Origin of the sequence: Streptomyces sp. NPDC051555 (assembly GCF_044454405.1) — a bacterium.
Taxonomy (GTDB): Bacteria; Actinomycetota; Actinomycetes; order Streptomycetales; family Streptomycetaceae; genus Streptomyces.
This window is the reverse complement of the sequence record NZ_JBITDP010000026.1, coordinates 73,002-121,590: the sequence shown is the minus strand read 5'-3', so window position 1 is coordinate 121,590 and position 48,589 is coordinate 73,002. Positions and strand designations below refer to the sequence as shown.

The following is a 48,589-nucleotide window of genomic DNA, read 5'->3' as shown; positions in this document are numbered from 1 at the left end:
TGTTCGCGGGGTTCCCCTCCGCTTTGACCCCGGTGGTGGTGGTGTACGTGACCTTCCCGCCCCATATCCTGCCCGGTTTCACCTGGCCCACCTTGAAGTGACGGCGCGGCGGCCGGGGGAACCCGCCCGCCGCCTCACCCGTCGGACGCCGACGCTGACGGGTCCGGCACCACCGACCAGCTGACCGCCGAGACCGACGGATCGAGCGAGAGGTTGCTGACCGCTTCCTCCAGCGCCCGGCCCCCGGCCCCCTCGGCGGTCAGCAGCGCCGACACCGTCACCAGTCCGTCCCTCGGGCCGTCCTGGCTGCGGATCGACCGCAGTTGATAGCCGGGCCGGCCGAGCGCGTCGACCAGCCGGTGCCGGATGTGGGCCTCCTCCGCCTCCAGGCACACCGCCTCGAAGTGGAAGTCGGTGGCCACCTCGGCCCCGCCCCGCGGTTCGCGGTCCAGCCGCCGGCCCAGCGGGCGCAGCAGGAGGTTGGCCCCCACCACGCCCACCGTGCCGAAGGCGGCGAGGACGAACATCCCGGTGCCGGCGAGGCAGCCCACGGCCGCCGAACACCACAGCGTGGCCGCGGTGTTCAGACCCCGAACGCTCAGCCCGTCGCGCATGATCACGCCGGCGCCGAGGAAGCCGATCCCGGACACGATCTGCGCCGCGACCCGCGAGCCGTCGTACTGGACCTCGGACACCTCGCTCATGAAGCCGTACTGCGAGAGCAGGACGAAGAGCGCGGCCCCGCCCGCGACCAGCGCGTTCGTCCGCAGTCCGGCCATCCGGGCCCGCCACTGCCGTTCCAGGCCGATCGCCGCCCCGAAGCCGAGCGCGGCGGCCAGGTGCCCGGCCATCTGCCATTCGGTGAGCTGCATCGGCCCGCCCCTTCCGCTGTCCGGCCGGTCAGAGCCAGGTGTTGAACTTCTTGATGTACACGCTCTTCAACAGCTGCGTGAGGGTGCAGTACGCGAGCAGTACGCCGATCAGCCACGGGAAGTAGCTCGCGGGCAGCGCCACCAGACCCAGCGACCCGGCCAGCGGCGAGAAGGGCAGGTAGAGCCCGGCCAGCACCGCGAGGACGGTCATCACCATGACCGGCCAGGACGCCCGCGACTGGATGAAGGGGATCTTGCGGGTACGGATCATGTGGACGATCAGGGTCTGCGAGAGCAGCCCCTCGACGAACCAGCCGGACTGGAAGAGCGCCTGGTGCGCCTCGCTGTTGGCCGCGAACACGTTCCACATGATCGCGAACATCGCGATGTCGAAGATCGAGCTGATCGGGCCGATGCAGAGCATGAAGCGGCCGATGCCCTTGGCGTCCCAGTTGCGGGGCTTGCGCAGGTACTCCTCGTCCATCCGGTCCCACGGGGTGGCCAGCTGCGCGATGTCGTAGACCAGATTCTGCGTCAGGAGCATGATCGCGAGCATCGGCTGGAAGGGGATGAAGGCGCTCGCCACCAGCACCGAGAAGACGTTGCCGAAGTTCGAGCTGGCCGTCATCTTGATGTACTTGATCGTGTTGCCGAAGGTGGTCCGGCCCTGGATCACGCCCCGCTCCAGGACCGTCAGGTCCTTCTCCAGCAGGATGATGTCCGCCGACTCCTTCGCGATGTCGACGGCCGTGTCCACCGAGATGCCGACGTCCGCGTCGCGCAGGGCCGCCGCGTCGTTGATGCCGTCCCCGAGGAAGCCGACCGTGTGCCCCTCGGCCTGCAGGGCCCGCACGATGCGGGCCTTCTGGACCGGGTTGACCTTGGCGAAGACCGTCGTACGGGCGGCCAGTTCGCGCAGCGCCGCCTCGTCCAGGGCGTCCAGCTCGGCGCCCGTGACCACGTGGCCCACGTCGATGCCGACGTCGGCGCAGACCCGCGCCGCGACCAGCTCGTTGTCGCCGGTGACCACCTTGACCGTGATGCCCTTGTCGGCCAGGCCCTGCAGGGCCCGGGCCGCGTCGGCCTTCGGCGGGTCGAGGAAGGCGAGGAAGCCGACCAGGGTCAGCTGGTCCTCGTCGGCGACGGTGTAGATGTCACGGGGAGTGGCGATCGTGCGGGTGGCGACGGCCAGCACGCGCAGGCCCTCGCGGTTGTTGTCCTCGGCGATGCGGGCGACGTGCCAGCGCAGCTGCTCGGTCAGTTCGACCCGCTGCCCGCGGTCCGTCATGTGGGTGCACAGGTCGAGGACCTCCTCCACCGCACCCTTGGTGATCATGACGTGCTCGGACCGGCCGACCGATCCGACCAGGGTGTTGCGGTTGAGGACCACGGACATCCGGCGTCGGGCGAAGTCGAAGGGGATCTCGTCGACCATCGAGAACCGTGCGTCGACGACAACCTCCTCGGCCTCGTTGACGCGGTCGATGACCGCCTGGTCCATGAGGTTGCGCAGGCCCGTCTGGAAGTGCGCGTTGAGGTATCCGTACTCCAGGACCTCGTTGTCCGGGGTGCCGTGCACGTCGAGGTAGCGGTCCAGGACGATGCGGTCCTCGGTGAGGGTGCCGGTCTTGTCCGTGCAGAGGACGTCCATCGCGCCCAGGTTCTGGATCGCGTTGAGCCGCTTGACGACCACCTTGTGCTGGGACATGGCGACCGCGCCGCGCGCCAGGTTGGCCGAGACCACCATCGGCAGCATCTCGGGCGTGAGGCCGACCGCCACGGCGATACCGAAGAGGAAGGCTTCGTTCCAGTCGCCCTTGGTGAAGCCGTTGATCATGAAGACGACGGGGACCATCACCAGCATGAAGCGGATCAGCAGGAAGCTGACCTTGCGCACGCCCGTGTCGAAGTTGGTCTGCGGGCGCTCGCCGACCAGGGACCCGGCCATCGAGCCGAAGTAGGTGTCGGCGCCGGTGGCGACGACGACCGCGGTGGCGGTGCCCGAGGTGACGGACGTACCCATCAGGCAGAGGTTGTCGGCCTCCACCGGGTCGGTGGTCTCGAACTGTCCGAGGTCCTCGGCGCGGGTGTCGGCCTTGGCGACCGGCAACGACTCGCCGGACAGGGCGGCCTGGCCGACCATCAGGTCCTTGGAGGTGATCAGGCGCAGGTCTGCGGGGATCAGGTCACCGGCGGCCAGCTTGACGATGTCGCCGGGCACCACCCGGTCCATCGGCACTTCGAAGGTGGTCGGCCCGGAGCCGCTGCCCGCCCGGCGCTGCACCGCGCAGGTGGTGGTGACGAGCTTCTTGAGCGCGTCGGCGGCCCGGCCCGAGCGGAACTCCTGCCAGAAGCGCAGCAGTCCGCTGACCCCGATCATCACCGAGAGGATGACGACGCCCGGGTCCGCGGGGTCCTGCCAGTACATGACGGCGGCCAGGACGACGAGGACCGCGATGAAGGGGTTGGCGAACGCCTTGGCGAGCTGTACCCACCAGTACGGGGCGCGCTCGTGGGCGACGACGTTCGCGCCGTCGCGCTCCAGGCGCAGTGCCGCCTCGGCGTGGGTGAGGCCGTTGCGGGTGGCGGACAGGTCCTGCAGGACCTGCGGTCCGGGTCGGGCGCTGAGCCCGGAGAGCCGCTCGCCGACGACCCGGGTACGGGCCTCCAGCTCGGCGGACCTGCGTTCGCGGCGGGCCCGGCCCGGCGGTGCGAGCTTCGTGGGGGTGCGAGGGGTGAGCATGGTCATGACGAATACCTCCCTCCACGGCGCCCGGGCAGCACGGAGCCGCGCGGTCACGTGGAGTGATCATGGGTCGGCGCGGGGTGGCACGGGGCCGGGAAGAGCGCCGACAGGCATGGATGCCGTGCGCCGGGCACGGGGCCGGGGCGTACGGAGGGCATGAGGAAGTGCACGGACATCCGCGGACGTGCCGCGGCCGTGCGCACTCAAGGAAGAAGAGTCAGCCGATCAGTAGCTGATCAGTGGCTGATTAACCAACGAGAGCGCGGCAAGGACTTCGATCGGGACTCATCCCGAACACCTCCTCGCATAGCGCTGACATCGACAGGGCGCCCGGTCCGGCCGGGAAGGCCGCAGAGGATCGGCGCCTCAGCGACCGTAACACGGGCCGCGGGGATGTTTCTCTCGTACTTATGACCGGTAGTGGCCGATTCGTGCTGCGTCGGCCTCTTGACGTCTGGAGGCGCAAAGGCTCGACTTAGGGTTCATAAGTTGGAGAGACGCCGGGGTCTCGTGACCGCGACCTCGGCCGGGGGGCGACGCAGGCCGTCGCTAATGGCAGGAGTGGATGAGTCGTGAGGACTCCGGGATCGCAGTCATCGCTGCACCGCGCGAACCTCGAACGGGTCGTGCGGGCGGTCCGGCTCGCCGGTTCGCTGACCCAGGCGGAGATCGCCCGGACCACCGGACTGTCGGCGGCCACGGTCTCCAACATCGTCCGTGAGCTCAAGGAGGGCGGGACCGTCGAGGTCACTCCGACCTCGGCCGGCGGCCGGCGCGCCCGCAGCGTCTCGCTCAGCGGGGACGCGGGCATCGTGATCGGCGTCGACTTCGGGCACACGCACCTGCGCGTGGCGGTCGGCAACCTCGCCCACCAGGTGCTGGCCGAGGAGGCCGAGCCGCTGGACGTCGACGCCTCCTGGGTGGACGGCTTCGACCGGGCGGAAGCCCTGGTCAGCCGCCTGATCGAGAGCATCGAGGTGAGCCGGGACAAGGTCATCGGCGTCGGCCTCGGCGTCCCCGGCCCGATCGACGGGGAGTCCGGGAACCTGGGGTCCACCTCGATCCTGCCGGGCTGGGCCGGGATCAACCCGCGCCAGGAACTGTCGCAGCGGCTCGGCGTGCCGGTGTACGTCGACAACGACGCGAACCTCGGCGCCCTGGGCGAGCTGGTGTGGGGCAGTGGCCGCGGGGTCAAGGACCTGGCGTACATCAAGGTCGCCAGCGGCGTCGGCGCCGGTCTGGTGATCAACGGGCAGATCTACCGGGGCCCGGGGGGCACCGCGGGCGAGATCGGGCACATCACGCTGGACGAGTCGGGTCCGGTCTGTCGCTGCGGGAACCGGGGCTGCCTGGAGACCTTCGCGGCGGCCCGCTATGTCCTGCCGCTCCTCCAGAGCAGTCACGGCCCCGAACTCACCATGGAGCGCGTGGTCGAGCTGGCGCGGGGCGGCGATCCGGGCTGCCGCCGCGTGATCACCGACGTGGGCCGGCACGTGGGCAGCGCCGTGGCCAGCCTCTGCAATCTCTTGAACCCGAGCCGGGTGGTGCTGGGCGGTTCGCTGGCGGACGCGGGCGAGCTCGTCCTGGCCCCCATCCGCGAGTCCGTGGGCCGGTACGCGATCCCGAGTGCGGCCCGTCAGTTGTCGGTCCTCACAGGGTCGTTGGGCGGGCGGGCCGAGGTGCTGGGCGCGCTGGCGCTGGTGCTGAGCGAGATGGGCGATTCGACCCTGCTTGGCGGGTTTCAAGAGCCGATGCTGCTGCATTCAGTTAGATAACGGATGGCACCGTTGTCATCTCGTTAAGGATTCACTCCTTGACGGCAATCTTGCGGCCGGGGTTGACTCACATCCACCTCGGCCGCAACGTTGCGGCCTCGTCAGGGAGGTTCAAGAAATGAACACGCGTATGCGCAGAACCGCCGTAGCCGTTGCCGCGGGCGCCATGGCCGTCTCGCTCGCCGCTTGCGGTAGCGCGAAGGAGTCCGGCGACAAGACGGACACCAATGTCGTCAAGGGCAACGCGATCAAGGTCGGTCTGCTCCTGCCGGAGAACCAGACCGCGCGCTACGAGAAGTTCGACAAGCCGCTCATCGAGAAGCAGGTCGCCGATCTCACCGGCGGCAAGGGCGAAGTGGTCTACGCCAACGCGAAGCAGGACGCGACCACGCAGAACTCGCAGGTCGACACGATGATCACCAACAAGGTGAACGTCCTGATCATCGACGCGGTGGACTCCAAGGCCATCGCCGGCGCGGTCAAGCGGGCCAAGGACGCGGGCATCCCCGTCGTCGCCTACGACCGCCTCGCCGAGGGTCCGATCGACGCCTACACCTCCTTCGACAACGAAGAGGTCGGCAAGGTCCAGGGCAAGGCGCTCCTCGAAGCGCTGGGCGACAAGGCCAAGGACGGCCAGATCGTCATGATGAACGGCTCCGTCACCGACCCGAACGCCGCGCTGTTCAAGAAGGGCGCCCACTCCGTCCTCGACGGCAAGGTGAACATCGGCAAGGAGTACGACACCGTCGAGTGGAAGCCGGAGAACGCCAACACCAACATGGCGGCCGCGCTCACCGCACTCGGCAAGGACAAGGTCACCGGCGTCTACTCGGCCAACGACGGCATGGCCGGCGGCATCATCACCGCCCTCAAGGCGGCCGGCCTGACGACCCTGCCCCCGGTCACCGGTCAGGACGCCGAACTCGCCGGCGTGCAGCGGATCGTGGCGGGCGAGCAGTTCATGAGCGTCTACAAGCCGTACGCCCCCGAGGCCGAGGCCGCCGCGAAGATGGCCGTCGCCCTCGCGAAGAAGGAGCGGATCGAGGTCGTCGCCACGTCCAAGGTCGACAGCCCCACCACCAAGGGCGTCCCGTCCGTGCTGATCCCGGTCGTCTCGCTGACCAAGGCGAACATCAAGGACACCGTCATCCGGGACAACGTCTACACGGCCGACGAGATCTGCACCGACAAGTACAAGGACGCCTGCGCCACCCTCGGCCTGAAGTAAGGCCGCGCCGCGGCGGGCGGGTCGATCACCCGCCCTCGCCCGGCCCCCATGCCTGTCCGGCGCCCCGCCTCCATCCCGCCACCGGCGGGGCGCCGGATGGAAGCCCCGCGCGGAATCCCCGTACGGAAACCCTGCGCGGAAACGTTTTTTCTCTACCCTTGTTCATACCCCCTGTGGTCCTGCTCTTTTGCACGACATCCCCGCCGGTCAGGCGGCGAAGGAGATGGTTCATGTGTCCGCTGCGCCCGTGCTGGCGTTGCGAGGGGTCTCGAAGAGGTTCGGCGCCGTCCAGGCCCTGACCGACGTAGAACTCGAGATCCACTCAGGTGAGGTGGTCGCCCTCGTGGGCGACAACGGAGCCGGTAAGTCCACGCTGGTCAAGACGATCGCCGGCGTACACCCCATCGATGACGGCGTCATCGAGTGGCAGGGGCGCCCGGTGTCGATCACCAAGCCCCACGACGCCCAGAACCTGGGCATCGCGACGGTCTACCAGGACCTCGCGCTGTGCGACAACATCGATGTCGTCGGCAACCTCTTCCTCGGGCGCGAGCTCAAGCGGCGCGGGGTCCTCGACGAGGTGGAGATGGAGCGGCGCGCCCGCGAGCTGCTCACCACCCTGTCCATCCGAATCCCCAGCGTCCGTATCCCCATCGCCTCGCTCTCCGGCGGCCAGCGCCAGACCGTGGCGATCGCCCGCTCCATGCTGGGCGAGCCCCAGCTCGTCATCCTCGACGAGCCCACCGCCGCCCTCGGCGTCGAGCAGACCGCACAGGTGCTCGACCTCGTGGAGCGGCTGCGCGAGCGCGGCCACGCGGTCATCCTCATCAGCCACAACATGGCCGATGTGAAGGCCGTGGCCGACAAGGTGGCCGTGCTGCGCCTCGGTCGCAACAACGGCGTCTTCTCCGTGAAGGACACGTCGCAGGAAGAGATCATCTCCGCCATCACCGGGGCCACGGACAACGCCGTGACCCGCCGGGCGGCCCGCACCGGGGAGGCCCGCAAGTGAGCACCCAGAATTCCTCCGCCGGTCCGCTCGGCAAGGGCCCCGCCCACGCCAGGCCGTCGGGCCCCGCCCCGGCCGCCGCGGACGCCATCCCGGCCGTGGACCCCCGCCTCCTCGTGCGCGAGCAGGGGCTGGCCGGGTACCTGAACGAGTTCGGTCGCAAGCTCAAGGCCGGTGACCTGGGCTCCGTCCCCGTCGTCCTCGGTCTGATCATCATCTGGAGCATCTTCCAGAGCCTGAACTCGAACTTCCTCGGCCCCGAGAACCTCACCAACATCGCGATCACGATGACGGCCACCGGCATGATGGCCGTCGGCATCATCTTCGTCCTGCTGCTCGGCGAGATCGACCTCTCGGTCGGCTCGGTCAGCGGCGTCTCGGGCGCGATCGTCGCCGTCCTCGCCGTCACCCACGGCGTCAACGAATGGCTGGCCGTCCTCGCGGCGATCGCCGGCGGCGCGCTGATCGGCTCCCTCCACGGCTTCTTCTTCGCCAAGATCGGCGCCCCGGCCTTCGCCGTCACCCTTTCGGGCCTGCTCTTCTGGTCCGGCGCGATGCTGCAGATCCTCGGCAGCAACGGCACGGTCAACATCGACTCCGAGGGCGTGGTCGGGAAGCTGACCACGTACTTCTTCTCGGACGTGGCCGTCGGCTACGGGCTCGCCGCCCTCGCCACCGTGGCGTACTTCCTCGCCTCCTTCTCCGACGCGCGGCGCCGCGCGGCCGCGGGCGTCCCCTCCCGGCCGCTGGGCGAGATCCTGCTGCGCACCGGTCTCCTCGCGGTGTTCACCTTCGGTCCCGCCGTGGTGTTCAACCAGTACAAGGGCATGCCGCTCGCGGTGCTGCTCTTCCTGCTGGCCCTGGTCGGCACGGACTTCCTGCTGCGGCGCACCACCTTCGGCCGCCAGGTCTTCGCCCTCGGCGGCAGCGTCGAGGCCTCCCGGCGCGCGGGCATCAACGTGAACCGGGTCCGCATCACCGTCTTCGCCATCGCGGGTACGTTCGCGGCGATCGGCGGCCTGTTCTGGGCCTCCAAGATCGCGGCGGCGAACCAGAGCGCCGGCGCGGGCGACCTGCTGATGAACGTCATCGCGGCGGCCGTCATCGGTGGCACCAGCCTCTTCGGCGGCCGGGGACGGACCTGGAACGCCCTCCTGGGTGTCATGGTCATCACATCGATCCAGTACGGTCTGGCCCTGGAGGGGATCGCCACCCCGATCCAGTACATGATCACCGGTGCGGTGCTGCTGGCCACCGTGGTGATCGACTCCGTCACCCGCAAGACGCAGAAGACGGCGGGCCGCGCCTAGTCGCACCCGATCCGGACCGGGATCCGCCGCTGGTCGGAGCCCGTCCGGCCCGCTCACGACCCCGGCGCGCCCGGGCCTCACCCGTCCGGTGGTACGCCGCCCACAGTGCCCGACGCCACCCCGTGTGGCGCCGGGCACCTGTGCGTACATCCACTCGTACGTGGCGTGTGGGGCCCGACAGATGTGTACAGATATGACAAAGGCGTGACGGCACGGAGACAGCCCGGCGACCGACGCCGCGAGCGGAACATTAGACTCGACAGACCAGCAAGCAACTGCAAGGAGGCACGGGTGCTGCTGACCCGCATCAAGGGACCGCGCGATCTGGACCGGCTCAGCCAGGAGGAGCTCGACCAGCTCGCCGCGGAGATCAGGTCCTTCCTCGTCGACGCCGTCTCCAAGACCGGCGGGCACCTCGGCCCCAACCTCGGTGTGGTCGAACTGACCATCGCCCTGCACCGGGTCTTCGACTCGCCGAAGGACAAGGTCCTCTTCGACACCGGCCACCAGGCCTACGTCCACAAGCTGCTCACCGGCCGCCAGGACTTCGGGAACCTGCGCTCCAAGGGTGGCCTCTCCGGCTACCCCTCGCGCGCCGAGTCCGACCACGACGTGATCGAGAACTCGCACGCCTCCACGGTCCTGGGCTGGGCCGACGGCCTCGCGAAGGCCAATGAGGTGCTCGGCCGCGAGGACCACCACGTCGCGGCCGTCATCGGCGACGGCGCCCTCACCGGCGGCATGGCCTGGGAGGCGCTGAACAACATCGCCGCCGCCAAGGACCGCCCGCTGGTGATCGTCGTCAACGACAACGAGCGCTCCTACGGGCCCACCATCGGCGGGCTCGCGAACCACCTGGCCACCCTGCGCACCACGGACGGCTACGAGCGCTTCCTGGCCCGCGGCAAGGACCTCCTGGAGCGCACCCCGGTCGTCGGGAAGCCGCTCTACGAGACCCTGCACGGCGCCAAGAAGGGCCTCAAGGACTTCATCGCCCCGCAGGGCATGTTCGAGGACCTGGGCCTGAAGTACATCGGGCCCATCAACGGCCACGACATCGAGGCCCTGGAGTCCGCCCTGCAGCGCGCCAAGCGCTTCAGCGGCCCGGTCATCGTGCACTGCCTGACCCAGAAGGGCCGCGGCTACACGCACGCCGAGCAGGACGAGGCCGACCGCTTCCACGGCATCGGCCCGATCCACCCGGACACCGGCCTGCCGGTGAGCACCGACGCCGCCAGCTGGACCTCCGTCTTCGCCGACGAGATGGTCAAGCTGGGCAAGGAGCGGAAGGACATCGTCGCGATCACCGCGGCCATGCTCCAGCCCGTGGGCCTCAAGCGCTTCGCGGACGCCTACCCGGACCGGATCTTCGACGTCGGCATCGCCGAGCAGCACGGCGCCACCTCGGCGGCGGGCCTGGCGACCGGCGGCGCCCACCCGGTCTTCGCGGTCTACGCGACCTTCCTCAACCGCGCCTTCGACCAGGTCCTGATGGACGTCGCCCTGCACAAGTGCGGGGTCACCTTCGTCCTGGACCGGGCCGGGGTCACCGGTACGGACGGCGCCTCCCACAACGGCATGTGGGACATGTCGATCATGCAGGTGGTGCCGGGTCTGCGGCTGGCCGCCCCGCGCGACGCCGAGCAGCTGCGCGCGCAGCTGCGCGAGGCCGTCGAGGTCAAGGACGCCCCGACCGTCGTGCGCTACTCCAAGGGCGTCGTCGGCCCGGCCGTCCCGGCCATCGGGCAGATCGGCGGCATGGACGTGCTGCGCGCTCCGGCCCCCGAGGTCACCCGGCCGGACGTACTGATCGTCTCGGTCGGCGCGCTCGCCCCGATGTGCCTGGAGATCGCGGACCTGCTGGACAAGCAGGGCATCACCTCGACCGTCGTGGACCCGCGCTGGGTCAAGCCGGTGGACGAGGCCCTGGCCCCGCTCGCCGACGGCCACCGGGTGGTCGTCACCGTCGAGGACAACGGGCGCACCGGCGGCGTCGGCGCGGCCGTCTCGCAGGCCCTGCGGGACGCGGGGGTCGACGTACCGCTGCGCGACTTCGGCATCCCGCAGCGCTTCCTGGACCACGCCTCCCGCAAGGAGGTCATGGCCGAGATCGGGCTGACCGCTCCGGACATCGCCCGGCAGGTCACCGGCCTGGTCGCCAAGCTGGACGGGCGCTACGAGAACGAGCCGGCCGCCACGGTCGACTAGTCGGGGCGCGGCGGTCGCCGCCCCTGATCATCTGCGGTTGCACGTCACGGGCCGGGAGGTTCACCCTTGAAGGGTGGGCCTCCCGGCCCGTCCCGTTCCGGTGGTACCCGTGCAGTGGCGACGCGGTCGCTCCTGGGAGGTGCGTCGGTGAGTACGAATCTGAACAGCCCCTTCCGTACCAAGTCGGTCGAGCAGTCGATCCGCGACACGGAGGAGCCGGAACACGCACTGAGGAAGTCCCTCTCGGCCTGGGACCTGACCGTCTTCGGCGTCGGCGTCATCATCGGCACCGGCATCTTCGTCCTCACGGGCAAAGTGGCCAAGGAGACCGCCGGCCCCGCCACCGCCCTCGCGTTCGTCGCGGCGGGCGTGGTGTGCGCGCTGGCCGCCCTCTGCTACGCCGAGTTCGCCTCGACCGTGCCGGTGGCGGGATCCGCGTACACCTTCTCCTACGCCTCGATCGGCGAGCTGCCCGCCTGGATCATCGGCTGGGACCTCGTGCTGGAGTTCGCGCTCGGCACCGCCGTCGTCGCGGTCGGCTGGTCGGGCTACGTCCGTTCGTTGATGGACAACGCGGGCATCCACCTGCCGGCCTCGCTCCAGGGGCCCGACGTGGCGGGCGGCACCTTCGACCTGCTCGCCTTCGTCCTGGTGCTGGTCCTGACCGCGATCCTCGTCGTCGGGGTGAAGCTCTCGGCGCGGATCACCGGCGTCGTGGTCGCGATCAAGGTCACCGTGGTGCTCATCGTGATCATCGCGGGCCTGTTCTTCATCACGAAGTCCAACTACCACCCGTTCATCCCGCCCGCCGCGCCCCAGAAGGGCGGCTCCGGGCTGGACGCCCCGCTGGTCCAGCTGATCTTCGGCTACGAGCCCACCAACTTCGGCGTCATGGGCATCTTCACCGCGGCCTCCGTCGTCTTCTTCGCCTTCATCGGCTTCGACGTGGTGGCCACCGCCGCCGAGGAGACCAAGCTGCCGCAGAAGGACATGCCGCGCGGCATCATCGGTTCGCTGATCATCTGCACCGTGCTCTACGTGGCGGTGTCGATCGTGGTGACCGGCATGCAGAACTACAAGGACCTCTCCACCAGCGCCCCGCTCGCCGACGCCTTCAAATCCGCCGGCCATCCGGTCTTCGGCGGCATCATCAGCTTCGGCGCGGCCGTGGGCCTGACCACCGTGTGCATGATCCTGTTGCTGGGGCAGACCCGGGTGTTCTTCGCGATGAGCCGCGACGGACTGCTGCCGCGCTTCTTCTCCCGGACCCACCCGAAGTACCGCACGCCCTACCGGCCGACGATCCTGCTCGGCGTGATCATCGCGGTCGTCGCCGGATTCACCAGCATCAACGAACTGGCCACGCTGGTGAACATCGGCACGCTCTTCGCCTTCGTGGTCGTGGCGCTCGGCGTGATGGTCCTGCGCCGCACCCGCCCCGACCTGCACCGGGCCTTCCGCACCCCGTGGGTGCCGCTGGTGCCCGTCGTGTCCATCGCGGCGTCCGTCTGGCTGATGCTCAACCTGCCGGCCGAGACCTGGCTGCGCTTCGGGATCTGGATGGTGATCGGCTTCTTCGTCTACTTCCTGTACGGCAGGCAGCACAGCCGGCTGGGACGGGGCGAGGGCATGACGGCCGACGCGGTGCACGAGGACCGCTGACCGGCCACACCAGGAGGTACGGGTCCCCGCCCGCCGACGGCTCAGCCGCCGGTGGCCGGGGACTTCTTCGCGTCGGCCGGGATCTTGCGGTCGTTGCGCAGGGCCTCCCACAGGGTGGAGGCCTGCGGCTCGGCGACGATCACGCGGTTGCGGTCGATCTTGTCGTAGTCGACCGGCAGCATGATGGTCTCCATCGTGCTCGGGTCGACGCCCTTCATGCTCTGCGCGAAGTCCGCGAGGGCCGTGAGCGAACCGAGGCCGGAGTCGGTGGTGAGCGACTTGGTCCCGGCGTCCGCGAGCTTGTAGAGCCGGGCCGGGTTGCCGAGGGCGTCCTGGTTCTTGATCTCGGACAGCAGCGCCATCATGAACTGCTGCTGGAGACCTATCCGTCCGAGGTCGCTGCCGTCGCCGTAGCCGTAGCGGGTACGGACGAACTTCAGCGAGTCGGTGCCGTTCAGGCGGTGCGTGCCGGCGTCGAGCTTGAGCCCGCCCTTGGCCCCGGACATGGGCTTGTCCAGCGTCACGGTGACCCCGCCGAGGGCGTCCACCAGGCCCTTGAAGCCGGCGAAGTCCACCTCCACGAAGTGGTCCACGCGGATCCCGGACATCTCCTCCACGGTCTTGACCACGCAGGCCGGACCGGCCACGGAGTAGACGGAGTTGAACATGACCCGCTTCGCGGGGGCCAGCGTCCTGCCCTCGCCGTCCTTGCACTCGGGCCGGGTGATCAGGGTGTCGCGGGGGATGCTCACCGCGGTGGCCCTCGCCCGGCCCTCGGGTATGTGCACGAGCATCGCGGTGTCCGAGCGGGCCCCGCTGACGTCGCCGTGGTCGAGCTCGCCGTTGGCCCCGGCGCGCGAGTCGGAGCCGAGCACGAGGACGTTCTGGGCGCCGGGGACCACCTTCGCGGGCCGGTTGTCACCGATGGCCTTGTCCAGGTCGACGCTGTCGATGTTCCCGTTGAGGTGGCTGTAGGCCCACCACCCGGCGCCCGCGCCGAGCAGGATCACCGCCGCGAGCACCACCAGCACGATCCGCAGGACCCGGCGACCGCGCGAGCGGGCCGGGCGGGCGCCCGTGGCGTCGGAGCCGGTGGAGTCGCCGGGGCCGTCGGAGCCGCCCGTGCCGTCGGAGCCGCCCGCGGCGTCCGGCGAGGCGTCCGACGTGCTGTCCGCTGACGCGGCGTTGGTCTTCATCTGCCCCGGTCCTCCGCTCGATTGTTCGATCGCGCACTATAGACCACCGGGGTCCCGCGCCCACCCCGCCCGTCGGCCGGCCGTTCCCGCGCGTGTTCGGGCGGCGGGGAGTGTGTGCGAGGATCACGGGCGCGAAGGAACGGCGGGAGCGACGGGTGGGGGCGGGCGCCACGTGAAGAGCGGACGATCGTCACCGCGCGGACGCCGCGGCCCCGCGGCCGGCCGCCCGGCGCCGCAGGCCCTCTCCCACACGCTCCACTTGGTGGCCCACCCGGCCGACGCCCTCGCCGTCACCGGCACCGCGCTCGTGCGCGCCCTGGGCCAGCCCGGCCACGCCGTGACGGTCGTCTGTCTGATACCCGGGCCCCCGCAGGCCCGCGACCACCTCCTCCAGGTGATCGGCCGCGGCGGCCCCTGGGAGCCGGCCACCGAACCGCTCGGGTCCGCCGGCCTGTTGCGCCTCTTCCGGCTGGGCACCCGGCCCGGCACCACGGTCTGCTTCGTCGAGCCGCCGGAGCCGTCCGCCGCGTCCGCCCCGCTCGCCCCGCTGGTCGACCTGGCCGCGGCGCTGCTGCGCCGCTTCGCGCCGGGCGTGGTGTGCACCCTGGACCCGGATCCCGAACACCTCGGGTGGAGCGAGGCGCAGGGCGCGTCCTACGCCGACCATCCCGACCACGCGGCGGTGGCCCGCGCGACCCTGGAAGCGGTGCGCGCGGTGCGCGCGGCCCGTCCCGGCGCCGCGAACGTCGCCGTGGAGTGCTTCCGGGCCGCGGCCTCCTGTGTCCGGGCCGCCCCCACCGCCATCGTCCGCTACCCCGGGCCGCGGATCGCCCTCGGCCGCGGCCCGGACGGGCGGCTGACCGCCCACGCCGCGCTCGGTGGCGCCGTGGTGCGCTGGACCGAGCGGACCGTCGGCGGCCCCGAGTGGGCGCGCGAGGTCCTCGACACCCCGCCGCTGCTGCCGGTGCTCGGCGTGGCCCGCAGCGCGCAGGGTTGGGCCCACCTCTTCTCGCTGCGGCCCGCCCCCGACGGCCCGGACGGCCCCGGGGTCGAGGTGATGCACGCCGTGCAGTACCAGACGGGTCGTCCGGTGGGCAGCTGGCGCTCGCTGGGCAATCCGAACGGCGCGGCCACCGGCAAGGGCCGCGCGGCCGGGGTGCCCTGCGCGGTGGTCGACGCCGAGGGCTGCGTCCACGTGTACCTCCGCAACTTCGGGCGCGGGGTGAGTGCCCGCTCGCAGCGCGAGGACGGCTCCTGGACGCCCTGGCGGGACCTGCAGGGCTCCGCGGTCCAGGACGGGCTGGCCGCCGCGCTCGACGCGGCGGGGCGGCCCGTGCTGTTCGCCCCGTCCCGGGACGGGGTGCTGCGGTGGCGCCACGACGCCGCGGCCGGCGACCTGCGCCGGGCCGGCCCGCCGCTGCCGCTGCTCGCGCCGCCGGGCACCGCCCTGAGCGCGCTGGCCACCGGGCCGGGCCGGATCACCCTGTACGGCTGCGACGGGCGGGACGGGGCGACGTACGCCCTGCGCGACGGCGCCGCGCCGACCTCGCTGGGCGGCGCCGGAGCGGCCGGGGCCGCCGCGGCGGACGGCGCCTGCGTGCTGCGCGCGGACATCGACTCCTACGACTGCACCGTGCTGTTGCGCCGGACCCCCGAGGGCGCCGTCGGCATCGGCGCGTACCCGACCGAGCAGGAACGGGCGGGCCTGTGGTGGGAGCCGTTGGGCGCGCCCGGCCCGCGCGAACCGGCGGCCGCGGTCGACGGCTTCGGCCGCCTCACGGTCCTCTCCCTGGGCGTGGACGGTCGGTTGTCGGTGACGCGCCAGGACCCGACCGTTCCGGGGCTGGCCTTCGGCGGGTGGACGGTGGTCTAGCCGGTGGTCCAGCTGCCCCATACCTCGTACGGGGGGTGCCGGGCAAATCGACAAATTGATTTACAATTCCCGTATCTTGCGACGATCGGACCGGGAACTCGGCAGCGTGGGAGACCGGTTGTGAAAGGCGCGGAGAGGTTCAACATGCCTGGTACTGCGATACAGGCCGGGGCGGGGGAAGAGAGTCCGGTCGGCGCGAGCGGCCGCCCCACCCTGCGGGTCGGCGACGCGGGCGACGAGGCGTACGTCGACCCCCGCGCGACCCCGCTGGCCGCCCGCGAGGCCAATCGCGCCGCCGTCGCCGCCCTCCTGGACTCCCTCGGGGTGGCGTACTTCGCCGTCCGCGGCAAGTCCGACCACGGCACGGTCATCGCGGTCGAGGAGTCCGACCGGGCCCGGGTGCTCGAAGGGCTGCGCCGCCGTCTCGCCACCGCCGCCGGGCACGTCAGCGCACTGGTCGCCGAGCCGCTGCGCACCCCCCGGCCGGTCCCCGGTCACGACGCCCGGGTGTGGCACCGCGCCCGCACGGCCGTCGCCGTCCAGGTCAGCTGGTACCGGACCGACCCCGGCGGCCACCTGCTCCTGGGGCACGAGTACGGCTGCGCGGTCGAGTTCTGGACCCGCGAGGGCGACCGGCTGACCGCACCCCGCGCCAACCGCGTCACCTGGTCCGTCGCCGCGGACGGCCCCGCCCTGCTGGGCGCCGGACGGCTCTTCAGCCGCTTCGTGCCCGTCCACACCACCCTCGACGAGGCGCCCGCGCTGGCCACCCGGCCCGAGTTCCTCGTCCCGCTGGTCGAGGACATCGACTTCCCCGTGGACGCCGTCTACACCTGGGTCGACGGCACCGACCCCGTCTGGGCCGCCCGCAAGGCCGCCGCCCGGGGAGAGGCCTACCACGCCGAATCGGCCAGCGACGCCCGCTTCCTCAGCCGCGACGAGCTGCGCTACTCGCTGCGCTCGCTGCACCTGTTCGCGCCGTGGATCCGCACCGTCCACGTGGTCACCGACGACCAGGTGCCCGCCTGGATGCGGCGCGACCTGCCGGGCCTGCGCATCGTCAGCCACCGCGAGATCTTCCGGAACCCGGCCGACCTGCCCACCTTCAACTCGCACGCCATCGAGAGCCGGTTGCACCACGTCCCCGGACTCTCCGAGCACTTCCTCTACTTCAACGACGACATGTTCCTCGGCCGCCCGCTGACCCCGCACGCCTTCTTCACCCCCGTCGGCACGGCCCGCTACTTCCCCTCCCCGAACCGCATCCCGCAGGGCCCGGTGACCGACGCCGACACCCCCGTCGACGCCGCCTGCAAGAACAACCGGGCGCTGCTGCTGGAGCGGTTCGGCCGGGTCATCACCCAGCCGATGGAGCACATCCCCTACGCCCTGCGCCGCAGCGCGATGGCGGAGGCCGAGGCGGACTTCCCGCGCGAGTGGGCCCGTACCTCGGCCAGCCGGTTCCGTGCGATGACCGACCTGTCGCCGACCTCGTCCCTGGCGCTGTACTACGCGGCGCTCACCGGCCGGGCCCAGCCCGGCTCGATGGCCTTCACCTACCTCCAACTGGCCGTGCCGGACCTCGCGCGGCGACTGGAGCGCCTGCTCAAGGGGCGGGACCAGGACTCCTTCTGCCTCAACGACGCCTTCTCCACCCCGGAGGACATGGCGGTGCAGCAGGAACTCCTGAGCGGATTCCTGGACGCCTACTTCCCGGTCCCCGGACCCTCTGAACTCTGAGAAGGAGCGTGCGAGATGCAAGATTCCGGATCGAACAGTTCCGCCTCCGAGGTCTACCAGAAGCTGGTGCCCCGGCCCGTGCGCGCCGTGGCCATGAGCACCGTGCCCGTACCGGTGCGCCGCACGCTCAAGAAGCGGCTGGACCGCGCCCTGGTCCAGCGCGAGTCCCGGCTGCACCAGCGGGCCCTGCGCCGGCTGCGCACCACGGACTTCAGCAACCTGCCCGAAGGTCGGACCAAGGCGGTGGACGGCCGGGTCGGCCACGTCCACGCGGGCCTCACCGCCGACCTCGCCCGGCGCACCGACCTCGCGCTGGTCACCACCGTGCTGGACGCGGCGAAGATCCCCTGGTTCACCGTGCCGGCGCTCGACGACCGCCGGATGTCCCTGGCCGTCCCCCGCGCGCACAAGCGCGCCGTGCGCCGCGTGCTGCGCGCGCTGCTGGAACGGCAGACCGGTTACGTGGTCTCCGTCCTGCCGGGCAAGGGCGACACCGCCAAGGTCCCCGGCAGCCACGTCAAGGCCTGGAAGCACTACGGGGCCTCCCGGGTGATCCGCGTCGTCTGGCTGCGCACCGACCCCACCGGCTCGCTCTGGGTCGGCGAGAACCAGGGCGTGGAGATCGAGTTCTGGACCGCGGACACCGGCCGGGCCGCCCCCCGGCTGGTCGGCCCGCGCCCCAACCGGGTGCAGCGGGTCGTCCCGGCCGACGATCCGCGGCCCGTCGAGATCACCCACGACCGGCTCACCGGTTACGCCGACACCGACGCGGGCGCCGCACCGACCCGCACCCGGGCCGGCTTCGACGTGCCGCGCCTGGAAGAGGTCACCTTCCCCGTGGACGCGGCCGTGCTCTGGTGCCACGACGAGCCGTGGGCGGAGGCGCTCCTGCGCGCCACCCTGCGGTCCCTGCACCAGTACGCCCCCTGGATCGACCGGGTGCACGTCCTCGCGCTCGCGCCCGTCCCGCCGTGGGTGCACGCCGACGACCGGCTGCGGATCGTGCCCGCCGGCCCGGACACGGAGCAGGAGCTGCACGCGGTGCCCGGCCTCGCCGACCGATTCCTGTACTTCCGGCCCGGCGCGCTGCTCGGGCGCCCCGTGCGGCCCTTCGACTACTTCACCGCGCTCGGCGGCACCCGGCCCCGGCGCGGGCCCTGGACGGCCCGCGAGGCGGCCGCGCCCTGGACCGGCTGGGCGTACTCCTTCACCCAGCGCGCGGTGACCCACGGCTACGCGCCGGGCCCCCAGCCGTACGCGCGCGAGATCCTCGCGGCGGTGGCCGACGGCTTCGGCGGCCACCGGCCGGTCACCGGGGGCCAGTACGCCCCGGAACTGGAGGGCACCCACCCGCTGGACGGGGTCGTCCACCACGCCGCGCACTTCTCCGGGCACGCCGAACCCTCCGGCGAGGCCACGATCGCGGTGCACGCGGCCGTGCCCGGCGTCACCCGCTGGCTCGACCGGCTCCTCGTGCGCCGCGACGCCCAGCAGATGCAGTTGAGCGGGCTGGGCTCGCCCGACGCGCTCGACCACGGCGGGACCCGGTCCGTACTGGACTTCCTGCGCCGGTACTACCCCGTGCCCAGCCCCTACGAGCGGGCCGTGGCGCAGCCCGCTCCCGGGCCGGAGGCCGCCGCGAGCGCCCCCGGGGTCCCCGCCGGCTTCGGCTCCGCCTCCGCCCTCCTGGCCGGCTTCTCCACCGAGGCGTTCGACGCCGACGCCGGGACCGGCTTCGACGCCGTGGACTTCGACGTCGATGTGGACGCCGGCGCCGGAACCGGCTCCGCGCCCCCGGTGCGGACCGTGCGCGGGGAGGCGGGCACCCCTTCATGACCGTGGCCAATCCCGAAGCGTCCCCGGCGGTCGCCCTCTACCGGGCCGTCCTGCCCACCCGGCTGCGCCGCGGCCTGGCCCGGCGCGTCCCCGTCGGGCTGCGCAGCGTGGTCAAGCGGCTGCTGCGCGGGGCCCGCTTCGGCTTCGGCCCGGCCCGGTCGCTGCGCGCCCGGCGGGCCCGCGGGCGCTGGCCGCACCTGTTCCAGGAGGGCGAGGGGCTGGCCGTGCTGGTCGGCACCAGCGCCCGGATCGCACTGGTGCGGTCGACGGCCTCGCCGCTCGGGCTGCGCGAGGCCAACCTCGAACTGGTCGTCACCGCCCTGGAGCGGGCGGGCGTCGACCACTTCGCCGTGCGCGGGGCCAGTGACCTGCGGGCCTGCTTCGCCGTGCGCGAGGAGGACCGGCCCCGGGTGGCCGCCGCCCTGCGCGCGTGCGTGCGCCGGGCACCGGTGTACGTCGCCCACGCCGGCGCGGAGGACGCCGCCCCGCAGGCCCCCGGCCGGGCCGCGCTCGGCGGCTCGCGCCGCGGGCGCCGCACCACCGGCGCCGCCGCCGTGCTCCGCGTCGGCATGGTCTGGCGGGACCCGGGCGGCTCGCTCTCCCTCGGCCTCGAATACGGCTGCGACCTGGAGTTCTGGCGGCACGAGGAGGGGCGGCTGATCGCGCCCCGGCCGAACCGGGTGACCAGCAGCGTGCCGGTCGACGCCCCCCGGATCACCGTGCCCGTCGACCGGCTCACCGCCTTCTGCGCCCGCCACACCCGGCGCCCCCGGCAGGTCCGCACCGTCGAGCCCTACGCCGCCGCACTGCCCGAGGACGTGCGCTTCCCCGTCGACGTCGTCTACACCTGGGTCGACGGCGACGACCCCGACTGGCAGGCGCGCCGCCGCGAACAGGGCGGCGAGGGCTACCACGCGGAGTCCGCCAACCCCGCGCGCTACCTCAACCGCGACGAACTGCGCTACTCGCTGCGCTCGGTGGCACAGCACGCGCCCTGGGCCCGGCGGATCTTCCTCGTCACCGACCGGCAGCGGCCGCACTGGCTGGACGCCGACCACCCCCGGATCACGGTGGTCGACCACCGGGAGATATTCGACGACCCCGCGGCCCTGCCCACCTTCAACTCCCACGCCATCGAGAGCCGGCTGCACCACATCGACGGCCTCGCCGAGCACTTCCTGTACTTCAACGACGACATGTTCCTCGGCCGCCCCGTCACCCCCCAGGACTTCTTCCTGTCGAACGGGATGACCCGGGTGTTCCTGTCGCCCGCCCAGATACCGCGGCCCGGCGTCGCCCCCGGGGACCGCCCGGTGGACGCGGCCGGCAAGAACAACCGGCGGATCATCGAGGAGCTCTTCGGCACCACCCTCGTGCAGAAGATCCGGCACGCCCCCTACCCGCTGCGCCGCAGCGTCCTGTCCGAGATGGAGGAGCGGTTCGCCGGACCGCACCGGGCCACCACCTTCAGCCGCTTCCGCAGCGCGAGCGACATCTCCATCCCGTCCTCCCTCTACCACTACTACGCCTACCTGACCGGCCGCGCGGTGCCCTCGGACATCGCCTACGCCTACCTGCCCCTGGACCGGCCCGGGGTCGAGCGCCGGCTGAACATCCTGCTGGCCCGCCGCGACCGCCAGGCCTTCTGCGTCAACGACACCGTCTCCGACGGCCGCGACCAGGAGCGCCAGGAGCGGATGCTCCAGGGCTTCCTGCGGTCCTACTTCCCCGTACCCGGTCCCTTCGAGCGGAAGGAGTCCCACGACCGATGAAGATCTCCTTCCTGATCAACAACATCTACGGCATCGGCGGCACCAACCGGACGGTGATCAACCTCGCCGAGGCCCTGTCCGCGGACCACGAGGTCGAGATCGTCTCGGTGTTCCGGCGCACCGGCGCGCCCCCCAAGTTCGCCATCTCCCCCCAGGTCACCGTCCGCGCCCTGGTGGACCTGCGGCCCGGCCGCACCGGCGCGGACCGGGGTCACCCGGACCTGGCCGGACCCACCCTGGTGGTGCCCCGCCAGGAGGAGTTCCACGAGCAGTACAGCGCCCTGTCCGACCGGCGGATCATCGACGAGCTGAGCGGGACCGGCGCCGACGTCGTGGTCGGCACCCGGCCCAGCCTGAACCTCTTCGTCGCCCGGTACGCCCGGGAGGGCGCGCTGCGGGTGGCCCAGGAGCACATGACGCACCTGGCCGTCCCCGGGGCCGTACGGGCGGAGATGGCCCGGGAGTACCCGCGCCTCGACCTGGTCACCACGGTCACCGAGGCCGACGCCCGCTCCTTCCGCGCGCACACCCCGGTCCCCGGGGTGCCCGTGCACGCCGTCCCCAACAGCGTCCCGCGGCCCGTGGTCGCGCCCTCCGACGGCCGCCCCAAGGTGATCGTCAGCGCCGGCCGCATGCACCACGTCAAGCGCTACGACCTGCTGGTCCGCGCCTTCGCCCGGCTCGCCCCCGAGTTCCCGGACTGGCGGCTGCGGATCTACGGCGACGGGGACGAGGCCGGCGCGCTGCGGACCCTGGTCGACGACCTGGACCTGGCCGGCCGGATCCTGCTGATGGGCGCCTTCTCGCCGATCGAGTCGGAGTGGGTCAAGGGATCCGTGGCGGCGGTGACCTCCAGCGCCGAGTCCTTCGGGATGACCCTGGTCGAAGCCATGCGCTGCGGCCTGCCCGTCGTCGCCACCGACTGCCCGGTCGGCCCCCGCGAGATCCTGCGCGACGGCGAGGACGGCCTCCTCGTCGCCAACGGCGACGTCGCCGCCATCGCCGAGGGCCTCGGCCGGCTGATGGCCGACGCGCCGCTGCGCAGCGCGATGGCCGCCGCCGCGCTGCGCAACGCGGAGCGCTACGACCCCGCCGTGATCGCCGCCCGCTACACCGCACTGTTCGAGGAGGCCGCCGGCCGCCGCGCGGCCGCCCGCTCCGGCTACCGCAGGCCGACGGCCGCCCGGCTGGGGCACCCGCCGGGCGACAGCGCCCCGCCCGAGTCCCCGAAGCACGCCGTGTGCCACGTCGAGGCACCGGACGCGGGATGGCTGAGCCTGACCTGCGACGGCCCCGCGGGGAGCAAGGGCCGCGGCGCCTTCCTGCTGCGGCACCGCCCCTCCAGCGGCTCCCGGCTGCCCGACCTGCTCCTGGACACCGAGCGCCGGACGCTGCCCACGGGGGCCGTGCGGCACACCGCCGTCGTCCCGCCCGCCGCCCTCGACCACCTCGGCGACGGCCGGTGGCGGGTCATGCTCGCCACCGGCAAGGGCGACCCCGTCCACCTCAAGGCGGGGATCCGTGACACCCGGGGGCTCATCGACGCCCGCGCCCGCCTCCTCGACGCCCCCGGCGCCGGACCGGTCCTGTGGAACCTGCCCTACGCGCAGCCGAACGGCGCCCTGATGCTGCGCACCGTGCGCCGGGAGGCGCACGCGGAAGCGGGCGAGGTCCTCGTCGGCGAGGACGGGATCACCGTCACCGGGGTGCTCTGCGGAGCGCGGACCCTGGAGCACGGCGCCCGCTTCGTGCTCGCGCGACGCGGTCCGCACCGCAGCGAGCTGTCGCTTCCGGTGGAGGTGCTCGACGAGCGCTCCTTCCGGATGGAACTGCCCCTGGTCCAGCTGGTGGAGGACCGCCTCGCCCGCTGGGAGGACTGGGACTGGTGGCTCCAGCCCGACCCCGCGCACCGGCGCCGGGTGCGCGTCTGCCACCTCTTCGAGGACTTCCCCGACGTCCGGGGCGCCTACCCGTACCCCGCCGTTCCCCTCTCCGCCGACGACGTGTCCCGCTTCGTCGTCGTGCACCCGTCCCGGCCGGTCCGAGTCCGGCCCTACTGCTCCGTCTCCGGAGCCATGGCTATGAACGTGGTGGACCGATGAACCGAAACCGATCGATCCTGCACGTCGTCGCCCACCAGGACGACGACCTGTACTTCATGAACCCGGACCTGGTCCGCTCGCTCCAGGACGGTGACCCGGTCGCCACGGTCGTCCTGACCGCGGGGGAGGGCGACGGCATCAACGCCGACACCAACGACCCCGAGCGGACCGCGCTGCCCACCGACTACGCGGGCTACAGCACGGCCCGCGGCTGCGGTCTGCGCTCCGCGTACGCGCGGATGGCCACCGGCGAGCGCGACAGCCCCTGGGCGCGCGAGGTCACCGAGCTGGTGCCCGGCTTCGCGGTGGAGCGGTTCACCCTCCTCGCCCAGCCGTCCGTGCGGATGTACTTCTGTCAGCTGCACATGGGCGTGCCCACGCCCTCCGGCGTCCGCACCCGGATGTTCGAGCTGTGGAACGGCGTCCACCCCACCCAGGCGACCGTGCCGGTGCACGGCTCCGCCCTGACCGAAGTGCAGCAGGTCTCCCGCGAGATGGTGATCGCCGGCCTCGCCGCGCTGCTCGCCGAGATCCGGCCCACCACCGTCCGCACCCTGGACCCCGACCCGGAACACGACGGCGGCAGGAGCGAGTTCGTCACCTCCGACCACGTCGACCACGCCACCACCGCCGAGTTCGCCATCGCGGCCCTCGCCCGCTACCGGGAGGGCGCGGAGCGCGCCCCGGTCGTCGAGTACTACCGCGCCTACGCCAACCGCTTCTGGGGCCCGAACCTGGACCGGATGGAGCTGGCCGAGAAGGCCGACTACCTGGCCACCTACATGGGCCTGGACGCCACCCACTGCCCGCAGGGCACCTGCCAGGTCTGCGGCGACCGCCAGCTCGGCCCCAACCCGTACCGCAGCACCCACATGCGCAGCACCGCCTACCGCTACTCGCCCGCCACCGACTGGCTCCGGCTCGGTCCCGGCGGCCGGCTGAACGCCTTCACCGTGCTCGCGGGCCGCCTGGTGTTCTTCACCGAGACCGGTCCGGGCACCGGCCGCTGGCAGGGTCCCTTCCCGCTCGGCGACGGCTGGCTCGCCCCCACGATCGCGCTGGCCGGGGCTCCCGGGGGACCGGTGCACGTGGTGGCGCAGCGCCGTCGCACGGCCGAGGGCGGCGCGGTCGGCATCGACCTGGTGTACACGACGCAGCACGCCGACGGCAGCGGTTTCAGCGGCTGGCAGTCGCTGGAGTCCCCGGAATGGGTCCACGCGGACGGCCGCCGCCAGCGCGAACTCGGGGTCCCGATGGCCGCGGTGGACGGCGCGGGCCTGCTGTACGTCTTCGCCCGCAACTTCGACCAGGGCGTCTCCCTGCGGCGCCAGAACGCCCAGGGCGGCTGGGAGCCCTGGGTGGGCCTCGGCGGCAGCTTCCTCCAGGACGCGGGCACCGCGATCACCACCGAGTTCGGCACGGTCGAGCTGTACGTACCGGGCAAGAGCTCCGTGGTCCGCTGGTTCCAGAAGGAGCCGGGCGCGCCCTTCACCCGCGACGACACCCTGGTGACCGGGCCCGTGGCCACCGGCGGGATCACCGCCGTGAACTCCGGCGGCGGACGCACCTGCCTCTACTTCCGCGAGGCCGGCACCCAGCAGGTCATGGCGTACCGCCAGCACGACACCGGCCGCTGGCCCGGCTCGGGCGCGGGCGTCGGCGGCGCCGGCGGTACGGGCGCGGTCGCCGCGCTGTGGGCCCCGCAGCGCGGTGCCCGCGAGGCCCACCTGGCCCACCGCAGCGGCCGCGGACGGCTCGCGCTCTCGCTGCCGGACCGGGAGAAGGACGTCTCCGGGGCCCGCTGGCGCGAGGGCGGCGAGATGTTCGTCCAGGCCCCCTCGCTCGCCTACGACGCGGCGGGCGCCGTGGTCGTCGCGGTCATCGGGACCGACGGGCGGCTCCACGTCCGCCGCCAGCTCGTCCCGGAGACGGGCAGCCCGCTGGGGCCCGTCGTGACGGCGTGAGAAGGCGTCGCCTGGCGGCGCTGGGGCTCGTCCTGGTGCTCGCCGCGGCCCTGGGCTGGGCCCGCGGCGGCGCCGACGCCCCGCTGTGGGACGGCTCCGGGGAAGCGGACCCGTACGCCGGGGACGCGGTGGTGGTCCTCCAGTGGAACATCTGCGGGGCCGCCCACCAGTGCAGCAACCGGGGCGCCACGGGCAAGGGCACCTCGGTCGCCCGGCTGGTGGACGAGGTGGCGCTGCGCCATCCCGACCTGCTCGGCGTCAACGAGATCTGCCGCGGCCAGTTCGAGGCGCTGCAGGCCGTCTTCAAGGAGCGCGGCCTGGCCCTGCGGGGTGCCTACCAGCAGATGCACGGCAACGTTCCGGCCTGCGGCGACGACAGTTCCTACGGTCTGGCGGTGTTCTCCCGCGAGCCGCCGACCGGCCCGCCGAGCTACCGGCCCTTCACCGACACGGACGGCGAGACCTACCGGGCCGCGGGCCGCTCGGAGCCGGTGCTGCGCGGGCTGCTCTGCCTGCCCACCCGGGCCCGCGGCCGGGAGGTGACGTTCTGCGGGACCCACGCGGGGACCGCCGACAGCCAGCTGAAGGAACTCCACCGGTGGTTCGGCGACCCGGCCCTCTTCGCGCCGACCACCCCGGTGATCCTGGCGGGCGACCTGAACCAGCAGCCCAACGAGGGTTCCCTGGCCGGGCTGTACGGGCACACGCGCGGCGAGAAGGACCAGCACGACCCCGACGGGCGCTTCCTGGAGGCGGACGAGCGCAACCGGCGCTGGTTCAAGATGGGCGGGACCGGGGGAGTGCGCTGCCAGGACCCGGTACCGGCGCGGTGCCGCAACGGCGCGCCGACCGCCGAGGACGGCCGCAAGATCGACTACGTCTTCGCCACCGAGGCCCACTTCACCGCGCCCCGGGCGGTGACGATCAAGGCTCCGGAGTCGGACCACGTCCTGTACGAGGGCGTCTTCCAGTTCCGCCGGTAGCCCTCGGCCCTCGGCCCTTACGACGCCGACGCGAACGGCGGGCGGTACGGGATCGCTCCCGTACCGCCCGCCGTCGTTCGTGCTGCGGTGTTCGGCGTTACGCCGGGACGCTCGCCAGGCCCGGGGCGAGGAACTTCTTGCCGTTCACCCGCTCGGAGACGCCCTCACGGTCCAGGTACGGCGTGACGCCGCCCAGGTGGAAGGGCCAGCCCGCACCGGTGATCAGGCAGAGGTCGATGTCCTGGGCCTCGGCCACGACACCCTCCTCCAGCATCAGGCCGATCTCCTGCGCGACCGCGTCCAGGACGCGGTCGCGGACCTGCTCCTCGGTCAGGACGCTGTCGCCCTGGACGAGCAGCGCGGCGACCTCGGGGTCGAGCTCCGGCTTGAAGCCGTTCTCCGCCGTGTAGACGTAGAAGCCGCGCTTGCCGGCCTCGACGACCCGCTTGAGGTTCGGCGAGACGGTGAACCGGTCCGGGAAGGCGCGGTTCAGGGTCTCCGACACGTGCAGACCGATGGCCGGACCGACCAGCTCCAGCAGCACCAGCGGGGACATCGGCAGGCCGAGCGGCTCGATGGCCTTCTCCGCCGTGACCACCGGGGTGCCCTCGTCGATGACGTTCTGGATCTCGCCCATGAAGCGGGTGAGGATGCGGTTCACGACGAACGCCGGGGCGTCCTTGGTGAGGACCGCGGTCTTCTTCAGCTTGCGCGCGACGCCGAAGGCCGTGGCCAGCGAAGCGTCGTCGGTCTGCTCGCCGCGGACGATCTCCAGCAGCGGGAGGATCGCGACCGGGTTGAAGAAGTGGAAGCCGACCACGCGCTCCGGGTGCTGGAGCTTGGAGGCCATCTCCGACACCGACAGCGAGGAGGTGTTGGTGGCGAGGATCGCGTGCGCCGGAGCGACCGCCTCGACCTCCGCGAACACCTGCTGCTTGACGGACATCTCCTCGAACACGGCCTCGATGATGAAGTCCGCGTCCGCGAAGCCCTCGGCCTTGTCCAGGACACCGCTCACCAGGCCGGTCAGGCGGTTGGCCTTGTCCTGGTTGATGCGGCCCTTGCCGAGCAGCTTCTGGATCTCGGCCTGGACGTAGCCCACGCCCTTGTCCACGCGCTCCTGGTCGATGTCGGTGAGCACCACCGGCACCTCCAGGCGGCGCAGGAAGAGCAGTGCCAGCTGCGAGGCCATCAGGCCCGCGCCGACGACGCCGACCTTGGTGACCGGGCGGGCCAGGTTCTTGTCCGGCGCACCGGCCGGGCGCTTGGCGCGCTTCTGGACCAGGTTGAAGGCGTAGATGCCGGAGCGCAGCTCGCCGCCGATGATCAGGTCGGCCAGCGCGGCGTCCTCGGCGTCGAAGCCCTTCTGGAGGTCTCCGTCCTTGGCGGCCTCGATGATCTCCAGCGCGCGGTAGGCGGCCGGGGCCGCGCCGTGCACCTTGGAGTCCGCGATGGCGCGGCCGCGGGCGACCGCCGCGTCCCAGGCCTCGCCGCGGTCGACCTCGGCCCGTACGACCTCGGTCTTGCCGTTCAGGACGTTCGCCGTCCAGATCAGCGACTGCTCCAGGAAGTCCGCACCCTCGAAGAGGGCGTCGGCGATGCCCAGTTCGAAGACCTGCTTGCCCTTGAGCTGACGGTTCTGGTTCATCGAGTTCTCGATGATCACCGAGACCGCGCGGTCCGCGCCGATCAGGTTCGGCAGCAGGGCGCAGCCGCCCCAACCGGGGACCAGACCGAGGAAGACCTCGGGCAGCGAGAAGGCCGGGATGGCCTTCGAGACGGTGCGGTAGGTGCAGTGCAGACCGACCTCGACACCGCCGCCCATCGCCGCGCCGTTGTAGTAGGCGAAGGTGGGGACGGCCAGCGCGGCGAGCCGCTTGAAGACGTCGTGGCCGCCCTTGCCGATGGCGAGCGCCTCGTCGTGCTTCTTGAGCAGCTCGACGCCCTTGAGGTCGGCGCCGACCGCGAAGATGAACGGCTTGCCGGTCAGGCCGGCGCCCACGATGGAGCCCGCGAGGGCCTCCTGCTCCAGCTGGTCGATCGCCGCGTTCAGGTTGGCGAGGGACTGCGGGCCGAAGGTGGTCGGCTTGGTGTGGTCCAGGCCGTTGTCCAGCGTGAGCAGCGCGAAGCGCCCGGCGCCGAACGGCAGGTCGAGGTGGCGGACGTGCGCCTGCGTGACGACCTCGTCCGGGAACAGCTCGGCCGCGCCCTTCAGGAGCTCAGTGGTGGTGGTGCTCACTTGCTGCCTCCGTCGAAGTGCGGGTTCTCCCAGATGGTGGTCGCGCCCATGCCGAAGCCGACACACATGGTGGTCAGGCCGTAGCGGACGTGCGGCTGCTCCTCGAACTGGCGGGCCAGCTGGGTGAGCAGGCGGACGCCGGAGGAGGCGAGCGGGTGACCGTAGGCGATCGCGCCGCCGTACTGGTTGACGCGCGCGTCGTCGTCCGCGATGCCGTAGTGCTCCAGGAAGGCCAGCACCTGTACGGCGAAGGCCTCGTTGATCTCGAAGAGACCGATGTCGGAGATCGACAGGCCGCCCTGGGCGAGGGCCTTCTCGGTGGCCGGGATCGGGCCGTAGCCCATGACCTCCGGCTCCACGCCGGCGAAGGCGTAGGAGACCAGGCGCATCTTGACCGGGAGGTTGTTCTCGCGGGCGAAGTCCTCGGAGGCGAGGATCGAGGCGGTGGCGCCGTCGTTGAGACCGGCGGCGTTGCCCGCTGTGACGCGTCCGTGCGTACGGAACGGCGTCTTGAGGTTCGCCAGGTTCTCCAGGGTGGTGCCCGGGCGCATCGGCTCGTCGGTGGTGACCAGGCCCCAGCCCGTCTCACCGACCTCGGGGTTGGTGTTGCGCACCGAGACCGGCACCAGGTCCTGCTGGATCTTGCCGTCGGCGTACGCCTTGGCGGCCTTCTCCTGCGAGCGCACGGCGTACTCGTCGGCGCGGAGCTTGGTGATGGTGGGGTAGCGGTCGTGCAGGTTCTCCGCCGTCATGCCCATGAAGAGGGCGGACTCGTCGACCAGCTTCTCGCTGACGAAGCGCGGGTTCGGGTCCACGCCCTCGCCCATCGGGTGGCGGCCCATGTGCTCGACGCCACCGGCGATGACCACGTCGTAGGCGCCGAAGGCGATGGAACCGGCGGCGGTCGTCACGGCCGTGAGCGCACCGGCGCACATGCGGTCGATGGAGTAGCCGGGCACCGACTGCGGGAGGCCCGCGAGGATGCCGGCCGTGCGGCCCAGCGTCAGGCCCTGGTCGCCGATCTGGGTGGTCGCGGCGATGGCGACCTCGTCGATCTTCGCGGGGTCCAGGTCCGGGTTGCGGCGCAGCAGCTCCCGGATCGCCTTGACGACGAGGTCGTCGGCCCGGGTCTCGTGGTAGATGCCCTTCGGGCCCGCCTTGCCGAACGGGGTGCGGACGCCGTCGACGAAGACGACGTCCCTGACGGTACGAGGCACGATGGCTCTCCTCCAGGGTGCGGGGTGGCACTGCTGCGCGGGGGCGCGGTCAGATGTCCTGAGCGCCCGCTCACCTGCCCCATGCTACTTGCGGGTAACCCTTGTGGACACCCCCACCGGAAGGAGCGGTGAAGGTCACACTCCGGTGGCCCTCCCGCCGGGACCCGGGGCGCGTCGGCCGGTCCGGCGCCGAGGGCCCGGAGCACGGCCCCGGTGCGGGTGCCGAGCCGCGACAGACCAAGAACCCCCGGTCCGCCGGACCGGGGGTTCTGTGTGCGCAGGGGCTGGGGACGGGGTCAGTCGGTGGCCGATTCAGTGGCCGAGTCGGTGACCGATTCGGTGACCGAGAGGGCCGTCACCAGCGCCGGGGCGACCTGCTCGATCTGCCAGGCGCGGGCTCCGTAGGAGGCCAGGGCCTCGGCCACGGAAGCGTCGGAGACCGGGAAGGGGGGCTCCCAGCACAGCCGCCGGACGCTGTCCGGGCTGATCAGGTTCTCTTGGGGCAGGTTCAGGCCCTCGGCCAGCGCGGAGACGGCCGTGCGGGCCGCCGCCAGCCGGGCCGCGGCGGCCGGGTCCTTGTCCGCCCAGGAGCGCGGCGGCGGGGGGCCGGCCGGGGTGGCCCCGGGCTGCGGCAGCTCGTGCTCGGGCAGGGCCTTGGCGCGGTCCACGGCCGCCATCCACTGCTCCAGCTGGCGCCGGCCGATCCGCTGCCCGTAACCGGGCAGGGCGGACAGTGCCTGCACGTTGAGCGGCAGGGCGAGGGCGGCCTCGACGATCGCCGCATCGCCCAAAACCTTGCCCGGGGATACGTCACGTCGCTGGGCGATCCGGTCGCGGGCCTCCCACAATTCGCGGACGACGGCCATCTGCCGGCGGCGCCGCACCTTGTGCATTCCGGAGGTCCGCCGCCAGGGGTCCTTGCGCGGCGGGGCGGGCGGGGCGGCGGCGATGGCGTCGAACTCCTGGTGGGCCCAGTCGAGCTTGCCCTGCCGGTCCAGCTCCTTCTCCAGCGCGTTGCGCAGGTCCACCAGGAGCTCCACGTCCAGGGCGGCGTAGCGCAGCCACGGCTCCGGCAGCGGGCGGGTGGACCAGTCGACGGCGGAGTGGCCCTTCTCCAGTGCGTAGCCGAGCACGCTCTCGACCATCGCGCCGAGCCCGACCCGGGGGAAGCCGGCGAGGCGCCCGGCCAGCTCGGTGTCGAACAAGGAGGTGGGCACCATGCCTATTTCGCGCAGGCACGGCAGGTCCTGGGTGGCGGCGTGCAGGATCCACTCGGTGCCGGACAGCGCCTCGCCGAGCGAGGAGAGGTCGGGGCACCCCACGGGGTCGATCAGCGCGGATCCGGCCCCTTCACGACGGAGCTGCACCAGGTAGGCGCGCTGGCCGTAGCGGTACCCGGAGGCGCGCTCGGCGTCGACGGCCACGGGTCCCGTGCCCGCTGCGAAGGCCGCGACCACGCGGGCGAGGGCCTCTTCGTCGGCGACCACGGGAGGGATGCCCTCGCGCGGTTCGAGCAGGGGGATGGGCAGCCCATCGGACGAAACCTCGTCGTCCGGGGGGCCGCCCCCGGTGGTGGTGCGCAGGTCTGCTGCGGTCTCTTGGGCGTCGGTCACCGCTCAAGGGTATCGGTGGATGCGGCGCGCCCGTCGCCGGAACGTTCCGGCGACGGGCGCGAGGTGGGAAGGCGGACGTTCCCCCGGGTGCCCCGGTGTGCCGTCCGGTGATGACCGGGGGCCTGGGCCGGGGACCCTGGGGACGGGGTCAGTGGATGATCCCGGTCCGCAGTGCGACGGCGACCATCCCGGCCCGGTCGCCGGTGCCCAGCTTGCGGGCGATCCGGGCGAGGTGGGACTTGACGGTCAGGGCGGACAGGCCCATCGAGACGCCGATGGCCTTGTTGGACTGGCCCTCCGCGACGAGGCGCAGGACCTCGACCTCGCGGCCGGACAGCTCGCGGTAGCCGCCCGGGTGGCTCGGGGCACCCGGGGGGCGGCGGTGCATCCGGGCGGCGGCCGCACCGATGGGCGCGGAGCCGGGCCGGCTGGGGAGCCCGATGTTGGTACGGGTTCCGGTGACGACGTAGCCCTTGACTCCGCCCGCGAGGGCGTTGCGTACCGCGCCGATGTCGTCGGCGGCGGACAGGGCCAGGCCGTTGGGCCAGCCCGCGGCACGGGTCTCGGAGAGCAGGGTGAGACCGGAACCGTCGGGCAGGTGCACGTCGGCCACGCAGATGTCGCGCGGGCTTGCGACACGGGGGCGGGCCTCCGCGATGGACGAAGCCTCGATGACGTCACGAACCCCGAGAGCCCACAGGTGGCGGGTCACGGTGGAGCGGACGCGCGGGTCGGCCACGACAACCATGGCCGTCGGCTTGTTCGGGCGGTAGGCGACCAGGCTTGCGGGCTGCTCGAGAAGAACGGACACCAGGCCTCCTGAGGGAGTGGCGAGTGGATGGCGGCCGGGGAAGGAGCCGCTACCCACCGTGCGGATGGTCACTCACTCCTTCGGCACGTCACCCGCCCGGCTTTAGGGAATGATCACGATTTAGTGAGTAACAATTCGGGCAATTCGGACGCGCGATCGATCAAGGGTTGATCAGAAGACCGCAACGGACGCCCCGTTCTGACAGCCGGTCACCGGCGCGGGCGGGGGCCTGTCGGTCCCGCCGGGGCCGTGGCGGCCGAGGCCGGGGCGCCGCGCGACCACCCGCAGGGGCCGCGCGACAGGGCCGTCCGGCCCCTTCGCTACGGGTGGTGCGGACCGCGCCGCTGTGGCAGGGAGACCACCGCCGTGTCCACGGGCCCGACCGGCGGCAGCCCCGCGGTCTGGCACAGCAGGTCGCACCAGGCGGCCAGGTGGGCCGCCGTGTCGGGCACCCCGCCCACCCCCTCGCGGGGCGTCCACGAGGCTCTGATCTCGATCTGCGTCGCGGGCCGGCGCTCCGCGAGCCCGCCGAAGTAGTGCGACCCGGCCATCGTCACCGTGCCGCTCGCCTCCCCGTACGTCAGCCCGCGCGCGTCCAGCGCCCCGGTCAGCCAGGACCAGCACACCTCGGGGAGGAGCGGGTCGGCGGCCATCTCCGGCTCCAGTTCCGCCCGTACGAGCGTCACCAGCCGGAAGGTCCCGTGCCAGGCGTCGTGCCCGGACGGGTCGTGGAGCAGGATGAGCCGCCCGTCGGCGAGGTCGTCCTCGCCGTCGACGACCGCGGCTTCCAGCGCGTAGGCGTACGGAGCCAGTCGCTGGGGCGGTTTCGTCGGGTCGATCTCGATCCCGGGGCGCAGCCGCGCCTTCTTCAAGCCGTCGACCGCCCGCCGGAACGGGAGCGGGACGGAGCTCTCCTTCGCGCTGTCCACACCGTCAGCGCCATCTGAAAATCGTCCCTGAGCCGCAGCCATGCGGGGAAGACTAGGCGCAGCGGGCGCCCGTACGGCGCAGGGACACCCGCGCCGGGCCGGGCACTTCTTCATACGTGCGAAGATTTGGGTCGTGAGCGCCAACGAGAGCCCGAAGGGCACGCCGAGTCAGACGTACGATTCCGCCTTCCTGAAGGCCTGCCGCCGCGAGCCGGTACCGCACACGCCCGTGTGGTTCATGCGCCAGGCGGGGCGCTCGCTCCCGGAGTACCGCAAGGTCCGCGAGGGCACGCAGATGCTGGAATCCTGCATGCGGCCCGACCTGGTCACCGAGATCACGATGCAGCCGGTGCGCCGCCACGGCGTGGACGCGGCCATCTTCTTCTCCGACATCGTGGTCCCGCTGAAGGCCATCGGCATCGACCTGGACATCAAGCCGGGCGTCGGCCCGGTCGTCGCCCAGCCGATCCGCCGCCGCGAGGACCTCGCACAACTGCGCGACCTCACCCCCGAGGACGTCTGGTACGTCACCGAGGCCATCGGCCTCCTCACGAGTGAACTCGGCGGCACGCCGTTGATCGGTTTCGCCGGTGCGCCGTTCACCCTCGCGAGCTACCTCGTCGAGGGCGGCCCGTCCAAGAACCACGAGCACACCAAGGCCCTGATGTACGGGGATCCGGAGCTGTGGGCGGACCTGCTCGACCGGCTGGCCGAGATCACCTCCGCCTTCCTGAAGGTCCAGATCGAGGCGGGCGCCTCCGCGGTCCAGCTCTTCGACTCCTGGGTCGGCGCGCTCGCCCCGGCGGACTACCGCCGCTCGGTGATGCCCGCCTCCACGAAGGTCCTGGAGTCCGTCGCCTCCTACGGGGTCCCGCGGATCCACTTCGGCGTGGGCACGGGCGAGCTCCTCGGCCTCATGGGCGAGGCCGGCGCGGACGTCGTGGGCGTCGACTACCGGGTCGCGCTGGACGACGCCGTGCGCCGGGTCGGCCCCGGCAAGGCGCTCCAGGGCAACCTGGACCCGGCGGTCCTCTTCTCCACCACCGAGGCCGTGGAGGCCAAGACCCGCGAGGTCCTGGACGCGGCCGCCGGCCTGGAGGGCCACATCTTCAACCTGGGCCACGGCGTCCTCCCCACGACCGACCCGACGGCCCTGACCCGCCTGGTGGACTACGTCCACACGCAGACGCAGCGCTGACCCCACCGGGGCTCCGCCCCGGACCCCGGTCCTCAAACGCCGGACGGGCTGAAATACAGCCCGCCCGGCGTTTGAGGGCGTCTTTTCAGCCTCGCCGGCGTTCGAGGCGCGGGGTCCGGGGCGGAGCCCCGGGGGTGGCGGGGGTCAGACCCCAGCCGACCGCACCGCCGCCACCGCCTTGCGCGCGGCGACCAGGACCGGGTCCCACACGGGGGAGAACGGGGGCGCGTAGCCAAGGTCCAGCGAGACGACCTGGTCGACCGTCATCCCGGCCGTCAGCGCCACCGCGGCGATGTCCACCCGCTTCGCGGACCCCGCCCCGCCCACGATCTGGACCCCCAGCAGCCGCCCCGAGCGCTGCTCGGCCAGCATCTTGACCGTCATCTCCGCCGCCCCCGGGTAGTACCCGGCCGTGTTCGTGGAGCGGATCGTCGAGGTCACGAAGCGCAGGCCCACCTCCCGCGCGTCCCGCTCCCGCAGGCCCGTGCGGGCGATCTCCAGGTCGCACACCTTGCTCACCGCGGTGCCCACCACGCCGGGGAAGGTCGCGTAGCCGCCGCCCACCCCCGAGCCGATCACCTGGCCGTGCTTGTTGGCGTGCGTGCCCAGCGGGATGTGCCGGGTGCGGCCCGACACCAGGTCCAGCACCTCCACGCAGTCCCCGCCGGCCCAGACGTTCTCGTGCCCCCGCACCCGCATGGCGAGGTCCGTCAGCAGCCCGCCCGACTCCCCGAGCGGCAGCCCGGCCGCCCGGGCCAGGCCGGTGCGCGGCTCCACGCCGATGCCGAGCACCACCACGTCCGCCGGGTACTCCTCGCCCGTCGCCGTGGCCACCGCCCGGGCCCGGCCCTCCTCGTCGGTGAGGATCTTCGTGACCTCGGCCCCCGCCACCGTACGGATCCCCATCGCGTTCATCGCGGAGTGCACCAGGCCGCCCATGTCCGGGTCCAAGGTGGCCATCGGCTGCGCGCCCCGGTGCAGGACGGTCACCTCGAAGCCCCGCAGGACCAGGGCCTCCGCCATCTCCACGCCGATGTAGCCCGCGCCGACCACCACCGCGCGCCGGACGTCCCCGCGTTCCAGGGTGTCCATCAGGCGCTGCCCGTCGTCCAGGGACTGGACGCCGTGCACCCCCTGCGCGTCGATCCCGGGCAGCCGGGGGCGGACCGGGCGGGCGCCGGTCGCCAGGACCAGCCGGTCGTAACCCGTCCAGGACTCGGACCCCGATTCCAGATCCCGGGCGCGCACCCGCTGGCCGGCCAGGTCCAGCTCCAGCACCTCGGTCCCGGTGCGCAGGTCGATCCCGCGCGCCCGGTGTTCCTCGGGGGTACGGGCGATCAGCTCGTCCGGCCCGGCGACGGCCCCGCCGATCCAGTACGGGATCCCGCACGCGGAGTACGAGGTGAAGTGCGACCGTTCGAAGGCGACGATCTCCAGCTCCGCCGGGCCCTTGAGCCGCCGCGCCTGCGACGCGGCGGACATCCCCGCCGCGTCGCCGCCGACCACCACCAGTCGTTCCGTCGCCGCCATCGCCCCTACCGTCCCTCCGTCGTCCTGCGCGTCGGTGACACGCTACGTCCGAACGGACGTTCAGTCCGTCACGCCCTCCTGCGATTCCGGCGGCGCCGCGGCGGACCCCGGCGCGCGCCGCCCGCGCAGCACCCGCCATCCGAGGTGGAGCAGCGCGGCGGCCCCGGCGAAGGGCAGCACTGCCCCGAAGGCCAGCACGATCCACCGCAGCGCTGTCGTGAAGACCGACCAGCCGCCACCGAGCGCGTCCGTGAAGCCCGCCTCGTCGTCCTCGCCGGCCCCCTCGACCTGCCGCGGCTGGGCGACCTCCAGGGTGATCGTGCCGAGCGAGGTCTGGTCCTTGAGAGCCGTCTGTTGCGCCAGCAGCGACTCCAGGTCGGACTGGCGCCGGCTCAGTTCGCCCTCCAGCAGCACCACGTCACCGATCGCCGTGGCCTTCTCCATCAGCTCCCTGACCCGCACCACGCTCGCCTGCTGGGACTTCACCCGGCTGTCGACGTCCGCGACCTTCTGTGTCACGTCGAGCGCCTCGACCTTGCGGCCGAGCAGCTTGCCGCTGCCCTCCAGCGCGGTGAGGACCGCGTCGAACCGGTCCGCCGGCACCCGCAGGGTCAGCGACGAGGTCAGCGCCCCGTCTGCGTCGCGCCGGGTGCTCTCGCCGCCCACGAACCCGCCCGCGCTCTCGGCGGCGGACCGGGCCGCGGCCAGGGCCCCCTGGGCCTGCGCGGTCTCGATCGAGAGGGTCGCCGTACGGATGACCTGCGGGCGCCCGGCCACGGGCTGCTGCGGCCCCTTGCCCTGGTCGGCCGCGGCGGAAGGGGCGGCCGGGGGAGCGGGGGCCGCGCCGCCGGCGCCCTCGGCGTCCTGCCGGGCCGCCCCGGGGGCCGCCGCCGAGCTCTTGTCCCGGGCCGCGGAGTCCGCGCCGCATCCGGTGAGCGCGAGCGCCCCGGCCAGGGCCAGGGCCGCGAGCAGGTGCGTGGTTCTCTTCGTCGGACGGTCGGTGTGCACGGTGGGTCCCCCCGAGGGTTCGGCCGGTGTCCACCCTTCGACGCGCGCCGCCCCGCGCGGGTTTCACCGGCCGGCCGCGGACCGGTCCCGATGCGGTCACGGTCCGGCCACGGTGATCGGTCTGAGACGATGTGTCCATGCAGGAAGCGGACATGAGTACGGGCGGACGCGCCGACGCCGACCCCGATGGGCGGCGCGGCTCCGGCCGGCCCGGCCACGCGGTGGTCATCGGTGGCGGCATCGCCGGACTCGCGGCGGCCCACCGGCTGCTCGCCACCGGCGCGCGGGTGACCGTACTGGAGGCCGGCGCGCGGCTCGGCGGCAAGCTGCACGCCGGGGAACTCGCCGGGCTCCCCGTCGACCTCGGCGCCGAATCCGTGCTCGCCCGCCGCCCCGAAGCCGTGGAGCTGGCCCGGGCCGTCGGCCTCGGCGACGCCCTCCGGGCACCCGCCACCGCCACCGCCGCCCTGTGGACCCGCGGCGCCCTGCGGCCGATGCCGCGCGGCCACGTCATGGGCGTCCCGGGCGACCCGGCCCTGCTGGCCGCCTCGGGCGTGCTCTCCGCCGAGGGCCTCGCCCGGATCTCCGCCGACGCGGACCTCGCCCCCACCGAGCTGGGCGAGGACGTGGCCGTCGGCGCGTACGTCGCCGCCCGGCTCGGCCGCGAGGTCGTGGACCGGCTCGTGGAACCGCTGCTCGGCGGGGTCTACGCCGGGAACGCCTACCGGATCTCGATGCGGGCCGCGGTGCCCCAGCTCTTCGAGGCCGCCCGCACCCACCGCTCCCTCGCCGAGGGCGTACGGGAGATCCAGCGCCGGGCCGCCGAGCGGCCGCAGGACACCGGCCCCGTCTTCGCGGGCATCGAGGGCGGCATCGGCCGCCTCCCGCTCGCCGTCGCCGCGGCCTGCCGCGCCGCCGGGGCGCGGATCCTGACCGGGGCGCCCGTGCGCGAACTGCTGCGCACGCCCGCGGGCTGGCGCGTGGTGACCGGCGGCTCCGGCACCGCCCCGGCCGAGGTCATCGAGGCCGACGCCGTGGTCCTGGCCACCCCCGCGGGCCCCGCGGCCGCCCTGCTGGAGCGCCTCGCGCCCGCGGCCGCCGGCGAGCTGCGCGAGGTCGACTACGCCTCGATGGCGTTGGTCACCCTGGCCTTCCGGCGCTCCGAACTGCCGGCCGGTCTGACCGGCAGCGGCTTCCTGGTGCCGCCGGTGGACGGCCGCACCATCAAGGCGTCGACCTTCTCCAGCAACAAGTGGGCCTGGTCGGGCGCCGATCGCGACCTGTTCCTGCTGCGCACCTCCGTCGGCCGCCACGGCGACGAGGCCGTCCTGGAGCGGGAGGACGCCGAGCTGGTCGACGTATCGCTCGCGGACCTCGGCGAGGCCGTGGGGCTGGCCGCCCGCCCGGTGGCCTCGGCCGTCACCCGCTGGACCGGCGGACTGCCGCAGTACCCGGTCGGGCACCTGGACCGGGTGGCCCGGATCCGGACGGCCGTCGCGGGCCTGCCCGGGCTCGCGGTGTGCGGCGCGCTGTACGACGGCGTGGGCATCCCGGCGTGCGTCGCCAGCGCGTACCGGGCCGCCGACGCGGTGGCCGGGACACTGGCCGCGGGGCACTCCGGCGCGGTCGCGGCGGGTTCCGCGGGCGCGTTCGGCACCCCAGGCACAGAGCACTGATCAGGACACGGGACAATAGGCACATGACTGCACCAGAGAAGATTCCCAACGCGGGGAAGAAGGCCAAGGACCTCAACGAGGTCATTCGCTACACCCTGTGGTCCGTCTTCAAGCTGAAGGACGTCCTCCCGGAGGACCGCGCCGGTTACGCCGACGAGGTCCAGGAGCTGTTCGACCAGCTCGCCGCGAAGGACATCACCGTCCGCGGCAGTTACGACGTCTCCGGCCTGCGCGCCGACGCGGACATCATGATCTGGTGGCACGCCGAGACCTCGGACGAGCTGCAGGGCGCCTACAACCTGTTCCGCCGCACCAAGCTGGGCCGCGCGCTGGACCCGGTGTGGTCGAACATGGCCCTGCACCGCCCGGCCGAGTTCAACAAGTCGCACATCCCGGCCTTCCTGGCCGACGAGAACCCGCGCGACTACGTCAGCGTGTACCCCTTCGTACGCAGCTACGACTGGTACCTGCTGCCCGACGAGGACCGTCGCCGCATGCTCAAGGACCACGGCATGATGGCCCGCGGCTACCCGGACGTGCGTGCCAACACCGTCGCCTCCTTCTCGCTGGGCGACTACGAGTGGATGCTGGCCTTCGAGGCCGACGAGCTGTACCGCATCGTCGACCTCATGCGTCACCTGCGCGCCTCCGAGGCCCGCATGCACGTCCGCGAAGAGGTGCCCTTCTACACCGGGCGCCGCAAGTCCGTCGCCGATCTGGTGGCCGGGCTCGCCTGATACCTCCCCTGGGGGGAAGGACCGGAAGACCGCGTGTTCAGACCGACGCGGCTTCCGGGGATCGGGAGGCCCTGCCCCCGAATCGACGCAGCCGGAGATCCCGCCCGGAAGTTCAGACGACTGGCGGCAGCGGCACCCTTCGGGTGCCCGCTGCCCGGTCGTCCAGCGACACCGGTGCGGGCTCCGGATGCGGCGCGCACGCGACGCGCCACCCCGCCGTGGCACCCGTGAGCAAGTACCGCTCCACGTGCCGGTCCACGCAGCCGTTGCGTCCGCCGACCACTCCGTGGGTACCGGCCCCCGTCTCCGTGACCAGCGCGGCCTGCGGCCCGAGCCGCCGCTGGAGTTCCAGCGCCCCCGGGTAGGGGGTCGCCCCGTCCCGCTCCGCGGCCACCACCAGCGTCCGGGGCAGCGCCGCGCGCACCCCCTCGCCCGCGTTCACGCCCCCGCCCCCGCCCCCGCCCCCGCCCACGTCCACCGGGCGCTGCCGTTGCGCGGCCGCCGGCCAGGAGGCGCAGGGCAGGTTCAGGAAGGCGTTGGACCAGGTCTCGAAGGGTGCGGTCCGGGCCAGTTCGGTGTTGTCGCGGTCCCAGGTCGCCCAGTCCGCGGGCCAGGGCGCGTCGTTGCACAGCACCGCCGTGTAGACCGCCCGCGCGTTCTCCTCCTCGGCGGCCGCCGCCGGGTCCGGCCCGGCCTGCTCGACCAGCGGCCCGGAGTCGCCGCGCAGGTAGGCGCCGAGCGCCGCCGCCCGCCGCGGCCAGACCTCGTCGTAGTACGCCGTCCGCAGGTACGCCGCCTGCAACTCGCCGGTGCCGACGACCCCGCCCGCGGGCTCGCGGGCCACCGCCGCCCGCACCCGCTCGTAGCTCGCGCCGACCGCGGCGGCCGTACGGCCCAGCCCGTAGACGTCGTGGTGGCGGGCCGCCCAGGCGCGGAAGTCGGCCCAGCGCCGCTCGAACGCGGGTGACTGGTCGAGGTTGTTGCGGTACCAGATCCGCGCCGGATCCGGATCGACCGCCGAGTCGAGGACCAGGCGGCGCACCTGGCCCGGGTAGAGCGTCGCGTAGACCGCCCCGAGGTAGGTCCCGTACGAGGCCCCCAGGAAGTTGAGCCGCGCCTCGCCCAGCGCGGCGCGCAACACGTACAGGTCCCGGACGTTGTCGAGGGTGGTGTAGTGCGCCAGCGCCGCGCCCGCCCGCCGCGCGCAGCCCCGTGCGTACTCCTCGGCGGCCGCGAGCCGTTGCCGCTTGTAGGCCGGCGAGGGCCGCTCCGGGACCTGGGTGGGACCCTCGGGCCGCGCCGCCGGGTCCCGGCAGGAGAGCGGGGCCGAGCGGCCGACCCCGCGCGGGGCGTAGCCGACCAGGTCGTAGGCGGCGGCGACGCGCTGCCACTCGGGCAGGTCGGCGACGAGCGGGAAGTACATGCCGGAGGCGCCGGGGCCGCCGGGGTTGTGGACGAGGGAGCCCTGGCGGGTGCCCCGGTCGCCGGTGGCGGTGACCCGGCTGACGGTCAGCGAGATCTGCGGCCCGTCGGGGCGGGCGTAGTCGAGCGGTACGCGCAACAGGGCGCAGCGCACGGGGGCGGCGAGCCCCTCGCTCGCGGGGCAGGCGTGGAAGTCGAGCCGGTGCGCGGTGGCCCGGCGGGCGACGACCTCGGCCCCCAGGCGCCCGGCGCGCTCGCCGGCGGTCTCGGCGTGCGAGGTGGTCGGCGCGGTGGCCGGCTCGGCGTGGGGGACGGGGCGGGGGCCGGGGCCCTCGGCGGCCCGGGCGGCGGCCGTCGGTACGCACAGGGCGAGGGAGAGGAGCGCCGCGGCGGCTCCGTGGCGGGTCGGTGTCGTCCGCATGGCGGCCCCTGTCGTCTCATCGGATGAACCGATGGGACGACAGGCCGGTGCGCTTGTACAGGATCACCGCCGGGTGTCGCGCTCAGTACTCCCGTTGCCGCGGGAGCGTCCCCCGGTTGCCGCGGGACAGTGCGGCGCGCAGGCCGGGATCCCCGACGGCGCGCACCCCGCGCACGGCGATGGCGGCGAGCGGTTCGCCGCGCCCGCGCTCGCGGGCCAGGGCGGTCAGCAGCTTCTGCCCGGCGGGGGAGGCCCACGCGGAGTAGGGATGGGACTCGAAGCGGGCGATGCCCAGGCAGCCCAGCGTGAGGATCAGCGGCAGCGCGAACCAGCACATGATGAAGGTGGGGGAGGCGCCGCCGGAGGGCACCAGGAGGGAGGCCGCGGCCATCACGAGGACCAGCGCGCCGGCCCCGCGCACCGCTTCGACTCCGGAAGCGATCCCGGCCCGGGCGTCCTCGGGCAGGGCGAGCCCGGCCGCGCCGAGCCGGTCGGCGAGCGCCCGTACGGCTTCGTGGGCGGCCACCGCGGTGCGGACGGACTCCACCGGCGACTGCCCGTCGGGGCCGAAGGCGTCCAGCACCGAACGCTCCAGCGGATCGCGGCCGACCGGATCCAGTACGGTCGCCCACCCGGTGCGGGTCAGCAGCAGGCGCCGTTGGCGCTCCATGGAGAGCAGCGTCAGTTCGGCGACCCGCCGGGGACCGCCCGCCAGGTAGGCGACCTCGTACAGGTTCAGTTCGTCGTGGGGGTGCGCGGTGGCACCGGGGGCGGGCGGCGCGTCGTCGGTCGCGGCGCTCAGCAGGCGGGCGCACGACAACAGCGCTCCGGCCCAGGCCGTCAGGAGGAACAGGACCCAGAACATGGCCTGATTTCTACAAGATGTTGAAGCTCCTGGTCGGGGGTGGTGCCGAGGTGTGAACACCTCGTGATGCGCTCGTGATGAAGGGTCAGGAACTGCTGGAACAGCTGGAACCGGACGAACTGCTGCAACTCGAACCGCTCGAACTGCTACAGCTGGAACCGCTGGAGCTGCCGCAACTGGAGCTGGAGCCGCCGCAGCTCGAACCGCCGGAGGAACTCCCGCAGCTGCTCCCCGAGGAGCCGCAACCCGATCCCGTCGATCCCGAACCGCCGCAGCTCGACCCGGAGGTCCCGCCGCAGCCGCTCGCTCCGCCGCCGTCGCTCCCGGCGCACCATACGACGGGCAGGACGTCGGCGGAAGACCCGGACCCGTGCGCGTCGTGGGAGCTGCGGGAAGCCCTGGACGAGGAGGTGGCGCGGGCGCCGCCGAGCCGGGCGGCGGGCAGCAACTGCGCCCGCAGGTACGGGTCCCGGACGCCCGTCAGCCCGAACAGCGCGGCCTGGACCGGCGCGCCGCGCTCGCGCGCGTGCTGGGCGCGCATCTCGTTCAGGGCCCGTCGCCCGGCCGTGGTGATCCGGCCCCGCGCCCGGGAGGCGCCCACTCCGCCCGCCACCGCGCCGCCCAGCAGGGCGGGGAGCACCTCGACGACGAAGGGCACGTGGAAGGAATCGTCGATCGGACCCGCGAACTGCACGATGGTGGCCGCGACCGCCAGCGGGAAGCCCAGCAGGCAGACGACGACCTGGACGAGCCCCCAGCGCCGCCAGATCCGGCCGGTGCCGGGCAGGGCGATCAGCCCGCGGTCGGCCAGGTCGTCGCCGATCTCCTGGACGGCGGGATCCCGCATCGCCGCCAGCCGCAGCAGGTGCAGCGCCCCCGAGGGCGCCGTGGAGTGCGCCAGGAGCACCGCACGTTCGGCCGGGTCGTGGGCCCGTACCCCGGGCAGGGCGTGGACGATGCCGGGACCGCCGACGACGAGTCGGCCGTCGCAGAGCAGCGAGACGAGCGCGGCGTCGACCACCCGGCCCGGGCCGCCGGAGAGGAAGGCGGCCTCGGAGAGGTCGTGCAGCCGGGGCACGGGACCGGCCGGGCGGGTGCGGAAGCGACGGATCCCCAGGTGCAGCGCGAGCGAGGAGACGAGGACGGCCACCCAGACGCAGCCGGCGAGCGCGTTCATCTCGTACCCCGTCCCGCAGCAGCGGCGGCAGCGCCGGCGGCGGCGTCCGTGGAGCGGTCGGCGGGCACCGCACCGGCGTGCGCGCCGGACGCGGGGTGCACGGGGTGCGCGGGGTGCGCGGTACCGGTCGCGCCCGGCCGCGGCGGCCTGCGCCGCCAGGGCAACAGGGCCCGCGCCCAGCGCGCCAGCGGCCCGACGGGGCGGACCCCGGCCCGGTCCTGCCACCACTCGGTGAGCCGTTGCCGCGCCGCCGGGTCCTCGGGCAGGTCCTGGATGAGGAGGTGCTCGGCGAAGTCGAGCGCGTCGCGCCGGTAGCCACCGGTCATGGGACGGGTCCGGGCGTACCGCAGGAAGGACTCGCGGTAGGCGGCCGCCCCCAGCACCTCGACCAGTTCGGGCGCCAGCTTGCGCACCACCCCGGCGCGCTTGGCGGCGAGCGCGCGCGACTGCACCCGCAGCCGCTGCCCGTCGAAGCCCTCGGGTACGGGCGTTCCGGCGACCAGCGCCGACAACAGGGCGGCCTGGCCCAGCCCGACCCGGGTGCGCACGGCCGGGAGGTCGGCGGCGACGGTGGTGGTGGTGGCGGGGCGGGTGCGTGCGGGGGCGTCCGGGGCGCCGGGCCGCGGGTCCCGGTCGCGGCGCCGGACCACCGCGCGGATCGTGCTCAGCTCGCCCGCCAACTCGGCCTCCTGCGGGAAGTCGTCGTCGCGCTCCAGCAGCACCCCCGGCGGGTCCACCCGCTCGCGCAGCTGCGCCAGGAGGTCGAGGACGACCGGTGCGACGGGGTGCGCGTGGGTGTCGTGCCAGACCCCGTCGCGTTCCACCCCGCCCGCGACGTGGACGTACGCCAGCGCCTCCAGCGGGATCGCGTCGAGCGCGGCCAGCGGGTCCTCGCCCCGGTTCACCCGGTTCGTGTGCAGGTTGGCCACGTCGATCAGGAGCCGTACCCCGGTCCGCTCGACCAGCTCGGCGAGGAACTGGCCCTCGGTCAGCTCCTCGCCCGGCCAGGAGATCAGTGCGGCGATGTTCTCCAGGGCCAGCGGGACCGGCAGCGCGTCCTGGGCGATCCGCACGTTCTCGCACAACACGTCCAGGGCGTCCCGGGTCCGGGGCACGGGCAACAGGTGCCCGGCCTCCAGCACCGGCGAGGAGGTCCGTACGAAGGCGATGTGCTCGCTCACCAGCGGCGCGCCCAGGGCCACCGCCCGCTCGGCCAGTGCGGCGAGCCGGGCCGGGTCGGGGCGGTCGGCGCCGCCGAGCCCCAGGCCGACGCCGTGCGGAACGACCGCGGTGCCGCGCTCGCGCAGCCGCAGCAGCGACGCGGGCAGGTGGCCCGGGCAGATGTTCTCGGCCACCACCTCGACCCAGTCCAGGTCCGGCAGCCGTTCCACCGCTTCCGCGATCTCGGGCCGCCAGCCGATGCCCACCCCCAGGTGTGCCGTGCGCTCCATGTACCCCTCGCCCCCTTCCAAGCGGTCCGTCGCCGGTGTCATGACCCCGGCGAAGAGCAGCCAACCGCAGGGAGGGACGTTCAGAGCAACATTTGAGGTTCCGCACAACGGTCCGCGGATGGGGCGGACCGGCAGGACCGCTCTCGCGGGCGACCGCTACCGCAGCCGTGCGCGCAGGACCGGGTGGTCGGAGACCACCGTGCAGGAGCCCGGTGCGATCTCGGTGAAACCGGCGTCCCGCACCACCGGCAGTCCGCTCCCGGCCAGCTCGGCCCAGCGCTCGGGACCGGCCGTCCGCACGGCGAGCCGGAAGCCGTCCGCCCGCCAGGCCGCCCGCTCGGGCCCGGTCAACTCCCACCAGGCGAGCTGCGCCGCGTGCCCGACCTGGGCCATCTCCTTGCCCGCCGACATGTCCAGCTCGGGGTTGAGCCACAGCACGGGCACCCCGGGCTCCGCCGGCGCCGCGGGCTCCGGGTCGTCCAGGTCCGTGCCGGACACCTGGAGCTTGGCGAGTTCCTTGGGCCAGCCGTCCAGCGGGACCGGCGGGAACACCCGGACCTCGGACTCCCCGCCCCGCACCGTGATGCCCGGCAGGGTCTGGGCCTTGCGCCACTCCGCCCCGCGCGCCCGGCGCACCACCTTGCGGATCCGCGCGTCCTGCCAGTCGTGCACAGCCCGGGCCCACTCGCCCTCGCCGAGCGCCCGCTCGTCCGAGAGCAGCACCAGCACCGCGCGGGCCGCCGTCTCCAGCGCGTCCGTCCGGGCCGGCGGCGCGGTCTTCTCCAGCCGGACCACCAGCGGCAGCACGAACTGCGGCGCCTCGTCGCGGGCGAGGCGCTCCGGAAGGAACGGCTGCTCAGGCTCGACGATGTCGCGGGCGGTGTCGTGGGCGCTCATTCGGCCAAGTCTGCCACCCCGGCCGCGAGCCTCCGACTTCAGGAGGCCGTCGGGGCGCCCCGGCACTCGGGCCCGTCAGATCACGGGGGGTCGGCCCAATCGGGTCATCCTCCACACCGTCCGCCACCGCATGGGCCGCCGCGGTGGACACGGCACCCGTACCCCTTCGAAGAAGCCGGCCCACCATGCCGCCAGGCCGGACAGCGGGGGTCGCTGGGCCAGTGTGTACGCGGCCCAGGTCCCGAGGTAGATCGGCACCAGGGCGGCGGGCAGGTGCCGCTTGGCCAACCAGACCCGGTTCCGGCCGGTGTTGCGGTAGTAGACCGCGTGCCGGGACGCCTCGGTACGCGGGTGTTGCAGCACCATGTCCGCCCGGTAGTCGATGGCCCAGCCGGCGTCCAGCGCCCCCCAGGCGAAGTCGGTCTCCTCATGTGCGTAGAAGAACTGGTCGGGGAAGTCGCCGACCAGGTCGATCACGCTCATGCGGATGGCGTGGCCGCCGCCGAGGAACGTGGTCACCGGCCCGGACACCAGTGGGTTCTTGCCGCCCAGGCGGGGGACGTGCCTGCGCTGACTCGCCCCGGTTTCGTCCGCGATGCGGAAGCCTGCGATGCCGAGGCGTGGGTCGCCGGCGAACGCCTCCCGGACCAGCCGGAACGTGTCCGTGCGGGGCAGCAGACCATCGTCGTCCAGGACCACCACGATGTCCACGCCGCCCCGCTCGCGCAGCCACCGCACGCCGACGTTCCGTCCGCCGGGGATGCCCAGGTTCTCCGGCAGCTCCACTCCGGCCACACCGTCCGGCAGCGAAGGCAGGGGAACGCCTTGGCCGAGGACCACGACGGTGGCCGGGTCGCCATCCTGGGCGGCGACCGAGTCGAGCAGGGCCCGCAGCTCGGCGGGCCGGTCGCCCATGGTCAGCACCACGACCCCCAACGTCGACGTCGCGCTGTTCGTGCTGGTCACGCGTGGCCCTCCAGTAGTTCGGTGGCGCGCTGGTCCAAGGCCGCGGCCCCGGCCACGCCGCGCTTGCGGTAGCAGGCCGCCGATCTGATCGTCTTGACGGCCCGCCTGTTGCGGTCGGAGACCACGCCGCCCATGAAATCCAGGGACCGGGCCCACAGGCCCACGGCTTCCTCGTACCGGTGCTGCCCGGCCACCGATCGCCCCAGGTTGGCCATGGTCAGCCCGTGCTTGAGCTGGTACGTGCCCGGTGTGCGGCCCGCCAGGGCCCGCCGGTAGTGCCGTTCGGCCGCCGCGTGGTCGTTCATTGCCGTCAGGGTCTTTCCCATGTGGGAGGCGACCGTGGCCGCCACGGGACCCGAGGCGGCGGCGTAGGCGGGGACCGGGTCCCGGGTGTCCGTGACGGCGTCTTCGGCCGCCAGTAGGGCGCGCGCCGCCTTGGCGCCTTGGCCGCTGGCCCCGTACGCCCTGGCACAGGTCACCAAGAGCAGTGCCTCGGTCCGCCGGTCCACTCTCCCTGATGCCCGGTCCAGTGCCGCTCCGGCCAGCTCGGGGCACGATCGGGGATGGCCGAGGTCAAGAGCCTGATGGGTCAGGGCGCGCATCATCCACGCCGCATGGCCGTTCGGGTCGGCCTCACAGGCGAGCTGGTAGCCCAGAAGGTAGTACCTCTGCGCGGCACCGTCCCGTCCCAGGTCGTGGTGTTTCCAGCCGACCAGGCAAGCCAACTGGGCCGCTGCCCCGAATGCCTCGGAGCGGACCGGGGCGGAGGGGAACCGGGCGGTCAGCATCGGTGCGACGGTATCGGTCAGATAGGCGGTGACGGTGGTCAAGCCGTGGCCGCCGCCCATCCGTTCGTCCACGCTCCGAAACGTCTCGGTGAGCTGCCGGACCGTCGTCACCTCGGCCGGGCCGACGCTGCCACCGCCCTCGGCCGCTCTGATCGTCGCCGCGACCGCTTCGTGGTCGTACCTCAGCGGCAGACGGACGGCGGCGGCGGTGAACGCGGCGCCGAGGAAGTCGCGGCGACGTTGCATGACGGATCTCCCGAGATCGGCGATGACGGCCAGCGGATCGGTTTCGATGGCCCCGTCGGACGTCGCAGCCTAGACCGATCTCGGCGACCGTCACCCTCCGCTTCGTCCTTCTCGTCAGGGCCTCGGCGATGTAAGAGGGCGTCGGCCCGGAGGGCGTACCGCCCGCGACCCAGTAGGCGACGGCCGACGGCCCGGTACTCAATTGCCGGCCGGCCTCGGCCGCCACGGAGCGGATCTCCCTGGCCAGCGCGTAGTACGTGGAGCCGGACTCGGCGATCACGTCCGCCAGGGCGCGGTTCGGTGTCCGGTCTCCTGCCAACGTCGGCCCCCTCGGAAGCGATCTTGAACGGGTTGAACGGGTTCCCCCCCGCCCTCACCGTACTCACTTTCCGTGTATGCGAGTTCACTGTTCATCACGCGCCCGGGGCTGCACCACCGCTCCTTCCGATGGGTCCGCCTCTGCCTCGGGCGATGCCTGCCGGGGTGGCGGGGAGGCGGTCCCGAGCCGGCCCGGTCGGAACTTCTCCGCAACTCGTTTCCCTTACCTCCGAATCCGAGGAGACCACCGTGCCCCTGACCGACGCTCACCCGTCCGCCGCCCTCGCCGGATCGACCGTGGTGGTCACCGGGGGTGGGGGCCTGGTCGGCTCCCGCATCAGCGCCCGCCTTCGCGCGGCTGGGGCGCGCGTACTCGCTGTGGGCAAACTCGACGCCTACCCCGCCACCGTCTATGCCGAGCTGTTCGGTGTTCACATCACCGATCAGGACACCATCGTGGGCGACATCGCCGACGCCACCCTGATGAACCACGTCGTCCGGGCCGCCGACTACGTCGTGCACGCCGCAGCCGTCGCAGACGTGGCCGCCTGTACCCGCAACCCGATGGCAGCGATTCAGACCAACGTCACCGGTACCCAGGTCCTCTTGGACGCGGTCCGCCGTCGCAACGACCGCGTGCGCCGGTTCGTGTTCGTCTCCTCTGCGGCCGTCTACGGCAATGGCGACCCCAAGCGCCACGATGTGCAGCGGTGGAACGAAGACCTGCCCCTTGCCCCGCTGTCGGTGTACGCGAACACCAAGGCGTGGGGCGAGGCGCAGACTGCCCTCATTCTGGGCAAGGCC

Annotated in this window: 33 protein-coding genes and 1 pseudogene (1 of these 34 running past the window's edge); 17 read left to right on the top strand and 17 right to left on the bottom strand. The window is 73.0% G+C overall.

The features are described from left to right. Positions 1 to 134: 134 nt before the first annotated feature. Positions 135 to 872 carry an MgtC/SapB family protein gene (locus tag ACIBEA_RS36295; RefSeq protein ID WP_399267469.1) on the bottom strand — a complete coding sequence of 246 codons (738 nt, stop codon included), beginning with the start codon at positions 870 to 872 and terminating at the stop codon, positions 135 to 137. Positions 873 to 900: 28 nt separating this feature from the next. Next, positions 901 to 3,621 (bottom strand): magnesium-translocating P-type ATPase, encoded by a 2,721-nt coding sequence (gene mgtA, locus ACIBEA_RS36290; protein ID WP_399267468.1) that lies wholly within the window; start codon positions 3,619 to 3,621, stop codon positions 901 to 903. 569 nt (positions 3,622 to 4,190) lie between these two features. Between mgtA and ACIBEA_RS36285 the strand changes: the two genes are divergently transcribed. From ACIBEA_RS36285 to ACIBEA_RS36260, 6 genes are all read left to right on the top strand, one after another. After that, positions 4,191 to 5,393 (top strand): ROK family transcriptional regulator, encoded by a 1,203-nt coding sequence (locus tag ACIBEA_RS36285; RefSeq protein WP_399267467.1) that lies wholly within the window; start codon positions 4,191 to 4,193, stop codon positions 5,391 to 5,393. Between the two features lie 118 nt (positions 5,394 to 5,511). After that, positions 5,512 to 6,621: a sugar ABC transporter substrate-binding protein gene (locus ACIBEA_RS36280; protein WP_399267466.1), complete on the top strand. Its 1,110-nt coding sequence runs from the start codon at positions 5,512 to 5,514 to the stop codon at positions 6,619 to 6,621. Between the two features lie 223 nt (positions 6,622 to 6,844). Next, entirely contained in the window at positions 6,845 to 7,633 is a 789-nt protein-coding gene (locus tag ACIBEA_RS36275; RefSeq protein ID WP_399267465.1) for an ATP-binding cassette domain-containing protein, read from the top strand. 86 nt (positions 7,634 to 7,719) lie between these two features. Beyond that, positions 7,720 to 8,940, top strand: a complete 1,221-nt coding sequence (locus tag ACIBEA_RS36270) for a sugar ABC transporter permease (RefSeq protein ID WP_399267476.1) — start codon at positions 7,720 to 7,722, stop codon at positions 8,938 to 8,940. A gap of 291 nt (positions 8,941 to 9,231) precedes the next feature. Beyond that, on the top strand, positions 9,232 to 11,148 hold the full coding sequence (gene dxs, locus ACIBEA_RS36265) for a 1-deoxy-D-xylulose-5-phosphate synthase (RefSeq protein ID WP_399267464.1): 1,917 nt from the start codon (positions 9,232 to 9,234) through the stop codon (positions 11,146 to 11,148). Between the two features lie 147 nt (positions 11,149 to 11,295). After that, positions 11,296 to 12,810, top strand: a complete 1,515-nt coding sequence (locus ACIBEA_RS36260) for an amino acid permease (RefSeq protein WP_399267463.1) — start codon at positions 11,296 to 11,298, stop codon at positions 12,808 to 12,810. Between the two features lie 41 nt (positions 12,811 to 12,851). On the opposite strand, the gene ACIBEA_RS36255 is transcribed toward ACIBEA_RS36260, so the two are convergent. Next, entirely contained in the window at positions 12,852 to 14,006 is a 1,155-nt protein-coding gene (locus ACIBEA_RS36255; protein ID WP_399267462.1) for an LCP family protein, read from the bottom strand. A 262-nt stretch (positions 14,007 to 14,268) separates the two neighbouring features. Here ACIBEA_RS36255 and ACIBEA_RS36250 point away from each other — a divergent pair, with 262 nt between their 5' ends. The 7 genes from ACIBEA_RS36250 to ACIBEA_RS36220 all read left to right on the top strand — a co-directional run bounded on the left by ACIBEA_RS36250 (position 14,269) and on the right by ACIBEA_RS36220 (position 26,276). Further along, a complete protein-coding gene (locus ACIBEA_RS36250) occupies positions 14,269 to 15,879 on the top strand; it encodes a hypothetical protein (protein ID WP_399267461.1) in 1,611 nt (536 codons plus the stop codon). A 144-nt stretch (positions 15,880 to 16,023) separates the two neighbouring features. Next, on the top strand, positions 16,024 to 17,619 hold the full coding sequence (locus ACIBEA_RS36245; protein ID WP_399267460.1) for a stealth family protein: 1,596 nt from the start codon (positions 16,024 to 16,026) through the stop codon (positions 17,617 to 17,619). Positions 17,620 to 17,634: 15 nt separating this feature from the next. Beyond that, the gene (locus ACIBEA_RS36240; protein ID WP_399267459.1) at positions 17,635 to 19,455 is read left to right on the top strand and encodes a sugar phosphotransferase; all 1,821 of its coding nucleotides are present in this window, start codon (positions 17,635 to 17,637) and stop codon (positions 19,453 to 19,455) included. After that, positions 19,452 to 21,227, top strand: coding sequence for a stealth family protein (locus ACIBEA_RS36235; protein ID WP_399267458.1), 1,776 nt, complete (start codon positions 19,452 to 19,454; stop codon positions 21,225 to 21,227). Before ACIBEA_RS36240 ends, ACIBEA_RS36235 begins: the two co-directional genes overlap by 4 nt. After that, positions 21,224 to 23,329, top strand: a complete 2,106-nt coding sequence (locus ACIBEA_RS36230; RefSeq protein ID WP_399267457.1) for a glycosyltransferase family 4 protein — start codon at positions 21,224 to 21,226, stop codon at positions 23,327 to 23,329. The genes ACIBEA_RS36235 and ACIBEA_RS36230 overlap by 4 nt, the downstream gene beginning before the upstream one ends. After that, positions 23,326 to 25,293, top strand: coding sequence for a PIG-L family deacetylase (locus tag ACIBEA_RS36225; protein ID WP_399267456.1), 1,968 nt, complete (start codon positions 23,326 to 23,328; stop codon positions 25,291 to 25,293). The genes ACIBEA_RS36230 and ACIBEA_RS36225 overlap by 4 nt, the downstream gene beginning before the upstream one ends. Further along, positions 25,290 to 26,276 carry an endonuclease/exonuclease/phosphatase family protein gene (locus ACIBEA_RS36220; protein WP_399267455.1) on the top strand — a complete coding sequence of 329 codons (987 nt, stop codon included), beginning with the start codon at positions 25,290 to 25,292 and terminating at the stop codon, positions 26,274 to 26,276. The genes ACIBEA_RS36225 and ACIBEA_RS36220 overlap by 4 nt, the downstream gene beginning before the upstream one ends. A 97-nt stretch (positions 26,277 to 26,373) precedes the next feature. Here the strand turns inward: ACIBEA_RS36220 and ACIBEA_RS36215 are convergent, their stop codons facing one another. From ACIBEA_RS36215 to ACIBEA_RS36195, 5 genes are all read right to left on the bottom strand, one after another. Beyond that, positions 26,374 to 28,515, bottom strand: a complete 2,142-nt coding sequence (locus tag ACIBEA_RS36215; protein WP_399267454.1) for a 3-hydroxyacyl-CoA dehydrogenase NAD-binding domain-containing protein — start codon at positions 28,513 to 28,515, stop codon at positions 26,374 to 26,376. Further along, on the bottom strand, positions 28,512 to 29,732 hold the full coding sequence (locus tag ACIBEA_RS36210; RefSeq protein WP_330333263.1) for an acetyl-CoA C-acyltransferase: 1,221 nt from the start codon (positions 29,730 to 29,732) through the stop codon (positions 28,512 to 28,514). The genes ACIBEA_RS36215 and ACIBEA_RS36210 overlap by 4 nt, the downstream gene beginning before the upstream one ends. A 296-nt stretch (positions 29,733 to 30,028) precedes the next feature. Beyond that, positions 30,029 to 31,345 carry an HRDC domain-containing protein gene (locus ACIBEA_RS36205; RefSeq protein ID WP_399267453.1) on the bottom strand — a complete coding sequence of 439 codons (1,317 nt, stop codon included), beginning with the start codon at positions 31,343 to 31,345 and terminating at the stop codon, positions 30,029 to 30,031. A gap of 148 nt (positions 31,346 to 31,493) precedes the next feature. Beyond that, complete coding sequence (locus tag ACIBEA_RS36200) at positions 31,494 to 32,156, bottom strand: LuxR C-terminal-related transcriptional regulator (protein ID WP_399267452.1); 663 nt, start codon at positions 32,154 to 32,156, stop codon at positions 31,494 to 31,496. Between the two features lie 320 nt (positions 32,157 to 32,476). Next, entirely contained in the window at positions 32,477 to 33,127 is a 651-nt protein-coding gene (locus ACIBEA_RS36195; protein WP_399267451.1) for a DUF3000 domain-containing protein, read from the bottom strand. A gap of 91 nt (positions 33,128 to 33,218) precedes the next feature. On the opposite strand from ACIBEA_RS36195, the gene hemE reads away from it, so the two are divergent. Then, positions 33,219 to 34,283: a uroporphyrinogen decarboxylase gene (hemE, locus tag ACIBEA_RS36190; RefSeq protein ID WP_399267450.1), complete on the top strand. Its 1,065-nt coding sequence runs from the start codon at positions 33,219 to 33,221 to the stop codon at positions 34,281 to 34,283. 144 nt (positions 34,284 to 34,427) lie between these two features. Here hemE and ACIBEA_RS36185 read toward each other — a convergent pair whose 3' ends face one another. Beyond that, complete coding sequence (locus ACIBEA_RS36185) at positions 34,428 to 35,813, bottom strand: FAD-dependent oxidoreductase (RefSeq protein WP_399267449.1); 1,386 nt, start codon at positions 35,811 to 35,813, stop codon at positions 34,428 to 34,430. A 60-nt stretch (positions 35,814 to 35,873) separates the two neighbouring features. Then, positions 35,874 to 36,821 (bottom strand): DUF4349 domain-containing protein, encoded by a 948-nt coding sequence (locus tag ACIBEA_RS36180; RefSeq protein ID WP_399267448.1) that lies wholly within the window; start codon positions 36,819 to 36,821, stop codon positions 35,874 to 35,876. Between the two features lie 152 nt (positions 36,822 to 36,973). On the opposite strand from ACIBEA_RS36180, the gene hemG reads away from it, so the two are divergent. Both hemG and hemQ read left to right on the top strand, forming a co-directional pair. After that, entirely contained in the window at positions 36,974 to 38,497 is a 1,524-nt protein-coding gene (gene hemG, locus ACIBEA_RS36175; RefSeq protein WP_399267447.1) for a protoporphyrinogen oxidase, read from the top strand. 23 nt (positions 38,498 to 38,520) lie between these two features. Then, positions 38,521 to 39,234, top strand: a complete 714-nt coding sequence (hemQ, locus tag ACIBEA_RS36170; protein WP_399267446.1) for a hydrogen peroxide-dependent heme synthase — start codon at positions 38,521 to 38,523, stop codon at positions 39,232 to 39,234. A 112-nt stretch (positions 39,235 to 39,346) separates the two neighbouring features. Here the strand turns inward: hemQ and ACIBEA_RS36165 are convergent, their stop codons facing one another. From ACIBEA_RS36165 to ACIBEA_RS36135, 7 genes and pseudogenes are all read right to left on the bottom strand, one after another. Then, complete coding sequence (locus tag ACIBEA_RS36165; protein ID WP_399267445.1) at positions 39,347 to 41,077, bottom strand: alpha/beta hydrolase; 1,731 nt, start codon at positions 41,075 to 41,077, stop codon at positions 39,347 to 39,349. Positions 41,078 to 41,159: 82 nt separating this feature from the next. Continuing rightward, positions 41,160 to 41,942 (bottom strand): TIGR04222 domain-containing membrane protein, encoded by a 783-nt coding sequence (locus ACIBEA_RS36160; protein WP_399267444.1) that lies wholly within the window; start codon positions 41,940 to 41,942, stop codon positions 41,160 to 41,162. A gap of 85 nt (positions 41,943 to 42,027) precedes the next feature. Then, complete coding sequence (locus ACIBEA_RS36155; RefSeq protein ID WP_399267443.1) at positions 42,028 to 43,119, bottom strand: TIGR04222 domain-containing membrane protein; 1,092 nt, start codon at positions 43,117 to 43,119, stop codon at positions 42,028 to 42,030. Further along, entirely contained in the window at positions 43,116 to 44,570 is a 1,455-nt protein-coding gene (locus ACIBEA_RS36150; protein WP_399267442.1) for a DUF692 domain-containing protein, read from the bottom strand. Before ACIBEA_RS36150 ends, ACIBEA_RS36155 begins: the two co-directional genes overlap by 4 nt. 156 nt (positions 44,571 to 44,726) lie before the next feature. Then, entirely contained in the window at positions 44,727 to 45,467 is a 741-nt protein-coding gene (locus ACIBEA_RS36145; protein WP_399267441.1) for an aminoacyl-tRNA hydrolase, read from the bottom strand. Positions 45,468 to 45,542: 75 nt separating this feature from the next. Then, complete coding sequence (locus ACIBEA_RS36140) at positions 45,543 to 46,382, bottom strand: glycosyltransferase family 2 protein (protein ID WP_399267475.1); 840 nt, start codon at positions 46,380 to 46,382, stop codon at positions 45,543 to 45,545. Between the two features lie 47 nt (positions 46,383 to 46,429). Further along, positions 46,430 to 47,786 (bottom strand): annotated as a pseudogene (locus ACIBEA_RS36135) (tetratricopeptide repeat protein). Positions 47,787 to 48,034: 248 nt separating this feature from the next. Here ACIBEA_RS36135 and ACIBEA_RS36130 point away from each other — a divergent pair. Beyond that, positions 48,035 to 48,589 carry the 5' portion of an NAD-dependent epimerase/dehydratase family protein gene (locus tag ACIBEA_RS36130; protein ID WP_399267440.1) on the top strand. Its footprint extends 498 nt past the window's final position, so only the first 555 of its 1,053 coding nucleotides appear in the window; the start codon lies at positions 48,035 to 48,037; the stop codon falls past the right edge of the window.

What these genes read in the sequence shown, in the direction of transcription:
- ACIBEA_RS36295 (WP_399267469.1), bottom strand. Translation starts at nt 872, where the DNA reads ATGCAGCTCACCGAATGGCAGATGGCCGGGCACCTGGCCGCCGCGCTC.
- mgtA (WP_399267468.1), bottom strand. Translation starts at nt 3,621, where the DNA reads ATGACCATGCTCACCCCTCGCACCCCCACGAAGCTCGCACCGCCGGGC.
- ACIBEA_RS36280 (WP_399267466.1), top strand. Translation starts at nt 5,512, where the DNA reads ATGAACACGCGTATGCGCAGAACCGCCGTAGCCGTTGCCGCGGGCGCC.
- ACIBEA_RS36275 (WP_399267465.1), top strand. Translation starts at nt 6,845, where the DNA reads ATGGTTCATGTGTCCGCTGCGCCCGTGCTGGCGTTGCGAGGGGTCTCG.
- ACIBEA_RS36255 (WP_399267462.1), bottom strand. Translation starts at nt 14,006, where the DNA reads ATGAAGACCAACGCCGCGTCAGCGGACAGCACGTCGGACGCCTCGCCG.
- ACIBEA_RS36245 (WP_399267460.1), top strand. Translation starts at nt 16,024, where the DNA reads ATGCCTGGTACTGCGATACAGGCCGGGGCGGGGGAAGAGAGTCCGGTC.
- ACIBEA_RS36240 (WP_399267459.1), top strand. Translation starts at nt 17,635, where the DNA reads ATGCAAGATTCCGGATCGAACAGTTCCGCCTCCGAGGTCTACCAGAAG.
- ACIBEA_RS36235 (WP_399267458.1), top strand. Translation starts at nt 19,452, where the DNA reads ATGACCGTGGCCAATCCCGAAGCGTCCCCGGCGGTCGCCCTCTACCGG.
- ACIBEA_RS36230 (WP_399267457.1), top strand. Translation starts at nt 21,224, where the DNA reads ATGAAGATCTCCTTCCTGATCAACAACATCTACGGCATCGGCGGCACC.
- ACIBEA_RS36225 (WP_399267456.1), top strand. Translation starts at nt 23,326, where the DNA reads ATGAACCGAAACCGATCGATCCTGCACGTCGTCGCCCACCAGGACGAC.
- ACIBEA_RS36195 (WP_399267451.1), bottom strand. Translation starts at nt 33,127, where the DNA reads ATGGCTGCGGCTCAGGGACGATTTTCAGATGGCGCTGACGGTGTGGAC.
- ACIBEA_RS36185 (WP_399267449.1), bottom strand. Translation starts at nt 35,813, where the DNA reads ATGGCGGCGACGGAACGACTGGTGGTGGTCGGCGGCGACGCGGCGGGG.
- hemG (WP_399267447.1), top strand. Translation starts at nt 36,974, where the DNA reads ATGAGTACGGGCGGACGCGCCGACGCCGACCCCGATGGGCGGCGCGGC.
- hemQ (WP_399267446.1), top strand. Translation starts at nt 38,521, where the DNA reads ATGACTGCACCAGAGAAGATTCCCAACGCGGGGAAGAAGGCCAAGGAC.
- ACIBEA_RS36165 (WP_399267445.1), bottom strand. Translation starts at nt 41,077, where the DNA reads ATGCGGACGACACCGACCCGCCACGGAGCCGCCGCGGCGCTCCTCTCC.
- ACIBEA_RS36160 (WP_399267444.1), bottom strand. Translation starts at nt 41,942, where the DNA reads ATGTTCTGGGTCCTGTTCCTCCTGACGGCCTGGGCCGGAGCGCTGTTG.
- ACIBEA_RS36155 (WP_399267443.1), bottom strand. Translation starts at nt 43,119, where the DNA reads ATGAACGCGCTCGCCGGCTGCGTCTGGGTGGCCGTCCTCGTCTCCTCG.
- ACIBEA_RS36150 (WP_399267442.1), bottom strand. Translation starts at nt 44,570, where the DNA reads ATGGAGCGCACGGCACACCTGGGGGTGGGCATCGGCTGGCGGCCCGAG.
- ACIBEA_RS36145 (WP_399267441.1), bottom strand. Translation starts at nt 45,467, where the DNA reads ATGAGCGCCCACGACACCGCCCGCGACATCGTCGAGCCTGAGCAGCCG.
- ACIBEA_RS36140 (WP_399267475.1), bottom strand. Translation starts at nt 46,382, where the DNA reads ATGGGCGACCGGCCCGCCGAGCTGCGGGCCCTGCTCGACTCGGTCGCC.